At 37.2% G+C, this 57,671-nt stretch carries 63 protein-coding genes (1 of these 63 running past the window's edge); 59 read left to right on the top strand and 4 right to left on the bottom strand.

Annotated elements, in window-relative coordinates:
- The 11 genes from COJ96_RS16065 to fni form a co-directional block, all read left to right on the top strand.
- Nucleotides 1-1,176 carry the 3' portion of a Glu/Leu/Phe/Val family dehydrogenase gene (locus COJ96_RS16065; protein WP_098574823.1) on the top strand. 102 nt of this gene lie to the left of the window's left edge, so the window shows 1,176 of its 1,278 coding nt (coding positions 103-1,278); its start codon lies off the left edge, out of view; it ends in the stop codon at nucleotides 1,174-1,176.
- Nucleotides 1,177-1,293: 117 nt separating this feature from the next.
- Nucleotides 1,294-2,274, top strand: a complete 981-nt coding sequence (locus tag COJ96_RS16060; RefSeq protein ID WP_098574930.1) for a YpdA family putative bacillithiol disulfide reductase — start codon at nucleotides 1,294-1,296, stop codon at nucleotides 2,272-2,274.
- The gene (locus COJ96_RS16055) at nucleotides 2,274-3,230 is read left to right on the top strand and encodes an asparaginase (RefSeq protein ID WP_098574822.1); all 957 of its coding nucleotides are present in this window, start codon (nucleotides 2,274-2,276) and stop codon (nucleotides 3,228-3,230) included. Before COJ96_RS16060 ends, COJ96_RS16055 begins: the two co-directional genes overlap by 1 nt.
- A 112-nt stretch (nucleotides 3,231-3,342) precedes the next feature.
- On the top strand, nucleotides 3,343-4,032 hold the full coding sequence (gene prsW / locus COJ96_RS16050) for a glutamic-type intramembrane protease PrsW (RefSeq protein ID WP_098574821.1): 690 nt from the start codon (nucleotides 3,343-3,345) through the stop codon (nucleotides 4,030-4,032).
- Between the two features lie 130 nt (nucleotides 4,033-4,162).
- Nucleotides 4,163-5,059, top strand: coding sequence for a spore cortex-lytic enzyme (sleB, locus tag COJ96_RS16045; RefSeq protein WP_257148539.1), 897 nt, complete (start codon nucleotides 4,163-4,165; stop codon nucleotides 5,057-5,059).
- Nucleotides 5,060-5,073: 14 nt separating this feature from the next.
- The gene (gene ypeB, locus COJ96_RS16040) at nucleotides 5,074-6,423 is read left to right on the top strand and encodes a germination protein YpeB (protein ID WP_098574819.1); all 1,350 of its coding nucleotides are present in this window, start codon (nucleotides 5,074-5,076) and stop codon (nucleotides 6,421-6,423) included.
- Nucleotides 6,424-6,500: 77 nt separating this feature from the next.
- Nucleotides 6,501-6,680, top strand: coding sequence for a YpfB family protein (locus COJ96_RS16035; RefSeq protein ID WP_098574818.1), 180 nt, complete (start codon nucleotides 6,501-6,503; stop codon nucleotides 6,678-6,680).
- A 162-nt stretch (nucleotides 6,681-6,842) separates the two neighbouring features.
- Nucleotides 6,843-7,517: a (d)CMP kinase gene (cmk, locus tag COJ96_RS16030; RefSeq protein ID WP_098574817.1), complete on the top strand. Its 675-nt coding sequence runs from the start codon at nucleotides 6,843-6,845 to the stop codon at nucleotides 7,515-7,517.
- Nucleotides 7,518-7,519: 2 nt separating this feature from the next.
- Nucleotides 7,520-8,101: a lysophospholipid acyltransferase family protein gene (locus tag COJ96_RS16025; RefSeq protein ID WP_098574816.1), complete on the top strand. Its 582-nt coding sequence runs from the start codon at nucleotides 7,520-7,522 to the stop codon at nucleotides 8,099-8,101.
- A gap of 155 nt (nucleotides 8,102-8,256) precedes the next feature.
- The gene (gene rpsA / locus COJ96_RS16020; RefSeq protein ID WP_098574815.1) at nucleotides 8,257-9,396 is read left to right on the top strand and encodes a 30S ribosomal protein S1; all 1,140 of its coding nucleotides are present in this window, start codon (nucleotides 8,257-8,259) and stop codon (nucleotides 9,394-9,396) included.
- A gap of 11 nt (nucleotides 9,397-9,407) precedes the next feature.
- Nucleotides 9,408-10,466, top strand: coding sequence for a type 2 isopentenyl-diphosphate Delta-isomerase (gene fni / locus COJ96_RS16015; RefSeq protein WP_098574814.1), 1,059 nt, complete (start codon nucleotides 9,408-9,410; stop codon nucleotides 10,464-10,466).
- A gap of 73 nt (nucleotides 10,467-10,539) precedes the next feature.
- On the opposite strand, the gene COJ96_RS16010 is transcribed toward fni, so the two are convergent.
- A complete protein-coding gene (locus COJ96_RS16010) occupies nucleotides 10,540-10,680 on the bottom strand; it encodes a YpzI family protein (RefSeq protein ID WP_098574813.1) in 141 nt (46 codons plus the stop codon).
- 108 nt (nucleotides 10,681-10,788) lie between these two features.
- Between COJ96_RS16010 and COJ96_RS16005 the strand changes: the two genes are divergently transcribed.
- From COJ96_RS16005 to ypjB, 28 genes are all read left to right on the top strand, one after another.
- Nucleotides 10,789-11,397, top strand: a complete 609-nt coding sequence (locus tag COJ96_RS16005; protein WP_098574812.1) for a YphA family membrane protein — start codon at nucleotides 10,789-10,791, stop codon at nucleotides 11,395-11,397.
- Nucleotides 11,398-11,650: 253 nt separating this feature from the next.
- Nucleotides 11,651-12,961, top strand: coding sequence for a ribosome biogenesis GTPase Der (gene der / locus COJ96_RS16000; RefSeq protein WP_098574811.1), 1,311 nt, complete (start codon nucleotides 11,651-11,653; stop codon nucleotides 12,959-12,961).
- Nucleotides 12,962-12,984: 23 nt separating this feature from the next.
- Nucleotides 12,985-14,040, top strand: coding sequence for an NAD(P)H-dependent glycerol-3-phosphate dehydrogenase (locus COJ96_RS15995; RefSeq protein WP_098574810.1), 1,056 nt, complete (start codon nucleotides 12,985-12,987; stop codon nucleotides 14,038-14,040).
- 274 nt (nucleotides 14,041-14,314) lie between these two features.
- A complete protein-coding gene (locus COJ96_RS15990) occupies nucleotides 14,315-14,500 on the top strand; it encodes a DUF2768 domain-containing protein (protein WP_098574809.1) in 186 nt (61 codons plus the stop codon).
- A gap of 31 nt (nucleotides 14,501-14,531) precedes the next feature.
- Nucleotides 14,532-15,242: a hypothetical protein gene (locus COJ96_RS15985; protein ID WP_098574808.1), complete on the top strand. Its 711-nt coding sequence runs from the start codon at nucleotides 14,532-14,534 to the stop codon at nucleotides 15,240-15,242.
- A 270-nt stretch (nucleotides 15,243-15,512) separates the two neighbouring features.
- Entirely contained in the window at nucleotides 15,513-16,991 is a 1,479-nt protein-coding gene (gene spoIVA, locus COJ96_RS15980; protein ID WP_098574807.1) for a stage IV sporulation protein A, read from the top strand.
- 394 nt (nucleotides 16,992-17,385) lie between these two features.
- Complete coding sequence (locus COJ96_RS15975; RefSeq protein WP_026563932.1) at nucleotides 17,386-17,658, top strand: HU family DNA-binding protein; 273 nt, start codon at nucleotides 17,386-17,388, stop codon at nucleotides 17,656-17,658.
- A 153-nt stretch (nucleotides 17,659-17,811) separates the two neighbouring features.
- Nucleotides 17,812-18,378 carry a GTP cyclohydrolase I FolE gene (folE, locus tag COJ96_RS15970; protein WP_098574806.1) on the top strand — a complete coding sequence of 189 codons (567 nt, stop codon included), beginning with the start codon at nucleotides 17,812-17,814 and terminating at the stop codon, nucleotides 18,376-18,378.
- A gap of 31 nt (nucleotides 18,379-18,409) precedes the next feature.
- On the top strand, nucleotides 18,410-18,646 hold the full coding sequence (mtrB, locus tag COJ96_RS15965; RefSeq protein ID WP_026563930.1) for a trp RNA-binding attenuation protein MtrB: 237 nt from the start codon (nucleotides 18,410-18,412) through the stop codon (nucleotides 18,644-18,646).
- 223 nt (nucleotides 18,647-18,869) lie between these two features.
- Nucleotides 18,870-19,682: a heptaprenyl diphosphate synthase component 1 gene (locus COJ96_RS15960; RefSeq protein WP_098574805.1), complete on the top strand. Its 813-nt coding sequence runs from the start codon at nucleotides 18,870-18,872 to the stop codon at nucleotides 19,680-19,682.
- Nucleotides 19,683-19,689: 7 nt separating this feature from the next.
- Nucleotides 19,690-20,394, top strand: a complete 705-nt coding sequence (locus COJ96_RS15955; protein ID WP_098574804.1) for a demethylmenaquinone methyltransferase — start codon at nucleotides 19,690-19,692, stop codon at nucleotides 20,392-20,394.
- Between the two features lie 43 nt (nucleotides 20,395-20,437).
- A complete protein-coding gene (hepT, locus tag COJ96_RS15950; protein WP_098574803.1) occupies nucleotides 20,438-21,400 on the top strand; it encodes a heptaprenyl diphosphate synthase component II in 963 nt (320 codons plus the stop codon).
- Nucleotides 21,401-21,500: 100 nt separating this feature from the next.
- Nucleotides 21,501-21,947, top strand: coding sequence for a nucleoside-diphosphate kinase (gene ndk / locus COJ96_RS15945; protein ID WP_026563926.1), 447 nt, complete (start codon nucleotides 21,501-21,503; stop codon nucleotides 21,945-21,947).
- Between the two features lie 165 nt (nucleotides 21,948-22,112).
- Nucleotides 22,113-23,285 (top strand): chorismate synthase, encoded by a 1,173-nt coding sequence (gene aroC, locus COJ96_RS15940; RefSeq protein WP_098574929.1) that lies wholly within the window; start codon nucleotides 22,113-22,115, stop codon nucleotides 23,283-23,285.
- Entirely contained in the window at nucleotides 23,285-24,355 is a 1,071-nt protein-coding gene (gene aroB / locus COJ96_RS15935; RefSeq protein WP_098574802.1) for a 3-dehydroquinate synthase, read from the top strand. Before aroC ends, aroB begins: the two co-directional genes overlap by 1 nt.
- A gap of 15 nt (nucleotides 24,356-24,370) precedes the next feature.
- A complete protein-coding gene (aroH, locus tag COJ96_RS15930) occupies nucleotides 24,371-24,745 on the top strand; it encodes a chorismate mutase (RefSeq protein ID WP_098574801.1) in 375 nt (124 codons plus the stop codon).
- A 54-nt stretch (nucleotides 24,746-24,799) separates the two neighbouring features.
- On the top strand, nucleotides 24,800-25,888 hold the full coding sequence (gene hisC / locus COJ96_RS15925; RefSeq protein WP_098574800.1) for a histidinol-phosphate transaminase: 1,089 nt from the start codon (nucleotides 24,800-24,802) through the stop codon (nucleotides 25,886-25,888).
- A gap of 34 nt (nucleotides 25,889-25,922) precedes the next feature.
- Nucleotides 25,923-27,029 (top strand): prephenate dehydrogenase, encoded by a 1,107-nt coding sequence (locus COJ96_RS15920; protein ID WP_098574799.1) that lies wholly within the window; start codon nucleotides 25,923-25,925, stop codon nucleotides 27,027-27,029.
- Nucleotides 27,030-27,056: 27 nt separating this feature from the next.
- Entirely contained in the window at nucleotides 27,057-28,346 is a 1,290-nt protein-coding gene (gene aroA, locus COJ96_RS15915; RefSeq protein ID WP_098574798.1) for a 3-phosphoshikimate 1-carboxyvinyltransferase, read from the top strand.
- A 133-nt stretch (nucleotides 28,347-28,479) separates the two neighbouring features.
- The gene (locus tag COJ96_RS15910; protein ID WP_098574797.1) at nucleotides 28,480-29,382 is read left to right on the top strand and encodes a hypothetical protein; all 903 of its coding nucleotides are present in this window, start codon (nucleotides 28,480-28,482) and stop codon (nucleotides 29,380-29,382) included.
- Nucleotides 29,383-29,403: 21 nt separating this feature from the next.
- A complete protein-coding gene (locus COJ96_RS15905) occupies nucleotides 29,404-30,669 on the top strand; it encodes a tetratricopeptide repeat protein (protein WP_098574796.1) in 1,266 nt (421 codons plus the stop codon).
- 33 nt (nucleotides 30,670-30,702) lie between these two features.
- Nucleotides 30,703-31,269, top strand: a complete 567-nt coding sequence (locus COJ96_RS15900) for a ReoY family proteolytic degradation factor (protein ID WP_098574795.1) — start codon at nucleotides 30,703-30,705, stop codon at nucleotides 31,267-31,269.
- A gap of 109 nt (nucleotides 31,270-31,378) precedes the next feature.
- Nucleotides 31,379-31,843 (top strand): YpiF family protein, encoded by a 465-nt coding sequence (locus COJ96_RS15895; RefSeq protein WP_098574794.1) that lies wholly within the window; start codon nucleotides 31,379-31,381, stop codon nucleotides 31,841-31,843.
- Between the two features lie 142 nt (nucleotides 31,844-31,985).
- On the top strand, nucleotides 31,986-32,492 hold the full coding sequence (locus COJ96_RS15890) for a QcrA and Rieske domain-containing protein (protein ID WP_098574793.1): 507 nt from the start codon (nucleotides 31,986-31,988) through the stop codon (nucleotides 32,490-32,492).
- Between the two features lies 1 nt (nucleotide 32,493).
- Entirely contained in the window at nucleotides 32,494-33,168 is a 675-nt protein-coding gene (gene qcrB, locus COJ96_RS15885) for a menaquinol-cytochrome c reductase cytochrome b subunit (protein WP_026563914.1), read from the top strand.
- A gap of 63 nt (nucleotides 33,169-33,231) precedes the next feature.
- Entirely contained in the window at nucleotides 33,232-34,005 is a 774-nt protein-coding gene (locus COJ96_RS15880) for a menaquinol-cytochrome c reductase cytochrome b/c subunit (RefSeq protein ID WP_098574792.1), read from the top strand.
- Nucleotides 34,006-34,085: 80 nt separating this feature from the next.
- Nucleotides 34,086-34,679: a lipoprotein heptaprenylglyceryl N-acetyltransferase LhaT gene (gene lhaT, locus COJ96_RS15875; RefSeq protein WP_098574791.1), complete on the top strand. Its 594-nt coding sequence runs from the start codon at nucleotides 34,086-34,088 to the stop codon at nucleotides 34,677-34,679.
- 66 nt (nucleotides 34,680-34,745) lie between these two features.
- Nucleotides 34,746-35,531, top strand: a complete 786-nt coding sequence (ypjB, locus tag COJ96_RS15870; RefSeq protein WP_257148536.1) for a sporulation protein YpjB — start codon at nucleotides 34,746-34,748, stop codon at nucleotides 35,529-35,531.
- Nucleotides 35,532-35,565: 34 nt separating this feature from the next.
- On the opposite strand, the gene COJ96_RS15865 is transcribed toward ypjB, so the two are convergent.
- Complete coding sequence (locus COJ96_RS15865; RefSeq protein ID WP_098574790.1) at nucleotides 35,566-36,438, bottom strand: YitT family protein; 873 nt, start codon at nucleotides 36,436-36,438, stop codon at nucleotides 35,566-35,568.
- A 214-nt stretch (nucleotides 36,439-36,652) separates the two neighbouring features.
- Here COJ96_RS15865 and COJ96_RS15860 point away from each other — a divergent pair, with 214 nt between their 5' ends.
- The 18 genes from COJ96_RS15860 (at nucleotide 36,653) to COJ96_RS15775 (ending at nucleotide 52,370) form a co-directional block, all read left to right on the top strand.
- Complete coding sequence (locus COJ96_RS15860) at nucleotides 36,653-36,979, top strand: nucleotide pyrophosphohydrolase (protein ID WP_180230147.1); 327 nt, start codon at nucleotides 36,653-36,655, stop codon at nucleotides 36,977-36,979.
- A 5-nt stretch (nucleotides 36,980-36,984) separates the two neighbouring features.
- Nucleotides 36,985-37,788: a 4-hydroxy-tetrahydrodipicolinate reductase gene (gene dapB, locus COJ96_RS15855; protein ID WP_098574788.1), complete on the top strand. Its 804-nt coding sequence runs from the start codon at nucleotides 36,985-36,987 to the stop codon at nucleotides 37,786-37,788.
- An 11-nt stretch (nucleotides 37,789-37,799) separates the two neighbouring features.
- On the top strand, nucleotides 37,800-38,216 hold the full coding sequence (gene mgsA / locus COJ96_RS15850) for a methylglyoxal synthase (protein ID WP_098574787.1): 417 nt from the start codon (nucleotides 37,800-37,802) through the stop codon (nucleotides 38,214-38,216).
- Complete coding sequence (gene bshB1, locus COJ96_RS15845; protein WP_098574786.1) at nucleotides 38,209-38,919, top strand: bacillithiol biosynthesis deacetylase BshB1; 711 nt, start codon at nucleotides 38,209-38,211, stop codon at nucleotides 38,917-38,919. Before mgsA ends, bshB1 begins: the two co-directional genes overlap by 8 nt.
- A 2-nt stretch (nucleotides 38,920-38,921) precedes the next feature.
- Nucleotides 38,922-40,049: an N-acetyl-alpha-D-glucosaminyl L-malate synthase BshA gene (gene bshA, locus COJ96_RS15840; RefSeq protein WP_098574785.1), complete on the top strand. Its 1,128-nt coding sequence runs from the start codon at nucleotides 38,922-38,924 to the stop codon at nucleotides 40,047-40,049.
- Between the two features lie 10 nt (nucleotides 40,050-40,059).
- A complete protein-coding gene (locus tag COJ96_RS15835; RefSeq protein ID WP_098574784.1) occupies nucleotides 40,060-41,259 on the top strand; it encodes a CCA tRNA nucleotidyltransferase in 1,200 nt (399 codons plus the stop codon).
- Nucleotides 41,244-42,221: a biotin--[acetyl-CoA-carboxylase] ligase gene (locus COJ96_RS15830; protein WP_098574783.1), complete on the top strand. Its 978-nt coding sequence runs from the start codon at nucleotides 41,244-41,246 to the stop codon at nucleotides 42,219-42,221. Before COJ96_RS15835 ends, COJ96_RS15830 begins: the two co-directional genes overlap by 16 nt.
- A gap of 243 nt (nucleotides 42,222-42,464) precedes the next feature.
- On the top strand, nucleotides 42,465-43,301 hold the full coding sequence (gene panB / locus COJ96_RS15825) for a 3-methyl-2-oxobutanoate hydroxymethyltransferase (protein WP_098574782.1): 837 nt from the start codon (nucleotides 42,465-42,467) through the stop codon (nucleotides 43,299-43,301).
- On the top strand, nucleotides 43,298-44,146 hold the full coding sequence (panC, locus tag COJ96_RS15820; protein WP_098574781.1) for a pantoate--beta-alanine ligase: 849 nt from the start codon (nucleotides 43,298-43,300) through the stop codon (nucleotides 44,144-44,146). The genes panB and panC overlap by 4 nt, the downstream gene beginning before the upstream one ends.
- Before the next feature lie 28 nt (nucleotides 44,147-44,174).
- Complete coding sequence (gene panD, locus COJ96_RS15815; protein ID WP_098574780.1) at nucleotides 44,175-44,558, top strand: aspartate 1-decarboxylase; 384 nt, start codon at nucleotides 44,175-44,177, stop codon at nucleotides 44,556-44,558.
- A gap of 179 nt (nucleotides 44,559-44,737) precedes the next feature.
- Nucleotides 44,738-47,539 carry an ATP-dependent DNA helicase DinG gene (gene dinG / locus COJ96_RS15810; protein ID WP_098574779.1) on the top strand — a complete coding sequence of 934 codons (2,802 nt, stop codon included), beginning with the start codon at nucleotides 44,738-44,740 and terminating at the stop codon, nucleotides 47,537-47,539.
- Between the two features lie 75 nt (nucleotides 47,540-47,614).
- Nucleotides 47,615-48,466, top strand: a complete 852-nt coding sequence (locus tag COJ96_RS15805) for a ComEC/Rec2 family competence protein (protein WP_098574778.1) — start codon at nucleotides 47,615-47,617, stop codon at nucleotides 48,464-48,466.
- Nucleotides 48,467-48,583: 117 nt separating this feature from the next.
- Entirely contained in the window at nucleotides 48,584-48,754 is a 171-nt protein-coding gene (locus tag COJ96_RS15800; protein WP_098574777.1) for a YpmA family protein, read from the top strand.
- Between the two features lie 15 nt (nucleotides 48,755-48,769).
- Nucleotides 48,770-49,243, top strand: coding sequence for a cell wall elongation regulator TseB-like domain-containing protein (locus COJ96_RS15795; RefSeq protein ID WP_098574776.1), 474 nt, complete (start codon nucleotides 48,770-48,772; stop codon nucleotides 49,241-49,243).
- 31 nt (nucleotides 49,244-49,274) lie between these two features.
- Entirely contained in the window at nucleotides 49,275-50,471 is a 1,197-nt protein-coding gene (locus COJ96_RS15790; RefSeq protein ID WP_142333013.1) for a pyridoxal phosphate-dependent aminotransferase, read from the top strand.
- 120 nt (nucleotides 50,472-50,591) lie between these two features.
- The gene (locus COJ96_RS15785; protein ID WP_098574774.1) at nucleotides 50,592-51,290 is read left to right on the top strand and encodes a DnaD domain-containing protein; all 699 of its coding nucleotides are present in this window, start codon (nucleotides 50,592-50,594) and stop codon (nucleotides 51,288-51,290) included.
- A gap of 62 nt (nucleotides 51,291-51,352) precedes the next feature.
- Nucleotides 51,353-52,015: an endonuclease III gene (gene nth, locus COJ96_RS15780; RefSeq protein WP_098574773.1), complete on the top strand. Its 663-nt coding sequence runs from the start codon at nucleotides 51,353-51,355 to the stop codon at nucleotides 52,013-52,015.
- Entirely contained in the window at nucleotides 52,008-52,370 is a 363-nt protein-coding gene (locus COJ96_RS15775; protein WP_098574772.1) for a YpoC family protein, read from the top strand. The genes nth and COJ96_RS15775 overlap by 8 nt, the downstream gene beginning before the upstream one ends.
- Nucleotides 52,371-52,401: 31 nt before the next feature.
- Here the strand turns inward: COJ96_RS15775 and COJ96_RS15770 are convergent, their stop codons facing one another.
- Complete coding sequence (locus tag COJ96_RS15770) at nucleotides 52,402-55,062, bottom strand: PBP1A family penicillin-binding protein (protein WP_098574771.1); 2,661 nt, start codon at nucleotides 55,060-55,062, stop codon at nucleotides 52,402-52,404.
- A gap of 29 nt (nucleotides 55,063-55,091) precedes the next feature.
- The gene (recU, locus tag COJ96_RS15765; RefSeq protein ID WP_098574770.1) at nucleotides 55,092-55,706 is read right to left on the bottom strand and encodes a Holliday junction resolvase RecU; all 615 of its coding nucleotides are present in this window, start codon (nucleotides 55,704-55,706) and stop codon (nucleotides 55,092-55,094) included.
- A gap of 193 nt (nucleotides 55,707-55,899) precedes the next feature.
- Between recU and COJ96_RS15760 the strand changes: the two genes are divergently transcribed.
- Nucleotides 55,900-56,877 carry a DUF2515 domain-containing protein gene (locus COJ96_RS15760; protein WP_098574769.1) on the top strand — a complete coding sequence of 326 codons (978 nt, stop codon included), beginning with the start codon at nucleotides 55,900-55,902 and terminating at the stop codon, nucleotides 56,875-56,877.
- 344 nt (nucleotides 56,878-57,221) lie between these two features.
- Nucleotides 57,222-57,485 (top strand): hypothetical protein, encoded by a 264-nt coding sequence (locus COJ96_RS15755; protein ID WP_098574768.1) that lies wholly within the window; start codon nucleotides 57,222-57,224, stop codon nucleotides 57,483-57,485.
- Nucleotides 57,486-57,671 lie beyond the last annotated feature (186 nt).

Here is a 57,671-nt window from a genome sequence, read left to right as displayed (position 1 = left end):
TATCCTGAAGAGGTATACGAGCTCTTGAAAGAGCCATTACGTTTAATGACAGTTAAAATTCCAATTAGAATGGATGATGGTTCCATAAAAATCTTTACTGGTTACCGTGCACAACATAATGATGCAGTGGGGCCAACAAAGGGTGGGATTCGTTTCCATCCAGGTGTAACAGAAACGGAAGTGAAAGCCCTTTCAATTTGGATGAGCTTGAAATGTGGAATTGTTGACCTGCCGTACGGTGGTGGTAAAGGCGGTATCGTTTGTGACCCTCGAGATATGTCCTTTAGAGAGCTTGAGAGATTAAGCCGAGGTTACGTTAGAGCCATTAGTCAAATTGTAGGACCAACGAAAGATATTCCAGCACCAGACGTATTTACTAATTCTCAAATCATGGCATGGATGATGGATGAATATAGTCGAATAGATGAATTTAATTCACCTGGTTTTATTACAGGGAAGCCGCTTGTTCTAGGTGGGTCGCATGGGCGTGAATCAGCAACTGCAAAAGGTGTGACAATCTGTATCCAAGAGGCTGCAAAGAAGAAAGGTATCCAAATTGAGGATGCACGTGTTGTTATCCAAGGTTTTGGTAATGCGGGAAGCTTTTTAGCTAAATTTATGCATGATGCAGGAGCAAAAGTCATTGGGATTTCCGATGCTTATGGCGCCTTGCATGATCCAGATGGACTAGATATTGATTATCTATTAGATAGACGAGATAGCTTCGGAACTGTTACAAAATTATTTAATAACACAATAACTAATAAAGAATTGCTAGAACTTGAGTGCGATATTCTCGTACCAGCCGCAATAGAAAATCAAATTACTGAAGAAAATGCTCACAATATTCGTGCGAGCATCGTTGTTGAAGCAGCAAATGGTCCAACGACACTCGAAGCAACGGAGATTTTAACTGAACGTGGTATTCTCCTTGTACCAGATGTTTTAGCTTCAGCAGGCGGTGTAACGGTTTCTTATTTTGAGTGGGTTCAAAATAACCAAGGCTACTATTGGTCGGAAGAAGAAGTGGAAGAAAAGCTTGAAAAAGTAATGGTAAAATCCTTTAATAATATTTACGATACTGCCCAAACCCGTCGAGTAGATATGCGTTTATCTGCATATATGGTGGGGGTTAGAAAAATGGCAGAAGCGAGCCGCTTTAGAGGCTGGATATAATAACGAGCTGCTGCTAAATATAATACTTAACCATTGAAACATAGTTAAAAAACTCCTATCATAGACGATAGGAGTTTTTTTGTCATCCATGTGATTGTATTAAGGAGTGTACCTATGATGCAAATAGAAGATATCATAATTGTTGGTGGTGGACCCTGCGGCTTGGCAGCAGCCATTGCCATTCAGGATAAAGGAAAAGAGCCATTAATCATTGAAAAAGGAAATGTGGTAAATTCCATTTATCACTATCCAACCCATCAAACATTTTTTAGCACGGCAGAAAAGTTAGAAATTGGGGAAGTGCCATTTATTACTGAGAGTTATAAACCAAAAAGAAATCAAGCACTTGTCTATTATCGAGAAGTCGCTAAACGAAAACAGCTGCGTATAAACTCTTTCGAACAAGTGAATAAAGTTCTTAAAAAGGATGAAATTTTTCAAATCTTTACTAATAAAAATACGTATTGTGCACGCCATGTAATCATCGCAACAGGTTATTATGATCATCCAAACTATATGAATGTTCCGGGCGAAAATTTACCAAAGGTATTCCACTATTTTAAAGAGGCCCATCCATATTTTGATAAGGATGTTTGTGTGGTCGGCGGAAAAAATTCAAGTGTGGATGCGGCCATAGAACTTGTAAAAGCAGGTGCGAGAGTGACCGTTTTATACCGTGGTGATAAATATTCACCAAGTATTAAGCCTTGGATTCTCCCTGAGTTTGAATCGTTAGTTCGAACAGGAACCATTTTAATGGAATTTAACGCCCGCGTTAAAGAAATAACAGAGAATCAAGTTATTTATACAAAAGACGCTGAAGATAATACAATACCCAATGATTTTGTATTTGCCATGACTGGATACCATCCAGACCACCAATTTTTAAAAAATATGGGTGTAAAAATTGATGAAGAATCTGGAAGGCCATTCTTTAGTCCGGATTCGATGGAGACAAATGTAGAGGGAATATATATTGCAGGTGTAATTGCTGCTGGAAATAATGCGAATGAAATATTTATTGAAAATGGCAGATTTCACGGAGAAGCAATCGCACGCTCAATTATCGAAAATGATGCAAAAAGGGTGGCTAAATAATGAAAAAGGTAGTTTTATTAACGACTGGTGGGACTATTGCAAGCAAGACAAATAAAGAATCGGGAAAATTGGCCTCAGGAGCGATAACTGGTGAAGAATTGGCAAGTATGTGTAATTTGCCAAAGGACATCGAAGTAGTTGTTGAATCAGTTTTTCAGAAGGCTAGTATTCATATTACATTTGATGACTTATTACTATTGAAGAATAAGATTGAAGACTATTTTAAGGATGATTCGGTTTCAGGTGTAGTTGTCACACATGGAACAGATACGATGGAAGAAACTTCTTATTTTCTTGATTTAACAATTAATGATTCCAGAACTGTGGTAGTGACAGGATCACAACGCTCTCCTGAGGATTTAGGAAGCGATGTATATATTAATTTACGTCATGCCATTTATTGTGCTTGTTCCGATGATTTAAGGAATGCTGGAACAGTGGTTGTTTTTAATGAACGAATATTTGCAGCACGTTATGTAAAAAAAGAACATGCATCTAATATTCAAGGCTTTAACTCATTTGGGTTTGGATATCTTGGTATTATCGATAATGATCAAGTTCATGTTTTCCAAAAACCAATTAAAAGAGAGTATTTTGAGATTAAAACTTCCATCCCTCAAGTGGAAATCATTAAATGCTATATTGGAGCGGATGGGAAATTTATTAAGGCAGCGCGGGAGGCGGGGATTGCTGGAATTATCTTAGAGGGCGTGGGACGTGGTCAAGTTGCCCCTAAAATGATGACAGAAATTGAAACAGCCATTGCAGAAGGAATGAAACTAGTTATAACTACAAGCGCAGAAGAAGGCTCAGTTTATACAACCTATGACTATGAAGGAAGTGCCTTTGACCTATTTAATAAGGGTGTAATTCTTGGAAGTGATAATGACTCTAAAAAAGCAAGAATTAAATTGGCCGTTGCGCTTGCCAGTAATTTGAATGACATTAGATTTTAAGTTTTAATTAACCAAAAGATAAATACCTATTAGGAATTGGAATGAATCTTTCATTTTCTTTATAGAGAAACCATGTTACGATTAAGAAAATGGATTTGAAAAGAGGTTCATCATGCTGGGAATATTATCAGCCGGACTTGCCCCCGGACTGGCATTACTAAGTTATTTTTATTTAAAAGATGAATATGAACCAGAGCCAATTTCATTCGTTTTAAGGACTTTTATGTACGGAGCACTTCTTGTGTTTCCCATTATGTTTATCCAGCATGTCCTTGAAACAGAACATATAGTAAAATCTGAACTATTCAATGCATTTCTTAGCTCAGGCTTATTCGAGGAGTTCTTTAAATGGTTTATACTCTTTTATGTTATTTATCAGCATGTAGAGTTTGATGAACCCTTTGATGGAATTGTTTACGGAGTAGCTGTTTCACTTGGTTTTGCTACAATCGAAAATATCTTTTATCTAATTGCGAATGGAATCGAACACGCCATGACACGTGCATTGTTACCTGTATCCAGTCACGCCCTATTTGGTGTAATTATGGGCTTTTATATTGGAAAGGCAAAATTTACAGAAGGAAATAAAGCGAAGTGGGTCATTCTTTCCTTATTCTTGCCATTTATTCTCCATGGAGCCTACGATTTTATCTTAATCTCACAAGAAAATTGGCTTATGATTATTTTTCCGTTTATGATTTTTCTTTGGTGGTTTGGTCTTAGAAAAGTTAAGAAAGCAAAAATCTTAAGTGCCAATCATTTGAAAAAACAATATTCTATCCAAAAAACCCTTCAATCATAAAGAAGGGTTTTTTTATTTATTTAAATGGAATAAAAAACCCATTAAAACAAAAAATAGGTTTACTGCTAAAAAGATTTACAATGGGGGTTAAAATTCCGTGAAAAAGAAGAAAATCCTAATTAAGTTATTTATACTAATCCTTCTGATCGTGACATCATCGATTTCTGAAAGCAAGGAAGTGCAGGCTTTCTCTAATCAGGTAATTGAAAAGGGTGCGGTTGGAGATGATGTCATTGAGCTTCAATCGAGGCTTCAGTATTTGGGTTTTTATAACGGTAAGATTGATGGGGTTTTTGGCTGGAGCACATATTGGGCGTTAAGAAATTTTCAATATGAATTCGGCCTGCCAATTGATGGGCTTGCAGGGTGGACAACAAAATTAAAACTAGCCAAAGCGAGTAAATACAATGAGCAGTTTGTAAAAAAACATATTAACACTGGCAAAAAGTTTACACATTATGGCGGGGTTGATCAAAGTAAACAGGTTGCACCAAGTCCTGGGAAACAGGCGCCAGCGAAACAGGCACCTGCTAAACAAGCGCCAGCGAAACAGGCACCTGCTAACCAAGCACCAGCAAAGCAGGCCCCAAAACAAACGGTGCCACAAAAAAACACAGCACCCCAGAAAACAGCACCTAAAAAACCGACGGCAGCGAACACACCAAATGGTTTTTCGCAAAATGATATCCAGTTGATGGCTAATGCCGTTTATGGAGAATCCCGGGGTGAGCCTTATACAGGGCAAGTTGCTGTGGCAGCTGTTATTCTCAATCGGGTAAATAGTGCCACATTCCCAAATACAGTTTCAGGAGTGATTTTTGAGCCTGGTGCATTCACAGCCGTAGCAGATGGACAAATATGGCTCACGCCAAATGAAAATGCAAAGAAAGCGGTTTTGGATGCGATTAATGGCTGGGACCCAACTGGAGAAGCACTTTATTATTTTAACCCAGATACCGCTACAAGCGGGTGGATCTGGGGACGACCACAAATCAAACGAATCGGGAAACATATTTTTTGCAAGTAGAGAGGTGAATGAAATTGATAAGAGGAATATTAATTGGAGTTCTTGCTGTTGGTGTAGCGGGAACAGCATACTGGGGCTATCAAGAACACCAGGAGAAAAATGCAGTTCTTTTAAATGCGGAAAACACGTATCAACGGGCATTTCATGACCTTAACTATCAAGTAGATTTATTACACGATAAGATTGGTACAACCCTTGCAATGAATTCAAAACAATCATTGTCACCTTCCTTAATTGAGGTATGGAGGCTTACCTCGGAAGCACATAGTGATGTTGGACAATTGCCGTTAACCCTGCTTCCGTTTAACAAGACGGAGGAATTCTTATCAAAAATTGGGAATTTCAGTTACCGTGCTGCTGTAAGAGATTTAGACAAGGAACCACTTTCAAAGGAAGAATACAACACGTTAAAGGTACTGTATAAGCAATCTGGTGATATTCAGGATGATCTCAGAAAAGTCCAGCATATGGTATTAAAAAATAATCTTCGGTGGATGGATGTTGAACTTGCATTGGCATCTGGAAAAGAAAAAACAGATAATACGATTATTGATGGCTTTAAAGCTGTAGAAAAGACAGTAAGCGGCTACACTGAATCAAATTTGGGTCCTACTTTTGCAAACATGCAACAAAAAGATGAAAATTTTAACAAAATAAAAGGAAAAACCATTTCTAAGCAAGAAGCAATTAAAATTGCAAAAAAATACATCAAGATTGACGGGAATTCTGAGGTAAAGGTTACAGAGAATGGGAAAGGTTCCGACTATGGTTTTTATAGCGTTTCAATCAAAGATAAGAAAAGCGGTGAGGAAGGCAGTATGGATATTACGAAAAAAGCTGGCCATCCGATTTGGTTTATTAATCATCGTGATGTAAAAAGACAAGTTATTAGTTTAAATGATGCTGATAATAAGGCGGCAGCATTTTTAAAGGAGACGGGCTATAAGGGTTTAGAAATCTTTGAAAGCACACAATATGACAATATTGGAGTATTCAATTTCGTTTCATCCATTAATGGCGTTCGAATTTATCCTGAATCAATTAAAGTAAAGGTAGCACTCGATAACGGGGATATTATTGGTGTATCAGCAGAAGAATATTTAAAATCTTTCCATACAAGAACTATTGAAAAACCGTCCCTCTCTGTGAAGCAAGCTCGAGCAAAAGTAAATCCGAACACTAAAATCATGGAAGACCGTCAGGCAGTTATTATAAACGATCTTAACAAGGAAGTTCTTTGTTATGAGTTTCTAGGAACAATCGATGATGATACGTATCGAATTTTTATTAATGCCAAAAGTGGTGTTGAGGAAAAAGTTGAAAAGCTAAAAAATGCTGAGGCTGTTTATGAAGACGTGTTATAAGGAAAAGCATATGCTTTTCCTTATATTTTTTTCAAAAAACTCCAATAATAAGTATATTAATCGGTGGAGTGGATGCTATGAAAAAGGTAGAAAGAGTCTTAATAAAAATTATCATCGTCCAATTTATTTTTCTATTTCTAACACAACTTTTTTTTCATCAGCTAAATGTACTTCCTCAAGTAAAACAATTGACAAAATACGAAGGAGTAAATGAAAATACATTTACGGAAATTCTTGAAACCTTTCAGGGTAATTGAGAAAGCAGGCCAGCCTGCTTTCTTTTGATTGGACCAATAATAACAATAGGATCGTTAAAATTTCATATTTTATCATGGTAAAAAAAGAGGCAATCCATTATCTTGTGGTAAAATAAATATAGACAACATCTAAGAAACTCATGATGACAAATAGGAGGATTTATGGACAAAAAAATATCAATAGCAATAGACGGCCCTGCTGCAGCCGGTAAAAGTACAGTTGCTAAAATAGTGGCAGAAAAACTTTCATATATTTATATCGATACTGGTGCAATGTACCGTGCTTTAACATATAAGGCGATCGTAAATAAACTGAATCTAGAAGACGAAGATGCATTATTGGCAACATTATTATCAACAGATATTAGATTACAGCCATCTGATAAAGGGCAGTTAGTATACGTAGATGAGCGAAATGTTTCTAATGAAATTCGTTTTGCTGAGGTTACCAATTCGACTTCGTATGTTGCTAAACACCAAAAGGTCCGTGAAGAAATGGTTAAAAGACAACAGGCGTTTGCCACAGAAGGCGGCGTTGTGATGGATGGAAGGGACATTGGGACACATGTATTGCCTGATGCGGAGGTAAAAGTATTTTTACTTGCTAGTGTTGAGGAAAGAGCAGAAAGGCGCCATATGGAAAATATCCAAAAAGGCTTCCCGTCTGACTTAGAAAAATTAAAAGAAGAAATTGCTCGTAGAGATAAAATCGATTCTGAGAGAGAAGTGGCACCATTGAAAAAAGCAGATGATGCAGTGGAAATCGATACAACCTCTCTATCAATTACAGATGTTGTAGAAAAAATAATGGTGTTGGTGCACGAAAGGATTGGATAGGCGTGACGTTTTATGATTTTGCCAAATCAGTGGTTACTGGAGTATTTAAACCACTTTATAGAGTTGAAGCTATCGGATTAGAACATTTCCCAAAAGAAGGTGGTGTTCTTCTTTGTGCGAATCACATCCATAATTTTGATCCCATTATAGTTGGAATTATGGCTCCGCGTCCTGTACACTACATGGCAAAAGAAGAGATTTTTTCAGTTCCTGTTTTGGGTAATATAGTTAGAAAATGTAATGCCTTTCCAGTAAAAAGGGGATTCAACGATCGAGAAGCACTTAGAACAGGCTTAAAAATCCTAAAGGATGGTCAAGTTTTCGGTCTTTTTCCAGAGGGAACAAGAAGTAAGACTGGCGAACTAGGTAAAGGACTTTCTGGAGCAGGTTTTTTTGCTTTAAGGTCAACAGCAGCGGTTGTTCCTTGCGCCATCATTGGTCCCTATCGAAGTTTCCGAAAATTAAAGGTGATCTATGGAGAACCTATTGATTTGGAGGAAATGAGAAAAGAGAAAGCGTCAGCAGAACAAGTTACTGAATTGATTATGTCAAAAATTGATAAACTTAGAAAAGAACATCGATAGGTTCTGCTTGACAAAATAGTCTATTTGTAAGAAGTTAATGGAAAGAGTTTTTTTTGAAAATTCACTGCTTTTATTTTTATATGTGTTGTATGCTGCGTGGCATCCACCAGATCATATATAGAATTTTGAAGTAAATGGATTAAGGAGGAATACATATGTCGGAAGAATTAAATCAAGTAGAAGTGAAAAGCTTTGAAATCGGGGATAAAGTAACGGGACAAGTTACCAAAGTAGAAGAAAAGCAGGTACTAGTCGATATCCAAGGCAGCAAATTAGATGGAATCATTCCAATCAGTGAACTTTCTAGTCTGCATATTGAAAAGGCATCTGATGCAGTTGCTGAGGGTGATGAATTAGAATTAGAAGTGTTGAAGGTTGAGGAAGAAGCAATTGTTCTTTCAAAAAGAAAAGTTGATGCAGAAAAGGCTTGGGATCACTTAGAAAATCAATTCCAAAACGGAGAAATTATTGAAACTGAAGTAAAGGACGTTGTAAAAGGCGGTTTGGTAGTCGATTTAGGAGTTCGTGGATTTGTACCAGCATCATTAGTTGAAGCACATTTTGTTGAAGATTTTAGTGATTATAAAGGTCGTAGTCTTACTTTTAAAATTGTTGAACTTGAAAAGGAAAAGAATCGTTTAATCCTTTCCCATCGAGCAGTGGTAGAACAAGAAAAAGGTAAGCAAAAACAAAGTCGGCTTAGTGCTGTACAAGTTGGTCAAATTATTGAAGGAACAGTTCAAAGAATCACTGATTTTGGCGCTTTTGTTGATATTGGCGGTATTGACGGTCTAGTTCATATTTCTCAACTATCCTATGATCATGTTGATAAACCATCAGATGTGGTTCATGAAGGTCAACAAGTTCAGGTTAAAGTTTTAAGTGTTGACCGTGATAGTGAGAGAATTTCTCTATCAATTAAAGAAACACTGCCTGGACCATGGTCAAATCTTTCCGAAAAAGCACCTAAAGGCAGCATCTTAAAAGGTAAAGTAAAAAGATTGGTCTCTTATGGTGCATTTGTCGAGGTATTCCCTGGAGTGGAAGGTCTTGTTCATATCTCTCAAATTGCACATAAGCATATTGGTACTCCACATGAAGTATTAAAAGAAGGCCAAGAAGTGGACGTCAAAGTCCTTGATGCAAATGAGTCTGATCAACGTCTATCATTAAGCATTAAAGAACTACTTGAAAAAGAGTATGAGGAAAACCAAGACTATGAACTTCCTGAAGAGTCAAAAGGCTTTCAGCTAGGAGAAGTTATTGGTGATAAATTAAAGAATTTAGGAAAATAATGGTGATATAAGTGTCTAGATCTGAACGAAAATGGGATCATATTCGTTTTGCCCTTGAAAACAGGCAAAATCACTCTTCAGCTTTCGATGATTTTAAATTTATTCACCAGGGCCTACCTGATATCGGTGTATTCGATGTTGCAATAGACCATGAAATTGGCGGACTTTATTTAAGTTCGCCTATTTTTATCAACGCCATGACTGGTGGCGGTGGTGATAAAACATATCGTATCAATAAAGAACTGGCTATCGTCGCTAAAAATACAGGATTAACGATGGCTGTTGGGTCACAAATGGCTGCAATAAAGGATAATTCTCAAAAATACACATATGAAGTTGTCCGGAAAGAGAATCCCTCTGGCGTTATCATTGCAAATTTAGGCAGCGAAGCATCAGCAGAGGATGCAAAGGCCGCGATTGATATGATAGAAGCAGACGCTCTGCAAATACATTTAAATGTTATTCAAGAACTAACCATGCCCGAAGGAGATCGCAATTTTTCTGGTGCACTTAAAAGGATTGAAACAATTGTAAAAGAGATAAATGTGCCTGTAATTGTAAAAGAAGTTGGTTTCGGTATGGGGTTTGAAACGGTCAGAAAGCTATCATCCATTGGAGTTAAAGTGGTTGATGTTGGCGGCGCTGGCGGGACAAATTTTGCTGAAATTGAAAATAAACGCAGAGATAAAGCATTATCTTTTTTTAATCATTGGGGAATCCCCACTGGTGTTTCTATTCTTGAGGCATCATCTGTTTCGAAGCATCTTTCAGTTATTGGTTCAGGAGGATTTAAGTCAGGACATGATATTGCAAAAGGATTAGCTCTTGGGGCGAATGCAATCGGCATGGCAGGCTATTTTTTGCCAATCCTCATTAAGGAAGGGATTGAGGTCTTACAACAAGAAATTGAAAACCTTCATAATGAATTGTCGATTATCATGACTGCATTAGGTGCAAAAACGATTTCAGATTTAAAACAAGCACCATTAATTATTTCAGGTGAAACTTATCATTGGTTACATCAACGTGGCATCGATACCAAAGAGTTCGCCCAACGTTCCATAAAATAAAGCTCTCGCAATTTTTTGCGAGAGCTTTATTGTTATTGCTGTCTAGCTCCAGCGCCTTGGCGCATCCGCTTTATTATTTTTTACCATCGTTTAATCCCCGTGCCTCTTCAGGTCCAGATAGCTTCGTGGCACCTGGATAGTGCAATGCCTGATCGCGATCTGATTCCACTCTTCCACTCGCACGTAACTTTTTTTCTTGTCGGTCTTTTCCCATTTAAACACACCTCCTCTTAATAAGATGATTCACACAGAAAATATTATTCAAGGAAGTATGAAAGTACATAAAGATTACCAATAATGAAAATAATAGGAGGTGTATGAGTTGGAAGGAGCAATCTTTTATTGGGTCTTTTGGGGTTTTTGGATCTACTTGACCTTTATTGTGGAAAAGCAAAACCCATATCGATTAAAATTAGCCGCAATAGTATTAATAGTAGTAATATTAACGAATGTCCGGTTTGCTGTAGGAGGGTTTGATATACAGGCAAGCGGGTTATTTATGTTAGGCATTTGTTATTTTTTTATAAACCAAGAAAAACGAGGAGCACTCATTTATTTTTTCATTTGTTCATTCATCATTTCAATTGCCTACGTGACCTTCCATTTATTTGAGATATTTGATCCGGTTTGGATTATTTTTAAAAAGGAATGGATGATGGGGATTACCTTGTGGTATTTAGCCTTATTATTGCAGAAATCTTTAAAAGGGAGATTACTCATCATTTTTGCTGGTGCCATGCAAGGGGACATTTTATATGCGTTTATATTAAATAAATTCGATTTTCCATATGTAATAGGGACGTTTGCATACCTTGATGTTTGCTCACTGACAGCTCTATTACTTACAGGTTGGACCGCGTTAGAAAATCTAGGACCTATCCTCCAAAATCATTTTCATTTTTTGGAAAAAGGCAAGCAAAAATCATCTTGAAAGTGATTTAAAATTCTTGATGTCAGGTTTTCAGAAATCCGCTTTTCGGTTTTTTCCATTGCGGGAAAGGATTAACATTGATAAAATAACATAGTTAGGCCCTTCTAGAACACAGAAGGGTTTCTTTACTTAATAAGAACAAAGGGAATGACCCCTCATTATCGGGGAGGATGCCCCCACTGATGTAATTTTCACTCTATGCTAACATACTAATTCGTATTTAATTATAAGAAAGAAAGGATGGCGATTGTAATTGGTTAAACCTGTTATTGCCATTGTAGGACGGCCCAACGTAGGAAAATCAACAATTTTTAATCGGATTGTCGGTGAAAGAATTTCTATTGTGGAGGACATCCCTGGAGTTACAAGAGATCGTATCTATAGCTCTGGTGAGTGGTTAACACATGACTTCAACCTTATTGATACAGGTGGAATTGATATTGGTGATGAACCGTTTTTGGAACAAATTCGACAACAGGCTGAAATAGCCATTGATGAGGCAGATGTCATTATCTTCTTAACAAATGGACGTGAAGGGGTTACAGCAGCTGATGAGGAAGTGGCTAAAATATTATATCGGTCTAAAAAGCCTGTAGTATTAGCTGTTAATAAAATAGATAACCCAGAAATGCGTGATCAAATCTATGATTTTTATTCATTGGGATTTGGTGAACCAATTCCAATTTCAGGCTCACATGGGCTTGGTTTAGGAGACCTTTTAGATGAGGCTGCAAAACATTTCCCCAAAAACAAGACAGTTGAGTATGGAGAAGATGTAGTAAAGTTTTCACTAATAGGACGCCCCAATGTAGGGAAATCATCATTAGTCAATGCTATTTTAGGCGAAGAACGTGTAATCGTCAGTAATATTGCCGGTACAACTCGTGATGCTGTCGATTCTCCCTATACATATAATGGGGGAAAATATGTCATAATTGATACTGCGGGAATTAGGAAAAAAGGAAAAGTTTATGAAAGTACAGAAAAATATAGTGTACTTCGTGCTTTAAGGGCAATTGAACGCTCTGACGTTGTTCTTGTTGTCATTAATGCTGAAGAAGGAATCATTGAACAGGACAAAAAGATTGCTGGGTATGCACACGAAGCGGGTAGGGCTGTCGTTATCGTGGTCAATAAGTGGGATGCAATTGAAAAAGATGAAAAAACGATGAAAGAGCTCGAACAAAAAATAAGGGAACATTTCTTATTTCTTAGTTATGCTCCAATTGTGTTTTTATCTGCAAAAACAAAAAAACGTGTTCATACGTTGCTCCCAATGATCAATACCGCTAGTGAAAACCATTCAATGAGAGTTGAAACAAGCGTGCTCAATGATGTGATCATGGATGCAGTCGCGATGAATCCGACACCCACAGACAATGGCAGACGTTTGAAAATATATTATACTACACAAGTGGCAGTTAAACCGCCGACCTTTGTTGTATTTGTAAATGAACCTGAATTATTACACTTTTCATATGAACGATTCTTAGAGAACAGAATCAGAGAAGCTTTTGGATTTGAAGGAACCCCTATCAAAATTTATGCAAGAGAAAGAAAATAAAGATAAGGTGGGTGTGATGTAAAGTGAAGGATACTAAATCAGCAATAGCCGTTATTGGAGCTGGAAGCTGGGGAACCGCTTTAGCAATCGTGCTAGCAGACAATCGTCATGAAGTTCGTCTTTGGAGCCATAATGAAGGGCAAGTCAAAGAAATTAATGAAAAGCACACTAACAAGAAATATCTTCCAGAGATTAACCTTTCAGAATTGATTGTTGGATATTCATCATTAAGTGATGCTTTAGCAGGCGTAGATACACTTATATTAGCCGTCCCGACAAAGGCAATACGTGAAGTAATCGGTAAAATTCGTACTATACGTGCAGAACCATTGACAATTGCGCATGTTAGTAAAGGGATTGAACCTGATTCATTACTGCGCATCTCTGAAATTATTCAAGAGGAAATGCCGAAAAATTTATTAAAGGATGTTGTTGTTTTATCCGGTCCAAGTCACGCAGAAGAAGTTAGCCTTCGCCACCCAACAACGGTTACCGTAACTTCTGAGAATATGGAAGCAGCGGAAAAAATACAGGATTTATTTATCAACAATAATTTTCGTGTTTATACTAATTCAGATGTCATTGGTGTTGAAATTGGTGGTGCATTAAAAAACATAATTGCACTTGCTGCCGGTATTACTGATGGATTAGGTTATGGTGATAATGCTAAAGCCGCATTAATGACACGAGGGTTAGCAGAAATCGCTCGCCTTGGTACGAAAATGGGTGCTAATCCATTAACATTTTCTGGACTTGCAGGGATCGGTGATTTAATTGTGACATGTACAAGTGTCCATTCAAGGAACTGGAGAGCAGGAAACCTATTAGGTAAAGGGAAAACCCTAAATGAGGTTTTGGACAATATGGGGATGGTAGTGGAAGGTGTTCGAACCACCAAGGCTGCTTATCAGTTGGCCAAAAGGTATGATGTGAACATGCCGATTACCTTTGCCCTTTATGATGTCTTATTTAATGGGAAGAGAGCAGCGGATGCTGTAGATGTTTTAATGGCCCGCGGCAAGACGCATGAAATGGAAGATTTGGTTAATGTCTTAGAGGAACGAAATATTGAAGATTAAAAAAATATAGCATAGCGGAGAAATAGGGCCTCATGCTTTAAAAAGTTTTTCTTAAAAATGGGCGTTCGGTGAGACGCTTTGTGTCTAGATTGCATACAATGCAACGAAGCAACCTAGTAGTTATACGCAGGTATGGGTTATTTAGTCGTTAAAGCTGAAGTAAAGAATTCGCCCCTCTTTACTTCAGTTTTTTTTTTTTTTTTTTTGTTTAAAATTTTTCTAGAAAAGTTATTGCTTGTGATATAATTAATCTTCGAAAAAGGGGGAGTTAAGTTTGTCGCCAGCTATGCTTAAAATGTGGATCTCAATTGCAGGAATGGGTTTTATGTTCTTGGCAATTATCACAATTTATCTAAGTAGATATAAGCTAAAAGGAGTACTCAGAATTGCTACTGCGATTATCGCTTACTTATTAATGATTATTGCCGGAATAACGCTTCTAATTGTTTTTTTCACATAATGGAAGTTAATACATAATAAAAGGTGATTGTATGAAATGGAACGTACTCAGTTGTTTTCTAGTATTTACTGCTCTTTTCCTATCAGGCTGCATGTATCCCGAAGAGGAATTAGCAAAAAATCAAATCCCATATAAAGATCAAATTTTAGCTGTTCAAATAGCAGTAGATACCTTTAAGGAGGATAATGGCGGGATTCTTCCGATAAAAACCAAAGAAGCAGAAACCCCGATTTATCAAAAGTATCCTATTGATTTTAAAAAAATAACACCAAAATATATCGCTGAGCCTCCTGGTAACGCATACGAAAGCGGTGGGATCTTCCAATATGTCCTTGTGGATGTTGAAACCCAGCCAACTGTAAAATTATTTGATTTAAGAATAACAGAAGCCATACGTGATATTAAATTACGAATCAAAACAAAAGGGTATCCTCCCTTTAAAGAACAAATTGCAAAGAATGTTTTTACTCTTGATTATAAACAATTAGGGTATAAAAAACCCCCTTTTGTAGCAAGTCCATTTACAAATCAAAATTTATCCTTTGTCATTACAGGCAGTGCTGAAGTATATGTAGATTATCGCCCCGATTTATATCAAGCCATGGAAAATAAGGATATGAAGGTAAAACCCGGTGAAGATATTCGGCCAATTTTAGTGAAGGATTCCATGTTTGTGCCTGCATATTCCTTACCATATACCTGGGATTCTAAGACGAAAGAACCAGTATTTTTAGAAGAATAAATAGTCATAACCCTTTTCCGATGAAATATATTGTAGGAGAAGGGTTTTTTTTGCTATTCCCAAAAGAAAACATATATTGAAACCCTCCATAATATCAAATGTTCAGACACTACAGATACAAGAGAACCTAGTGAATTTTTAATAAGGGGGGTAAAAAATTTTTATAAAAGTGTCATAACATTGTAGGACAACATCATAAACATATAGTGTCCAAAAATACCTAAAATGGATGTTTAATCCCACTTTACTCAATGATCGGGAGGGGATCACTTGGAAAAGGTTGATATTTTTAAAGATATTGCCGAGAGAACAGGCGGTGATATTTATTTAGGCGTAGTAGGTGCAGTACGGACTGGAAAATCAACATTTATTAAAAAATTTATGGAGCTTGTTGTTTTACCGAATATAAACAGTGAAGCTGAGAGGTCACGTGCACTTGATGAGTTACCTCAAAGTGCTGCAGGAAAAACAATTATGACAACCGAGCCAAAATTCGTACCAAATCAAGCAGCCACTGTCCATGTTGATGATGGATTAAATGTTAATATCAGGCTAGTTGATTGTGTAGGCTATACGGTGCCAGGCGCGAAAGGCTATGAGGATGAAAATGGTCCAAGAATGATTACCACTCCTTGGTATGAGGAACCAATCCCATTTCATGAAGCTGCTGAAATTGGCACAAGAAAAGTGATCCAAGAACATTCAACTATTGGGGTTGTTGTAACGACTGATGGGACGATTGGAGAAATTCCAAGAAGTAATTATATTGAAGCAGAAGAAAGAGTTATTGATGAATTGAAAGAAGTTGGCAAACCGTTTATCATGGTTGTTAACAGTGCACAGCCATACCATCCAAGCACTGAAACACTAAGATCGAGTTTAGCAGAAAAATATGATATTCCGGTAATTGCTATGAGTGTTGAAAGCATGCGGGACAGCGATGTTCTTAACGTTCTCCGTGAAGCACTCTACGAGTTCCCAGTCCTTGAAGTCAATGTGAACCTGCCAAGTTGGGTGATGGTCCTTAGAGAAAACCATTGGCTTCGTGAAAGCTATCAAGAGGCTGTTAAAGATACTGTAAAAGATATCAAGAGATTAAGAGATGTTGACAGGGTTGTTCAACACTTTAGCGAATTTGAATTCATTGAACGAGCTGGCTTAGCTGGAATTGAAATGGGCTCGGGCGTCGCTGAAATCGACTTATATGCACCAGATGAATTGTATGATGATATATTAAAAGAAATCGTTGGAGTCGAAATTCGCGGAAAAGATCATCTTCTTGAATTAATGCAGGATTTTGCTCATGCAAAAGCAGAATATGACCACATTGCCGATGCACTAAAAATGGTTAAACAAACGGGTTACGGTATTGCCTCACCAACCCTTTCAGATATGAGCCTTGAAGAACCGGAAATTATTCGTCAAGGTGCACGATTTGGTGTAAGGCTGCGAGCTGTAGCACCATCCATCCATATGATAAAAGTGGATGTGGAATCGGAATTCGCGCCAATTATTGGTACTGAAAAACAAAGTGAGGAACTAGTGAGATACCTAATGCAGGATTTTGAAGATGATCCGTTATCCATCTGGAATTCAGATATCTTTGGCCGCAGCTTAAGTTCTATTGTTCGAGAAGGGATCCAAGCAAAGCTTTCATTAATGCCAGAAAATGCACGATATAAATTAAAAGAAACATTAGAGAGAATTATTAACGAAGGTTCAGGTGGCCTAATTGCCATTATACTTTAAGCTATGGACTCCAATTCGGAGTCTTTTTTCTTTGAAAAGAAAGCCTGAATTATATGACAAATTGCCATTATTTTAAAATATCTACTAAATAGGATCAAATTAAGTAGAATTTTGTTGAAACAAAGAAAAGATTACCATAATTTCATGAATTCTTCTTGATAAGCTGTTTTGATTATGATAATCTTTTAACTGAATTACATTATAGCGTTTGAACCCTTATTTCATAAGGGTTTTTCCTAAAAAAATAGATTCTAGTTACCAATTTAATCATTTATGGTAATTTTGGTAATAAAACCGCGCTATGACGTATAGAAATTAGAAAAATTGTTTAGAAATGTAGATAAGTAATCTTATTTACGAATCTTGATAATTTCTTTGGGAGGAGGTGAATGGCATGAACAAGACAGAACTTATTAATGCAGTTGCTGAAGCTAGCGAACTTTCTAAAAAGGACGCGACTAAAGCAGTTGATGCTGTTTTTGATGCGATTTTAGATGCTTTAAAAAATGGTGATAAAGTACAATTAATCGGTTTTGGAAACTTTGAAGTACGTGAGCGTGCAGCTCGTAAAGGTCGTAACCCTCAAACAGGTGAGGAAATCGATATCGCTGCTAGCAAAGTTCCAGCTTTTAAACCAGGTAAAGCGCTTAAAGACGCAGTAAAATAATTACATAAATTTATTGCTTTAAGCGAATGCTTAAGCAAAAAGGTCATGGCTATGTCCATGGCCTTTTTTCTATTTTTTTTGCTTGAACTTTAATGATTGTGCTAATATGTATTTGTCATATATACTTGACTGAACATTAGGAGGAATTTTTATATGTCACAAGTAAATCGTGCCCAAATTGAAGATGCGGTACGTTTAATATTAGAAGCAATCGGGGAAGACCCAAATCGTGAAGGTCTCCATGACACACCAAAACGTGTAGCAAAAATGTATGAAGAAGTTTTTAGCGGGTTAAATGAGGATCCAAGGAAGCATTTTGAAACAATCTTTAGTGAAGACCACGAAGAGTTGGTATTGGTTAAAGATATACCGTTTTATTCCATGTGTGAACATCATCTTGTACCTTTCTTCGGAAAAGCGCATGTAGCATACATTCCAAGAAATGGTCGTGTGACCGGATTAAGTAAATTAGCAAGGGCAGTGGAAGCAGTAGCAAAGAGACCTCAACTTCAAGAACGGATTACTTCCACGATTGCCGACAGTATGATGGAGAAATTAGAGCCTCATGGGGTCATGGTGGTCGTCGAAGCAGAACATATGTGTATGACCATGCGTGGAGTTAAAAAGCCTGGCTCTAAAACAGTAACCACGGCTGTCCGCGGTATTCTTTCAGATGATGCGGTTGCACGGTCTGAAGTGCTCTCGTTAATTAAATATTAGTCCTATTTCTAAGAATATTTGAGGTGTTTATATGGAGAAGAGAGAAAACCAAAACAGTGAGTACGTAGTTATTAAGGCAATCGAAGATGGAGTTAATGTGATCGGTTTAACAAGGGGCTCTGATACCAAATTTCATCATTCAGAGAAGCTTGATAAAGGAGAAGTCCTAATTGCTCAATTTACAGAGCATACTTCGGCAATAAAAATCAGGGGAAATGCTAAAATACTTACACACCTTGGTGAAATTGAAAGTGAAATAAAAAAATAATTCTAATCACACTGTTTTCATCTTATTTCATATTAGCTAAAATGATTATTTTGTGAATATCTGCCTTAAGAATACCTTTTATGTTATAATGGTGTTTGCCTTGTTTTTAGAATGAATGATTAATTATTTTTCATTATTAAAGGCTAAACGGCATGAATTTTACTATGCAAATAGGAAATAAGAATACATAAAGACATTACTAGGGGAAGCAAGGGTGATTTAATTGCTGGACATTCGACAAAAATTCACAAATATTCGAGAGCAGGTCGAACAAAGAGTTTATGATACATATCTGCTCAAATATATTGAGACTCCAATTATTGATGAAGATAAACTTCTTATCCTGGTCTCAATTATGGAACGCCTCGAATTGTCATTCAGCGATATGCAAAATTACGCCTTATCATCAATGTTAATACAAATCGCCCTTGATACACATGAACATATTTCAGATGCATCTGTTGACGAAAAAAATCGTCAATTAACTGTTCTTGCTGGGGATTATTTCAGCGGTCTTTATTATAAACTTCTTGCAGAAGCAGAAGATATTTTGATGATTAAGGCACTTTCAAAAGGAATTAAGGATGTAAATGAAAATAAAATTTCTGTTTATCACCATGAATTTGTTTCAGTTGAGGAGTTAATGACAAGCATAAAAAGGATAGAAAGTTCCTTACTAGCTCGTCTTTCTGAGTATTTTAACGTTGACCTCTGGAACGAATTTCTTGAGAATTTGATGTTGTTTAAACGGTTACTGGATGAAAAGAGTCAATTTATTAAAACAGAAAGATCCGTCTTATTCGAAGCCTTGACCTCAATTGTTTTCCCAATCCATAACTTTAAATTGAAAAAATTATCTAGTGAACAGAAGAGTCATTTATTTCAATATTGTGACCAGTATCTTGAAAGTTCAAAAAAAATAATAGAAAATGGATTAGAGCAACTTCCTTACTTAAATGAATTGCTTGAAATTAGAATTATATCGCTCTTAAACCAATACCAGCCATATGCGAAAACTTTTGTGGAAGAAGGGTAATAAAAACATGCAGGAATCGAAAGAACAGCGGGTTCACAATGTGTTTGAAAAAATTTCCGATAACTACGATAAAATGAATTCTGTTATCAGTTTCCAACAACACATAAAGTGGCGGAAAGACACAATGAAAAGAATGGATGTAAAGCCGGGCTCACGAGCTCTTGATGTTTGCTGCGGCACCGCTGATTGGACTATAGCATTAGCTGAGGCAGTGGGTCCGACAGGGGACGTTACAGGTTTGGATTTTAGCCAAAACATGCTTAATGTGGGGATTGAAAAGGTTAAGGACCTGGGATTAAAACAGGTGAAATTAGTACATGGTAATGCAATGGAACTCCCTTTTCCAGATAATAGTTTTGATTATGTGACGATTGGTTTTGGCTTAAGGAATGTCCCGGACTACCTGCAAGTATTAAAAGAGATGCATCGTGTTGTAAAACCTGGCGGTATTGCTGTCTGCTTAGAGACATCACAGCCTACTTTAATCGGCTATAAACAGCTCTATTATTTTTACTTTCGTTATATTATGCCGATGTTTGGTAAATTACTGGCAAAAAGTTATCGCGAATATGCATGGCTGCATGAATCAGCACGTGAGTTTCCAGGGATGAAGGAACTTGCTAAAATGTTTGAACAAGCGGGCTTCGCAGATGTAAAATATAAACCATATAGCGGCGGCGCAGCAGCTGTTCATATTGGCAGAAAAAATTAATTTATTGTACTTGAAGACAGGATGAAAAGCTGGGTGAATACAAATGAAATTAAAAATGATGTATTCATTTTTGAATTCGGATATTAACTTGATTGAAAAAAAGCTAGAAGAGACCATACATGCGGAGTCCCTTCTGCTTAAACAAGCTTCTATGCATACATTACAAGCCGGAGGAAAAAGAATTCGTCCTGTTTTTGTTTTGCTTGCTGGTAAATTTGGAAATTATGATATACATGTGATGAAAAATGTTGCTGTTGCCCTTGAATTAATTCATATGGCATCACTTGTCCATGATGATGTGATTGATGATGCGGATCTACGGCGAGGGCAGCCAACCGTGAAATCTAAATGGGATAACAAAATTGCTATGTATACTGGTGATTTTGTTTTTGCTCTTGCGATAGAATTAATGACTAACATTGAAAACCCAATTGCTCATAAAATTTTATCTAATACCATTGTTGAAGTGTCATTAGGGGAAATTCAACAAATAAAAGATAAATACCGATTTAATCAAAATCTCCGAGATTATCTTCGTAGAATTAAGAGAAAGACTGCCCTATTAATTGCTGTAAGTTGTCAATTGGGAGCAATTGCTGCTGATGTAGAAGAATCTGTCCATAAAAAACTATACCGTTTTGGTTACTACGTTGGAATGTCATATCAAATTATCGATGATATTTTAGATTTTACATCTACTGAGAAGGAACTAGGAAAGCCTGCAGGCGGAGACTTGCTGCAGGGAAATATTACCGCACCTGCACTTTTTGCAATGGAAAAGGCTGAAATACGCGCAGAAATTGAAAAGGTGCATGAATCCATGACTCCTTCAGAGATAAAGAAGATTATCACCATTATTAAAGATTCAGATGCAATTGAAAAGTCAATCGCTCTTAGTGATCTTTACCTTAAAAAAGCTTTGGCTGAATTAGAAGGGTTACCTGCAAATAGAACAAAAAAAACCCTTCAAGACTTAGCAAGATTCATTGGAAAACGAAAATTTTAAATCAACTTGTTAAATTTTCGAAAAAATGATAATATTTTTCATGGATTGTTTTCTAAAAAACATTCAATATACATAATAATCTTTATTAGGAGTGGAATTCATGGAAAAAACTTTTTTAATGGTAAAACCTGATGGTGTACAACGTAACCTAATTGGAGAAATCGTCTCACGTTTTGAAAGAAAGGGCTTTCAATTAGTAGGAGCTAAATTAATGAGCATTCCTAATGAACTAGCTGAAGAACATTACGGAGAACATAAAGAGCGTCCATTCTTCGGAGAATTAGTCGATTTTATTACTTCTGGACCTGTTTTTGCAATGGTTTGGCAAGGTGAAAATGTGATTGCTACTGCTCGTCAAATGATGGGTTCTACCAATCCAAAAGATGCTGCACCTGGAACAATCCGCGGTGATTTTGGATTAACAGTTGGGAAAAATGTTATCCATGGATCTGATTCACCTGCTAGTGCTGAGCGTGAAATTGGCTTATTCTTTAAAGATTCCGGTGTAGTAGAGTACAATAAACTAGTAAACGAATGGATCTACTAATTGAAATAAAAGAAAGGCATTTGTATAAGAAATTATACAAATGCCTTTTTTTATATGAAAAATTTATTCCTTTTTTTCTGAATAGTTATACTATGTTTATTGCGCAGTATATGGTATATTGATACAAAATTCTTTAATGAGTTGAAGGGGGAAAGTAATATGGGAATGAGATATTTAACAGCAGGAGAATCCCATGGGCCGCAATTAACAACGATTATAGAAGGCCTCCCTGCGGGTATGCCAATATTATTGGAAGATATAAATGAAGAATTATCAAGGCGCCAGAAAGGTTATGGGCGTGGAAGAAGAATGCAAATTGAAAAGGATACAGCCCAAATTGTTTCCGGTGTCCGTCACGGGTACACTCTCGGCTCACCCGTTGCATTAGTAGTTCAAAATAATGACTGGAAGCATTGGACAAAGATTATGGGAGCAGAACCTTTAGAAGAAGGACAAGAAGATGAGATGAAACGGAAGGTAACGCGTGCTCGTCCAGGTCATGCAGATTTAAACGGCGCCATTAAGTATGGACACAGGGATATGAGAAATGTCCTTGAACGTTCTTCTGCACGTGAGACGACCGTCAGAGTTGCAGCAGGTTCTGTAGCGAAAAAGCTTCTATCATTAGTGGGTGTTGAAATAGTGTCCCATGTGGTTGAAATAGGCGGAATTAAAGCTAGTATTGATCGCTCCATTTCTATTAATGAATTGAAGGAAAAGACAGAACTATCCCCTGTACGATGCGCTGATGCTGCCGTGGAAAGTGATATGATGGCTGCTATTGATGAAGCAAAGAAAAATGGCGATTCAATAGGGGGAGTTGTAGAAGTAATCGCTACGGGTATGCCTGCAGGTGTAGGAAGTTATGTACATTATGATCGTAAATTGGATGGAAAATTGGCAGCCGCTATTATGAGTATAAATGCCTTTAAAGGGGTCGAAATTGGTATTGGATTTGAGGCTGCAAGGAAACCTGGAAGTGAAGTTCATGATGAAATTGCATGGGACCAAGAAAAAGGTTACTACCGGAAGTCTAATCGCCTTGGTGGATTTGAAGGTGGGATGACAACAGGCATGCCGGTTGTGGTCCGAGGTGTAATGAAACCTATCCCAACTTTATATAAACCTCTTATGAGTGTTGATATTGATACAAAAGAGCCGTTTGCAGCAAGTGTCGAGCGTTCTGACAGTTGTGCAGTGCCTGCTGCAGCTGTTGTTGCAGAACATGCGGTGGCATGGGAACTTGCCAATGCTTTGGTTGAACAATTTTATAGTGACCGCTTTGACACTTTTGCGGAGGAAATTAAAAGACAGCGGGAATATGCGAGGGAATTTTAATGGAAACCATTCAAATCCATACAGATTCAAAAAATTATAATGTCTATGTGGGAGAAGGGGTAAGAAAAGAAATTGGTCCTTTTTTAGCGAGACATTTTGACGGCCTAACTCGAATATTAATTATTACCGATGAAACAGTTGCAGCGCTTCATCTGGAAAAATTATTGTTTGAGCTGAATTCGTTAAATCCTGTAATTTTTACTGCTCCTAGTGGGGAAAAAGCCAAAACCTTTGAAATATACTACGCTGCGCTTTCAACAGCACTTGAAAACAAACTAGATCGGAAATCTGTTATTCTTTCCTTTGGAGGAGGGGCTGTTGGAGATTTGTCAGGATTTGTTGCAGCATCCTTTATGAGGGGCATTCCATTTATTCAGGTGCCGACTACTATATTAGCTCATGACAGTGCAGTTGGCGGCAAGGTAGCCATCAATCATCCGCTCGGGAAAAATATGATTGGGGCTTTCCATCAGCCAGAAGCTGTTTTTTATGATTTAGCCTTCCTTAAAACACTACCAGTTCATGAAATTCGTTCTGGTTTTGCTGAGGTTATTAAACATGCACTTATTGATGATGTCGATTTCTATAATTGGTTAAAAGATAATGTGCAAAACCTTCAAACCTTACCAATGGAGATGTTATCGGAATCTTTAATAAAAGGTATAAGGATAAAAGGTAAAATTGTTGGTCAGGATGAACGAGAAACGGGGATTAGGGCTTTCTTGAATTTTGGCCACACACTGGGGCATGCCATTGAATCGGAGATGGGTTATGGGAACTTTACACATGGGGAAGCAGTGATGATAGGAATGCTTTATGCCCTAAGGCTAAGTAACCAATTACTAGGTCTTAACTTTGATATAAAAGAATTTACAAATTGGATTGAAAGACTAGGTTATGAATCTAAAATTCCAGAAATTCTATCCCATGAAAGATTAATCAACAAAATGAAGCAGGATAAAAAGTCAGTTAGGGATGCTATTCACTTTGTTCTACTTGAACAATTGGGTCAGCCTACTGTTAAGGAACTATCTGAAAAAGTACTATACGAACAATTAAACAGTAATTAATAAGGGGGACTTTTCTTGATTAGAGGGGTAAGAGGAGCAATTACGATTGACCAGAATTCCGAAGAGGAAATCATCTCTGCAACAGAAGAACTTTTTGTACGTTTAATTGAAGATAATCATATTCAACCAGATCAAGTTGGGTCAATTTTCATTTCTACAACAGATGATGTTAACGCTGCATTCCCTGCAAGAGCTCTTCGTAAATTTGAGGGGTGGACCTATGTCCCTGTGATGTGTATGCAGGAAATTCCTGTTCCCAATTCGTTAAAGAAGTGTGTCAGAGTCATGATGCATGTGAATACGAACAAGTCACAAGAAGAGATTATTCATGTATACTTAAAAGGTGCAACTGTTCTGAGACCCGACCTTGGCAGCAGTCTAGCAAAATAGGTAAAAACGATAAAGCTGTAATAGAATAACTTATTACGAACGGAGTGAATTAATATGAGATGGAAAGAGCAGTTATTACAACTGACACCTTATCAACCAGGGAAATCAATCGAAGCTGTGAAGAGGCAATATAAACTGGACAAGATAGTAAAGCTGGCATCAAATGAAAATCCTTTTGGATGCTCATCTCAGGCCTTGGATGCACTTCAATCAAATCAAACAAGTTTGGCAATTTATCCGGATGGCTATGCCACTATTTTACGAGAGACCCTTTCAACCTATTTGCAGGTTGATGAAGAAGAATTAATCTTTGGAAATGGCTCAGATAACTTAATTCAAATTATTTCAAGGGCACTGTTACATCCGAATGCTAATACAATTATGGCTACACCTAGCTTTTCACAATATAAGCATAACGCAGTGATTGAAGGCGCGGTCTGCAAAGAAATCCCACTTGTAAACGGAAACCATGATTTAGATTCCATGTTGGCAGCCATTGATGATCAGACCAATGTCATTTGGCTATGCAGTCCTAATAATCCTACTGGTACCTATATACCTGAATCTAAGTTAAACGCCTTTCTTGAAAAAGTTCCTGCTGATATTCTGGTCGTACTAGATGAAGCTTATTATGAATATGTTGTTGCAGAAGATTACTATGATTCCATTAAATTAGCTCAAAAGTATGAAAATTTAATTGTCCTTAGAACTTTTTCAAAAATATACGGTCTCGCTGCCTTAAGAATTGGCTATGGGGTTGCCAATCCTTCAATTATTAAAGCACTTGAACCTGCTCGGGAGCCATTTAATGTTAATTCTTTAGGCCAATTAGCGGCGTCAGCAGCCATAAAAGATAAGCAATTTATTAACAGCTGCAAAGAAAAAAATAGGCAGGGACTAGAACAGTTCTATGAATTCTGTGGGAAGTATGAACTCGATTATTATCCATCACAAACCAATTTTATATTAATTGATTGTAAAACAGATGGGGACGTGGTGTTCCAGAATCTAATGCAGAGAGGCTATATTGTTCGCTCTGGGAAAGCTCTTGGTTTTCCTACAGGGGTTAGAATTACAGTAGGGTCATTTGAACAAAATGAAGGTGTTCTCCATGCATTAGGAGAGTTTTTATCACAAAAGTAAAACAGTTCTGCTTTGTTTTTAGGGGGAGTTATCATTGAAAGGCCGTGTTTTTGTTATAGGGTTAGGATTAATAGGCGGTTCTCTAGCCCTATGTATAAAAAAGGAACATGAGGATGCAACGATTGTAGGATATGATATTAATAGTGAACAAGCAAGACTAGCAAAAATGCTTGGGGTTATCGATGAAATAGCTGAAGATATCCAAAGTGGCGCTATTGATGCTAATTTAATTATTATTTCTGCACCTGTAAATGAAACAGAGGAAATTATCAAGTTCCTTGCGGGTCTCCCTCTTCATCCAGAGGTAATCGTGACAGATACAGGTAGTACAAAAAGCAAGATTGTTGGAAGTGCCAAAAGCCTAAAAGAGAGAGGAATCACCTTTATCGGCGGGCATCCAATGGCGGGATCACATAAAAGTGGTGTTTCTGCTGCCAAAGAAATTCTATTTGAAAATGCGTTTTATTTGTTAACACCAAAGGAACATATAGATGATTCAAAGGTAAAAATATTAAAATCATGGTTAATTGGAACTAAAGCCAAGTTTTTAACTATCACACCAGAAAATCATGATTATCTTACAGGGATTGTCAGTCATTTTCCTCATATCATCGCTGCCTCAATTGTTCGCCAAACTGAAAAGTTAGCTGAAGCAGAGAGTTTAATTCCGCGTCTTGCAGCAGGCGGGTTTAGAGATATTACCCGGATTGCCTCAAGCAGTCCGAAGATGTGGAAAGATATTCTCCTCCACAATCGTGAGATATTAATTCAATTGCTCAATCAGTGGCAAGAAGAGATGAATGATGTCAAAATGCTGCTTGAAGATGAAAACAGTTCGGCAATATATGACTATTTTCACCAAGCAAAACAATTCCGTGATGGTCTGCCTCAAAAAGATAAGGGTGCAATTCCGGCATTTTATGATTTATTTGTTGATGTACCGGACTACCCAGGGGTCGTTTCCGAGATTACTGGTTATTTAGCGAAGGAAGAAATTAGTATCACAAATATTCGAATTTTAGAAACACGTGAAGATATAAATGGTGTCTTAGTAATTAGTTTTCAAACAGAAGAGGACCGTCAAAAAGCGGAACAATGTATTGGCTCCTATTCTAGTTATGCTACATCTATTGGATCTTAAAATGATAAATAAAAAAGGTGATTTTTCATGACGTCTCTAAAACTGAAGACAAACATAACACACTTAAACGGAGAAATAACAATTCCTGGGGATAAATCAATTTCACACCGGTCAGTTATGTTTGGTTCGATTGCCCACGGTGAAACCAAAGTAACCAATTTTTTACCTGGGGAAGATTGCTTAAGCACAATATCGTGCTTTCGAAAACTCGGAGTTACCATCGAAGAATCTGATGGCCAACTTCACATTATTGGAAAAGGATTTGAAGGGTTAACCGAACCAAATGAAGTATTAGACGTTGGTAACTCTGGAACAACAATCCGTTTATTAATGGGGATATTGGCAGGTAGACCATTTTTCTCTTCTCTTGTTGGTGATGAGTCAATCGGGAAACGTCCAATGACGAGGGTAACGAACCCTTTATCGGAATTGGGTGCAAAAATAGATGGTCGTAACAACGGTTCCTACACACCCATCTCTATTCGTGGGGGTGAATTAAAACCTGTAAATTATCAACTTCCGGTTGCGAGTGCACAGGTTAAATCTGCCTTAATTCTTGCAGGCCTGCAAGCAGAAGGTCAAAGTGTGATTATTGAGCCGGAAGAAACTCGTGATCATACAGAAAGAATGATTATTAAATTTGGCGGGGAAATCCACAAGGATAACCAAATGATTATCGTCAATGGCGGTCAAAAACTAGTCGGAACGACAGTCCATGTTCCTGGGGATATATCGTCTGCAGCATTCTTTTTAGTTGCAGGTGCCATAATTCCTGGAAGTGAAGTTGTATTAAAAAATGTCGGGCTGAATCCAACAAGAACGGGAATTATCGAAGTAATGAAGAAGATGGGTGCGGACTTAGAAATTGTCCAGAACGAGGAATCATCATTTGAACCAATGGGGGATCTAATTATTAAGACTTCCAGTCTGAAAGGAACCGTGATTGAAGGAGATTTAATTCCAAAATTAATTGATGAAATCCCAATAATTGCCCTTTTAGCAACCCAGGCAGAAGGTACAACAATTATCAAGGATGCCGAGGAACTGAAAGTAAAAGAAACAAATCGAATTGATACAGTTGTTCATGAGCTAAAAACTTTAGGTGCTAAAATCGAAGCAACTGAAGATGGAATGATTATTCATGGAAAAACCAAATTAGTTGGTGGAACTGTCGCTAGTCATGGCGATCATCGAATTGGAATGATGCTGGCCATAGCTGCACTCCTTTGTGAAGAAAAGGCAGTTCTAGAAAACCCAGAAGCGATTTCCGTTTCATATCCGAACTTCTTTGACCATTTAAATAGTCTTATTAAGTAAAGCTGCATATCAATGCAGCTTTTTCTATTTTATATCCCGAATTGAATGGCATAGTTTTTGGAATTTTCGCATAGCTTGTCTTAAAGAGAATAGTCAAAAAAGAAAATAGGACACAATGAAATGGTGGTGGATAATGTATATTATTGAAAATGCCAATCTCCTAAAAGACAAGCAATTAAAAACTTGTTCACTAATAATACGTAACAATCGAATAGAAAGGATTGACTCGCATTTCAATTATTATCGGTTAATAAGAATGAATGCCGAACCATATATTATGACCCCCACCTATGTTTTATTTAATTCAAATATTCCACAAATTAGAGCCTTTCAAGAATTAAAAAAGTATTTGACTGAAGATTTTTTGTTGAAAGGTTGCACCACCTTGTTCACCTATGTTAATGTTTCCTACGAAAATGAATTAACCACAAAAATATCTGCGCTTAAAACGGCTCTCTTAAGCAGCCCAATAGATTATCTTATTGGGGTAAGAATACCAGTTCGATTGATTTCTCCATCGTTTATTAGGAAATGTAAGAAAGAAAAAGTACCAGCTATTTTTGTAGACCTTCAATTACATGAAGAATTAGAACAAGTTCCATGGGGTTGGATTAAAGAAGCAATGTTTCCTTTCAACAGTCCGTTCATCCCAATAATTTCTTCGGTTCACAAGAAGGAAGTGAAGGGTGTTTTGTCGAAATGGAATGGTATCATGAATAGAGAGAATATACCCGCTCTTTATGAAGAAATTGAAGAAAATATCCCATTGGCTGTTTCTGTATTAAATAAAATTGGTGTATATCCGCAAAAAGGTAGTTTAATGTGTGGTACAGAAGTGAGTTATAATTTGTATACTAAAATAAATGAAGGCCAGAATGTTGATGAAGTGAATATATTTCATTATCATAGTGATAGACTCGTAGTAACCGTCCACAAGGGGGAGGTTTTACGAGCAAGTGGTAACGTGATATTTAAACCTGGAAATGGAGAACATGTTAGGGTGCGAATCCCATCCTATTTTTCTCTGTCAATCTAGGAGAACGAGAGGTAAGAGTCAATGGAACGAGTGAATAAAATTATTACCATGTTAGAAAATGGTCAACATAATGAGGCCTTAATTGAATATAATGATGTATTACAAAATGGTATGCCCGATGAAAAGTTTCTTCTTAGCGAAGAAATGTATCAATATGGTTTCCTAGAAGAGGCAAAGTCACTAATAGCAAATTTATTAGAAACATTCCCTGAGGAAGGTGAGCTTCTTGTCCTGTTAGGTGAAATATTAGTTGAAGCCGGTGAAGACGAAGAAGCAATTCTTGTTCTTGAAAAGATATCAGAACATGATGCGAATTATGGACAATCCCTACTTTTATTAGCCGATCTTTATCAAGTTCAAGGTTTGTATGAAGTTTGTGAAAGAAAACTTTTGAAGGCAAAGGAATTGTTGCCAGATGAAATCATTATAGATTTTGCTTTAGGCGAACTTTATAGTGAACAAGGTGAAGTGACCAAGGCACTGGAAGCATACGAAAAGGTTTTAAAAGAAGAAAATGAAATAGCTGGTGTAAATATAGATCAACGGATTGCAGATCTCTTAAGTGTATCTGGGATGTTTGAGGATGCATTAGTTTATTATGAAAAGGCAATGAATGAAAAATTAGAGATTAACACTTTATTCGGCTATGGTTTTACGGCACTTCAGGCGGGGTATTACAAGACTGCTATCGTAAAATTCACTGAATTGAAAGAGCTGGATCCGGAATACCATTCTCTATATTTACACCTTGCTTTAGCATATGAAAGGGAGGGAGAACTTGAAAATAGTTTACTTACCATTCAAGAAGGCATAAAACAAGATGAATATAATAAGGAGTTATTTTTCTTTGGCGGGAGAATAGCAACCCAACTAGGAAAAGTGGAAGAAGGAGAACAGTTTTTCCGTGAAGCACTTGCCTTAGACCCAGGATTTATTGAAGCAGCACTTACATTAAATAAACTCTTTTTACTTCAAGAAAGATATGAGGACATCATTGATTTAATTACTGAACTTGATATTAAAGAAGATGAAGAACCCCAACTCTTATGGGATGCTGCAGTAAGCTATCAGAGGTTAGAAAAATTTTCTTACGCATTAGACAAATATGAAAGTGCATATACTTTTTTTAAGAAAAATGAAACATTTTTACAGGATTACGGTTATTTTCTAATTGAAGAAGGAAAAAGCGACCGCGCCGCCGAAATTTTTAAACAGTTGCTAAATGAAGATCCAACAAACGGGGAGTATATGGATTTACTTGAACGTCTTACAGGGTTGAAAGATTAAAAAAAGCTGAATTTGCAGAGGAGGGAAACTATCATGGCAACCCCTGTTTCTGTCAACGAGAAGAAGGACTTTATTCGCTGGTTTTTAAATCATTATCAATTAAAGAGAAGAGAATGTGTTTGGATTCTTAATTATCTAATGAGCCACGATCAATTAATGGAGAAGGTCCATTTTGTGGAGCAAGCACAGTATTGTCCGAGAGGTTTAATTATGTCTACACATTGCGTCGATAAGGTACCATTTAGATTCTATAAAGAAAATGTGATGACTACAGATGCTGAAAAGTCTTTTCACGACATTCGCTTAAATCGTGATGAGGATATTTTTATCCAATTAAACTTTCATGCTGCTAATCAGGCACACCAGTATGCTGCGGTTCTTGAAGAGAATTTATACGTTCCCAAACACCTGCAAGTGAATGAGAAGGATGGAATTATTGCAGAACAATTATTGCAGCGCAGTATTGAACATTTTCAACGTGAGAAAATCCTTCAATTAATTGATGAGGCCCTTGATAATCAAGATCGAAAAGCATTTCAAGTTCTTACACAAAAGCTTAATCAGTTAACCATGTCAGAACAAAAAGGAAGCGTGCGATAAGCAGCTTCCTTTTTGTTTGGGATTTTCTAAATATTGCACTATATCTTTTATTGTTTCTGTAGAAAATGATATTATGATAATAGTGAAATCAAAAGGTTGGTGCATAAATATGAAATGGACACCTCAAGATATTGAGACGTATTTGAATGCAAAGGAATATGTAGACACAGCTGTTGTGCCATTGCTGGCTGTATCTGTGGGGGGGGAGATGAAACAGTCTGCGACAGCTGCGGAATTTATCACATTACTTACTGGACATCTAGAAAGGCAATTTACGGGAAGATTATTATTATTACCTCCATATACATATTTGAAGTCCAAAAATGGAGAAAATATCATTAGTGATTTGAAGGAATGGGAGGCTAGCCTTCAAAAGGGGGAATTTAAACACATATTTTACATTACATCCGAAATTGATTGGAGATCACGAGAAGAAGAACTTTCCGGAACGATAATATGGCTTCCATCAATCCCACTGGAACACATGAATGATTCACAGAAAATGGCGGTTGTTGATAGTCAAGTAAAACAATTATTAGACCTTTTTACGCAAAAATGGCATGAAAATGAGTAAAACCACCTTTTAAGCATGTTTTTAAAATAGTATGATATTGACCTAACTTGCAGATTGATATATCATTGTTATGTCCTAGTTTTATATGTGTTTAAATTTGTCCGTCGGACTTAACTTCGTGAATAGAGGGGGGGATATAAGCATGAGTAAGCAACGCGTTTCAAGACGTCAATTTTTAAGCTACACATTAACAGGAGTAGGCGGCTTTATGGCAGCTGGTATGTTAATGCCAATGGTAAGATTTGCAGTTGATCCAGTTTTAAAGGCTGAAGAAGGCGGAGATTTCGTCGCAACAAAACAAAAGGTTTCTGAAATAACTAACGAGCCGGTTCGAGTTGACTTTAGCTTTAAACAAAAGGATGCATGGTATGAGTCAGAGGTTACGGAGACTGCCTGGGTTTATAAGAATGATGCAGGTAAAATTGTAGCCCTTTCACCTGTGTGTAAACATTTAGGCTGTACTGTTAACTGGAATACGGACAAGGAACATCCAAATCAATTCTTTTGTCCATGTCACTATGGCCGTTACACAAAGGATGGAACCAATGTTCCAGGTACACCACCACTTCACCCGCTTGATGTATATCCATTCAAGGAAAAAGACGGTTTTCTTTATTTAGGTAAAGCTGAACCACGGAAGGAGGCGTAACATGTTAAACAAGATTTACGATTGGGTAGATGAACGTTTAGATATTACGCCTTTGTGGCGCGATATCGCAGACCATGAAGTACCTGAGCATGTTAATCCAGCGCATCACTTTTCAGCGTTTGTATACTGCTTTGGAGGTCTAACATTCTTCGTAACAGTCATTCAAATTCTCTCTGGTATGTTTTTAACTATGTACTATGTACCAGATATTAAAAATGCATGGGAATCGGTTTATTATCTTCAAAATGAAGTTGCTTTTGGACAAATTGTACGTGGAATGCATCACTGGGGTGCAAGTTTAGTACTTGTAATGATGTTTTTACATACACTACGTGTTTTCTTCCAAGGTGCTTACAAGAAACCTCGTGAACTAAACTGGGTAGTCGGAGTGCTTATTTTCTTCGTTATGCTTGGCTTAGGATTTACTGGTTACTTATTACCATGGGATATGAAAGCGTTATTTGCAACAAAAGTAGGTCTGCAGATTGCCGAAGCAACACCGTTTATCGGTACACAGGTTAAGGTTTTACTTGCAGGTCATGAACATATTGTTGGTGCCCAAACATTAACCCGTTTCTTTGCGATTCACGTGTTCTTCCTGCCAGGTGCATTGCTTGGATTAATGGGAGCCCACTTCTTAATGATTCGTAAACAAGGTATTTCTGGACCACTATAAAAAACGTTTTTTCACAATCGATGTTTTTTCTACTAACTACGGAAAAAGGAGGGGGATTGCTCGATGCATCGCGGTAAAGGATTAAAGTTCGTTGGTGATTCACGTGTTTTAGCACCTTCTGAACGAAAAAAAATGATTCCGAAAGATTACTCTGAATACCCTGGTAAAACAGAGGCGTTCTGGCCTAACTTCCTTTTGAAAGAATGGATGATAGGAGCTGTATTTCTTGTCGGCTTTTTATGTTTAACTGTTGCCCATCCGGCTCCGCTTGAAAGGATAGCGGATCCGACTGATACTGGTTACATTCCATTGCCAGACTGGTATTTCTTATTTTTGTATCAATTACTAAAATATTCATATGCATCCGGACCGTATACAGTTATCGGAGCTATGATTATGCCTGGACTTGCATTTGGAGGCTTACTATTAGCTCCATTCCTGGATAATGGTCCTGAACGTCGTCCAATGAAGCGTCCGATTGCAACTACAGCTATGCTTTTGGCATTAGCTGCCACCGTATTTTTAACTTGGGAGTCTGTTGCGACACACGACTGGGAACAAGCTGAGCGCCAAGGAAAAATTGTTGAAAAGGTTGATATTGATAAGTCGAGTGCCGGCTACAAAATTGCTAGTGCGAATACATGTATTACTTGTCACGGTGAAGATCTTTCAGGAGGTGCCGGTGCTCCTGCATTAGTTGGAACTGGTCTATCTGCTGAAGAAGTAGCGAAAATTGCTAAAGAAGGTAAAGGTGGAAAAATGCCACCCGGAATCTTCAAAGGTACTGACGAAGAACTTAAAACACTTTCAGAATTTATCTCAGGCCTTGGTAAGTAATAATCGAATTATTGAAAAGCTGACGAACGATCGTCAGCTTTTTTCTTCATGAAAAAAACAATCCTGGAAGGAGCATGCTTGTGAGTTGGATTTATCCTCTCTTGGCCCATAGGTCAATTATAAAGCTGCTATTATTTATAAATATAGCTGGAACTATATATGGGTATTACTGGTATGGGTGGCAACTAAAAGAAACTCCTGCAATTTTCCTCCCATTCGTTCCTGACAGCCCTACCGCTAGTTTATTCTTTGTTTTTGTTTTAATTGCCTTTCTATTACGGAGAAACTGGCCTTTAATAGAGGCTCTTGCGATTGTCACACTTTTTAAATATGGAATTTGGGCAGTGGTGATGAACATACTAGTCTACTTTGTCCAAGGGGAACTTGATGCAGTTGGCTATATGCTAATATTTTCCCATTTTGCAATGGCTGTACAAGGGATTTTGTATGCTCCATTTTATCGTTTTAAATGGTGGCATTTAATCATCACAGCTGTTTGGACATTACATAATGATGTGATAGATTATGTATTTTTCATGTTGCCGAGCTATCATATGCTTGATCGCTACACTCCGCAAATTGGCTATTTTACATTCTGGCTTTCGATTTTTTCTATTGCCCTTGCCTATTATTTTTCCATTCGGTCCAATCGGTACAAGCTTGAAATAAAATAATCCAAAATGGTCTAACCTTGTCCACCCCTACATACATTTTATTAGTAATGAAAGGGGGGACAAGGATTGAAAATCAAATGGTTATTTTTATTTGCAATTATCATGATGCTTACTCCCACATCTATTTATGCAGAACAACAATCGCCAATGGAGAGGCTTGATGATATTTCAGATGAAGCACTCCAAATGGTGAAGTTTCATAGATATGAAGATGCGAAAAGACTCCTTGATTATTTTTCAAATCAGTTCACAAGTATTGCTGGTACGGATCCACCATTAACCATGGATGAAGTGAGAATAATTAACACCTCCCATGATGAAGCAGTGGAAGCGGCAGTTAGTTCCAACATGAAATATGAGGAACGAATAAATAAATTAGTCAAATTTAGACTTGTTATTGATGCGATTGCTACAAGTCATCAACCCCTATGGGTTGAAATGGAAGATCAAATTATGACTGCTTTTCATCAAGCGAAAGATGCCGCTAAAAAAGGTGATTCTGGAAACTTTCATACAAACTTCAATTCATTTTTATCTTTGTACAATGTCATCTATCCAAGTATGAAAATTGATGTGTCCGTAGAAAATGTACAAAAATTAGATGCACGGATTGATTTTATAAATGAATACCGTTCCCTAGTAGTAAGTGACACTAAAAGTCAGCAGGAATTGGATAAACTAGATACGGACTTAGTCAAACTCTTTTCTAACATGGAAGAGGATGAGGCAGATCCTAACATTTGGTGGGTTATTATATCCACTGGAAGCATTATTATCATGACATTATCCTATGTGGGTTGGAGAAAATATCAAGGTGACAAGAACCAGAAAAAAGACCGTTCAAAAGATTGATACTAAAAAAGCAATGTCAAACGACATTGCTTTTTTAATCTACTAACGGCATTTTATTTTCGTCAAGGGTAAATCCTTCTCCATGAACATCGTGAACAATAGTAATTGAAACAAAGGCATGTGGATCGACCGAGGTGATTACATTTTTTAACCGAACGATTTCATTTTTAGCCACAACACAATATAAAACCTCACGTTCACTTTTTGTATATGATCCATAACCTTTTAAGGCAGTAACTCCTCGGTCCATTTCCTCCATAATTTTTGCGGCAATTTGTTCGTTTTTTTCCGAAATAATCATTGCCCCTCTTGCAGAATAGGCACCTTCTAAAATGAAATCGATGACTCTTGCACCAATAAAAACAGCAACAAGTGTATACATTGCCTGTTTATAATTTAAATATGTAACTAGAGATAACGCGATAACACATGCATCAAATAAGAACATCGTTTTCCCCATATTCCAGCCTGCATATTTCTGGACGAGCCTTGCAATAATATCGACTCCTCCCGTAGTTCCACCATAACGAAAGATTACTCCTAAACCAACGCCTGTAAAAACTCCAGCAAATAATGCTGCTAATGTTAAATCACTTTCAAGTGGCATATCTATTGCATAGCGTTGAAATATCCACAAAAAAATCGATACTCCTACCGTTCCTATAATGGTGTATAAAAATGTATTCCGTCCTAACAATTTCCACCCGATAAAAAAAAGTGGAATATTTAAAAATAAATTTGAATATGACGGATCCCACTTGAACAAGAAATAAAATAATAGAGCAATCCCAGTGAAACCACCTTCAGCCAACTTGTTTTGCATATTAAAATTCACAAGTCCAAACGACATGATTGCAGCCCCTAAAAGGATAAATAATATGTTTTTAAATTTAAGTCCTGATATCATTCATAACCCCCCTCTGCCATAAATTCTCTTATCTGGCGATTTTTATTATATCGAATTAAAAATGCTAGAGCAATGAGTAGTGAAAAAGACTAAAAATAATTGAAAACATTTGTAAAACCGAGATAATTTAGCTAACATAAACAATGAATAAGAAAATGGGCATTAGTATCAATCAAATTAACGAGGTGAAGGCAAATTGGCCAATGAAAAGACAATGAAAGAACTTCAGCAAGAAGTAGATTTGTACATTAGTCAATTTAAAGAGGGGTATTTCAGTCCACTGGCAATGCTGGCGCGACTTACAGAAGAACTAGGGGAATTTGCTAGAGAAGTAAATCATTATTATGGAGAGAAACCCAAAAAAACTAGTGAAACTGAAAAAGCGATTGAGGAAGAACTGGGAGACCTTTTATTTGTCTTAATTTGCTTTGCTAATTCTTTAAATATTAGCCTAGAAGATGCGCATGATTATGTAATGGCAAAATTTAAGACAAGAGACAAAAATCGTTGGACTAGAATTAACGAAGAAAAAATGGAGTGAATGCGATGGAAAAGATTAAAATTATTATTGCAGGCCCTCGTGGAAGAATGGGGAGCGAAGCTGTAAAGTTAGTCACAAATACTGATAATTTTGAATTAGTTGCTGTTGTGGATCATAAGTATGACGGAATCATGTTAAGCGATTTGGAAGGTTTTCATTCAATACATAATGTGCAAGTTTATTCAAATATTGAAACATGTCTGCAAACAATCCAAGCAGATGTATTAATTGACTTAACCACACCTGAAGTGGGCATGCATCATACCAAAACAGCACTCTCTTACAATGTGCGGCCTGTTGTAGGTACAACAGGGTTTACCGCTGGTGAATTAGAAGAATTAGAGCGTATTTGTCAGGAGAAAGAACTGGGGTGTATTATTGCTCCGAATTTTGCTATAGGTGCGGTTTTAATGATGAAATTCTCTCAAATGGCTGCCAAATATTTTGAGGATGTTGAAATTATCGAATTACACCACGACCAGAAGCTGGATGCTCCGTCAGGAACAGCGGTAAAGACGGCGGAAATGATCTCAACTGTAAGAGAAGCAAAAAATCAAGGCCACCCAAATGAAAAAGAAACAATCGCAGGAGCGAGGGGGGCAAATTTTGATGGGATGCATATTCACTCGGTTCGATTGCCGGGATTGGTTGCACATCAACAGGTGTTATTCGGTTCAGATGGTCAGACTTTAACAATCAGGCACGATTCCTACCACCGAGGGTCGTTTATGTCAGGGGTAAAAGTGGCAGTTGAGTCTGTGATGACACATAATGCCTTTGTTTATGGCCTTGAAAATATTTTAGGATAGGAGGAAATATAATGAATATTGCATTAATTGCTCATGATAATAAGAAAAATGATTTGGTGCAGTTCGCGATTGCCTATCAGAATATTTTTTCGAAGCACTCTTTATTTGCTACTGGAACAACAGGGCAAAGAATTAGTGATGCAACAGGATTGAATATTACACGGTTTCAATCCGGACCGCTTGGTGGTGACCAGCAAATTGGTGCGATGATTGCTCAAAATGAAATGGATGCTGTTTTCTTTTTTCGAGATCCATTAACCGCACAGCCGCATGAACCAGATGTTACTGCATTAGTAAGACTATGTGATGTATACTCCATACCCCTTGCAACCAATATGGGAACTGCGGAATTGCTTATAAGAGGTTTAGAACTCGGGCTGATTGAATGGAGAAATATAATTAAAGAGAATGGTGGACATAATGAATAATCAACACCTTCAAGTCCTTGCATTTGGTGCCCATGCAGACGATGTCGAGATAGGCATGGCAGGGACAATCGCAAAATTTACATCTGAGGGAAAACGTGTAGGTATCTGTGATTTAACAGATGCCGACCTTTCTTCAAATGGGAATATAGAGCTCAGAAAGTCTGAGGCGGCAAATGCGGCTGAAGTTCTAAAAGTTTCGTGGCGGTCCTCGCTGGGTTTTCCGGATAGGGGCTTATACCTTAATGAAGAATACATAAGAGAAATTGCAAGGGTAATAAGAATAAACAAGCCTCAAATCGTGTTTGCGCCTTATTTTGAAGACCGTCATCCAGACCATGGAAATTGTGCTAGTTTAGTGGAAGAAGCAGTTTTTTCAGCTGGAATCCGAAAATATGAAACAGATGGAAATGAACCTGCTCACCGAGTGGAAAGAGTTTATTTTTATATGATTAATGGTTTTCACAAACCTGATTTTGTTATCGATATTTCACAATACATAGATTTAAAGCTCGAAGCATTAAGGGAGTATAAGAGCCAATTCCAGCAAACAGAAGAAACCCACAATACTCCACTTGTTAATGGGTATATTGAAACAGTCGAGGCAAGGGAAAGAATGTTTGGCAAGCTTGTTGGTGTTACATTTGCTGAAGGGTTCAAAACGAAAGTTCCCATTCTTTTGAATCGAGATTTGATAGGAGAATAACCATGAGGAAATTAAAAATTGGAATTACTTGCTATCCAACAGTAGGTGGTTCAGGGGTGGTAGCAACGGAATTAGGAAAAATGCTGGCTGAAAAAGGTCATGAAATTCATTTCATTTCATCAAGCATCCCTTTTAGGTTGAACAAAATTTATCATAATATCTATTATCATCAAGTTGAAGTGAATCAATATTCCTTATTTCAGTACCCACCCTACGATATTGCTTTAGCAAGTAAAATGGCGGAAGTTGCTAATCGGGAAAAATTAGATCTACTTCACGTTCATTATGCTATTCCTCATGCGGTTTGTGCTATATTAGCCAAGCAAATGAGTCACCGAGATTTTAAAATAGTCACTACCCTGCACGGAACAGACATAACCGTTTTAGGGTATGATCCTTCGTTGACAGATGCAATTAAATTTGGAATAGAAAAATCTGATGTGGTAACTGCTGTATCGAATTCGCTTGTGAATCAAACTTATGACCTCATCAATCCTGATAAAACAATCGAAACTGTCTATAATTTTATTGATGACCGCGTCTATAAAAAAACTGATGCACTTGGTTTAAAGTCAGATTTTGAAATAAGGGAAAACGAGAAGGTAATCATACATGTTTCAAATTTCCGTCCAGTAAAGCGCGTGAAAGATGTAGTAAAATCTTTTTCAAAGATTGCATCTGCAATGCCTGCAAAATTACTATTGGTCGGTGATGGTCCCGAAATGACTATCGTTTGTAAGCTCGTCAGAGAGTTGGGCTTGGAAGATCAAGTCATTTTTCTTGGTAAACAAGAGAGTTTAGAGGAATTGTACTCTATTAGTGATTTAATGTTGTTATTATCAGAGAAAGAAAGCTTTGGACTTGTTGCACTAGAGGCGATGGCATGTGGTGTCCCTTGTATCGGGACGAATGTTGGCGGTGTTCCAGAAGTTATTAATCATGGTGTCAATGGATTTATTTGTGAAGTAGGTGACATAGAGGATATTTCTAGTAGAGCATTAGCGGTTTTAAATGATGCGAAGCTTCATCAGCAATTTTCTCAACAGTCCATTTACACAGCAAAAACAAAATTTAAAGCAGATCAAATCGTTGAACAGTATGAGCAAATATATTTTAATATACTGAATTAAGGTGAAGGAAATGACAGACCCATTCTTAACTGCAATTCCTGTCTTAGAAAAGCTAGAGGACGCCGGTTATGAGGCCTACTTTGTTGGCGGATCAGTTAGAGATTTTCTTTTAAATAGAGAGATAAATGACGTGGATATTGCGACAAGTGCAACTCCAGATGAAGTGAAAAAAATCTTTCCAAAAACAGTAGATATTGGAATAGAACATGGAACAGTTCTAGTCCTGGTTACTAATGGGGCATATGAAATTACTACCTTTAGGACAGAATCGGAGTATGAAGATTATCGTAGACCTAAAGAGGTTACGTTTATTCGGAATTTAAAGGATGATTTGCAGCGCAGGGATTTTACAATGAATGCCATTGCAATGGACAGAAATCGGAAACTGATTGATCCTTTTAACGGATTTTTAGCTATACAGAATAAATTAATTCAAACAGTCGGAAGTCCAAGTGACAGGTTCCAAGAAGATGCCTTAAGAATAATGAGAGCCGTACGTTTTGTAAGTCAACTTTCATTTCAAATAGAAGCGGGAACTATCACCGCATTAGCCAATCAGGTTCATTTACTTGAGAAAATTGCTGTGGAGAGAAAAAAAACAGAGTTCGAAAAACTGTTAATCGGTAAAAACAAACAAATCGCGTTAAATATCCTTCTAGATACAAGCATTTTTTTATATTTGCCTGGTTTAAAAGGAGAGAGGAAGTCTTTAGAGAAACTGATTCGCTTTGAAAGTATCCCTCTTAATATTAATGAAATGTGGACATTATTAATTTTCTGTTTACAGTTTAAAGAAAAAGAGATTGAGGTATTTCTAAAAGACTGGCGGCTTTCAATTAAGGAAATAAGAGAAATTGGACGAACGGTCCATTTCTTATATAAAAGACTTGAACAAGAATGGTCTATCTATGATCTCTATGCTGCAGGTCGTGATACAATCCTTTCAACAGAAAGACTCTACCTTGTGATTAACCAAATAAAGGATATTCGATCAATTGAACATTGGGGAAAAATGTATGATTCTCTTCCGATTAAAGAACGTGCAGAAATAAATGTATCAGGAAATGACTTAATGGATTGGTTCAATAAAAGAGGCGGACCATGGCTAAAGGAAACCCTATTAGACATTGAAAATAACATCTTATCTTGTAAACTTCCTAATAACAAAGAAAAAATCAAGGAGTGGCTAATGAAGTGCAATCAGAAATAAGAAAAGAATTAATTGATGCCTTTACAAATGCCGGAGATGCCTTTTTGTCAGGTCAATATCTAGCTGAACTCATTGGCTGCTCTAGGACGGCAGTTTGGAAGCATATAGAGGAACTAAGAAAAGAAGGCTTTGAATTAGATGCAGTTAGAAATAAGGGATATCGGATTCTAAAGACCCCAGAAAAAATAACTGCCGATGAAATAAGACTGGGTCTAACAACTCACTTCATGGGGAGGAATATCCATTATGAGGAGACTGTTGAGTCAACTCAGAAGATAGCCCATCGCATGGCTTCTGAAGATGCACCAGAAGGAACGGTCATCATTGCAGAAGAGCAGTTGTCAGGCAGGGGAAGAATGGCCCGTAAATGGCATTCTCCAAAATATTCAGGTATTTGGATGAGCATGATCCTGCGCCCCAATATACCTCTTAGTAATGCGCCACAATTGACATTATTAGCTGCAGTTTCCATTGTTCAAGCCATTGAAGAAATGACAGACTTAGTCCCAGATATTAAATGGCCTAATGATGTTCTAATTAGCGGAAAAAAAGTCACTGGAATATTAACTGAGCTACAAGCTGAGGCCGATCGAATTCATTCCATTATTATTGGAATTGGTATCAATGTGAATCAAAAGTTAGAAGATTTCCCAGCAGAAATTCAAGATATTGCTACGTCCCTTTTTATTGAGAAAAAAGACACTGTCTCGAGAGCGGAATTAATTAGAACGATCCTAAAGAACTTTGAAAATTTGTATACAATGTATCTGGAACAGGGCTTCTTGCCAATAAAGCTTTTATGGGAAGGTTATGCCAGCAGTATCGGCAAGTACATAAAAGCGAGAACATTGACAAATACCATTGAAGGTATTGCGCTAGGTATCACAGATGATGGTGTGTTGAAACTGGAGGATCAGACTGGATTCATCCACCATATTTATTCAGCGGATATTGAGTTATAAGACTTGAACTTTTCGAGAAATTTGCTATAATTCATTCCAATGGGCAGTATCCATAGTGAACTGCACCTTAATGAAGTAACCAACAATTAAAAAAGGTTTCTGCCTAGATCCGTTTAACGGACCGGGACAGAGGGATGAAGCTTGAATTGAGTAATAGGGATCCTCTGCCTTCAGAAGGATCTTTTTATTTGCTCTTCGAAATCTTCATATCCCCTCTCCCAACAAAAAAGGAGGGAAAAATGGATGAAGCAAGCAACAGATTTTTTAAAAATGAAGGAAAAAAATGAAAAAATAGTCATGTTAACAGCGTATGATTACCCCTCTGCTAAACAAGCAGAAGAAGGTGGAGTTGACATTATTTTGGTGGGTGATTCCCTTGGTATGGTTGTCTTAGGGTATGACTCGACCATACCGGTGACACTTGAAGACATGATCCATCATACGAAAGCAGTAAAACGAGGTGCAAAGGATACATTTATTCTCGCGGACTTGCCATTCTTAACCTATCATTTATCCGTCCGTGATACATTAATGAATGCAGGCAGACTCATTCAAGAAACAGGCGCACATGCGGTGAAACTTGAGGGTGCAGATGATGTCCTAGAAAAAATAACTGCTCTAACGAAAGCAGGCATCCCTGTGTGTGCTCATTTGGGGTTAACTCCACAATCCGTTGGTGTATTAGGCGGGTATAAAGTACAAGGGAAAGATGCTGAGGCAGCAAGGAAATTAATAGATGATGCGAAGAAATGTGAACAAGCAGGAGCTTTCGCCATCGTTCTTGAATGTGTCCCAAAACAATTGGCTGAAGAAATTACACAAAGTCTTTCAATACCTATCATTGGTATTGGTGCCGGGATTGATGTGGACGGTCAAGTGCTCGTGTATCATGATATTCTTGGTTATGGTGTTGAGCGTGTACCGAAGTTTGTGAAACAATACCATTCCGTAAATCCATTTATGCTTGAATCTATTCAAGCTTATGCAGCAGATGTTAAAAATAAACAGTTTCCAGAAGATAAGCATTCATTCACAATGAAGGAGCAGGAACTGAAAGGGCTTTATGGAGGTATAAAATGAAGGTAGTTACCACAATTAAAGACATGCAAGCGTTAATTTTGAAACAAAAGTCCCAAGGAAAATCGATTGGCTTTGTTCCAACGATGGGTTTTCTGCATGAAGGACATTTGACGCTTTTAAATAGAGCTAGAAAAGAAAATGATATCGTCGTCCTTAGCATTTTTGTTAATCCGTTGCAGTTTGGTCCGAAAGAGGATTATGCTGAATATCCCCGTGACTTTGAGCGTGACCGTGCATTGGCTGAAAGTGAAATGGTAGATTTTCTGTTTTATCCAAGTGTAGAAGAAATGTATCCGACCAGCCCTTCAGTCAAAGTTACCGTACAGGAGCGCACAGATGTATTATGTGGAAGTTCACGCCCTGGCCATTTTGATGGCGTTGCAACAGTTATAACAAAATTCTTTAACATCATTATGCCAACACGTGCTTATTTTGGGAAAAAAGATGCCCAGCAAGTTGCGGTTATTGAAGGGTTAATTTCAGATTTTAATATTCCTGTAAATCTGGTAGCAGTAGATATTGTCCGGGAAAATGATGGACTGGCTAAGAGTTCTCGAAATGTTAATCTCTTGCCGACAGAAAGAAAAGAAGCACCTGTTCTTTATCAAAGTCTTCAAGCAGCAAATGCAGCGATTGATAAAGGAGAGAGAGATCCTATTAAAATAATTGATATGATTCGCGAAGTGATTGGCAATGAATCATCGGGTGTCATTGATTATGTCCAAATCTACTCCTATCCACAATTAAAACCATCGGAAAAATTAGAGGGTACAATTATTATTGCTCTCGCTGTAAAATTTACGAAGGTTCGTTTAATAGACAACATCATTACAAAAATAGATTGATAGGTAAGAGGAAATGGAGGAAGAGGATATGTTTCGCAACATGATGAACGGAAAGATCCACCGTGCCACTGTTACTGAGGCAAATTTAAATTATGTAGGAAGTATCACAATTGATGAAGATATTTTAGATGCAGTTGGAATGATTGCTAATGAAAAGGTTCAAATTGTTAATAATAATAATGGTGCACGCCTAGAGACTTATATTATTCCAGGTGAAAGAGGCAGTGGAGTTATTTGTTTAAATGGTGCTGCCGCCCGTCTTGTTCAAAAAGGTGATATCGTGATTATCATATCCTATGCGTTGATTGCTGAAGAAAAAGTAGCAGCACATAAACCAAAAGTGGCGATCATGGATGAAGGTAATCGGATTAAAGAACTGATCCATGCTGAACCAGCACTAACGATTATGTAATCCCCGTTTAGGGGATTTTTCTTTTTTAACGAGGGTTTTATATAATATATGTAGTAACATTAATCAAAAAGTTTGTGGTAGAATCAAAAGCTTATAGTAGTGTATACTTGTGTATACTTTTTCTTTTAAAGATTATGTGATACCGTTTGAATGAACGAAGGTTTGGGGTGTTAAAATAAATGTTAAATAAATTTGTCGTAATCGACTTGGAAACAACGGGAAACATTCCAAAAAAGGGTGATAAAATCATTCAATTTGCAGCTGTGGTCATTGAAAATGGGAAAATCACAGAAAAGTTTTCATCACTCATTAATCCCAAAAAATCCATCCCCATATTTATTGAAGAATTAACGGGTTTAAATGATGATATGGTTAAAGATGCGCCGCTTTTTTCCGAAATTGCGGAAAAAGTCATGTCTTTACTGGACGGGGCCTATTTTGTTGCACATAATGTTTTGTTTGATTTGTCCTTTCTTCAAGAAGAATTAATCCAAGCGGGCCAAGAAGGGTTCTTCGGTCCTGTTCTAGATACGGTTGAAATGGCTAGAATTCTTTATCCCACGGCAGATGGTTATAAGCTATCTGATTTAGCGGAGAGAGAAAAATTGAATCATGATCGCCCCCATCAAGCAGATAGTGATGCACAGGTTACAGCTGAGCTTTTACTGATTCTTTTAGAAAAATTGGCTTCATTACCTCTCACAACATTAAAACAGCTTGCACATTTATCAGGCGGATTGAAAAGCGACCTACAACAGCTGCTTGATGAATTACTGATTAATAAAGAAGAAAATGTCGAAGGCTTATCTGAGACATTGGAGATATTTAGGGAACTTGCTTTAAAAAGGATTCCAGACCAAATTAGGCTCCCTGCTGAAGAGAAAGAATATCATTTCCCTGCATCTGAGGCTGAAAAAATCAGAATGGTCAGTCAGGCATTTAAAGCTTTCGAGCAAAGAACGGGTCAATTTACCATGATGGATACAATCTATCAGGCTTTTCAAAATGAAAACCATGCTGTGATTGAGGCTGGTACAGGTGTTGGCAAGTCTCTGGGCTATTTGCTGCCAAGTGCTTACTTTTCTAAGAAGAATAGGCTTCCAATCGTTGTAAGTACACATACTATCCACTTGCAAGAACAGATTTTAAAAAATGAAATACCGCTCTTGTCTAAACTTTTGCCCTTTCCATTAAACACTGTATTACTTAAGGGAAGAAATCATTATATTAGTTTAGAAAAGTTTCACCAGACGCTGGCAGATGATAACGATAATTACGATACCGGTTTAACAAAGATGCAAATTCTTGTTTGGCTGATTGAAACAGAAACAGGTGATCGGGATGAGTTAAACCTTTCAAGTGGCGGTCAAATTTTTTGGAATAAAATAAAGAATGAACCAGGAATTTTTTTACAGGACGAAGCGTGGCAAGAAAGAGATTTTTATTTAAGGGCAAAAAGAAAAGCGGAAGTTGCTGATATTATTATTACAAATCATTCTTTATTATTAAGTGATATTAAAGGTGAAGTGGAGATCCTGCCTGAATTCTCTTATGCCATTATTGATGAAGGGCATCATTTTGAGAAAGCCGCTAGTCAGTTTTTTGGACATACATTGGATTATTTATCGACCCGTCTCCTATTAGGTCAATTTGGACTGTATGAACAAAAACAGCTCTTTTATGATTTGGAAATGCTGCTGGATTCTGTACCAAGTAAAAATGAAGCCAGGACCAACACTACTAAGTTAAATCAACTTGTGACAGATCTTACGTTTGAAATGGACGAATTTTTCCAATTGATTGCTCTTTTTGCGAGAGCCAAGATGGCGAATAAAAAAGGAGTTAATCGTGCCAAAATTCGCTTTTCACCCAATGACGAAGCAAGAGAAAAAAAGGCATTGATTCATAGTGCTGAGAGATTTGCCTTTATACTAAAGGACCTTGATTCAGAAATTAGTGAACGTCTTGAATGGTTAAAAAATGCGAGTACTTCTTTTTCACGGATAGAAGAAAATAAATTGGAAGAAATCCTCCAATTTCAAAGCGAATTAGCAGATCTTAGAGATACGGTTACTAATTCCTTTCTTAAAATAACGAATGATGTAAAATGGATTGAAATAGATATACGCTCACCGCAAAATGTTACTACCTTTATGGTTCAGCCAACATCCGTAGCAGGGAAGCTAAATGAACAATTCTTTCAATTAAAAAAAGCGGTAGTATTTACTTCAGCAACGTTGACTGTAAATAAATCATTTGATTATTTTATAAAGGAAATGGGTCTAGACCCTGAATCTACGGTCCAATTAAATATCCCATCTCCATTTGCATATAATCAACAGGTGCAGCTTTTAATTCCTGAGGACTTACCAGAAATTAATACAGTTTCTTTAGATGATTATGTAATTTCAATTACGGAGCATATCATAACAATAGCTGAAGCAACTAATGGGAGAATGCTGCTTCTATTTACCGCCTATGACATGTTAAAGAAAACCTATGAATTAATCAAAGAGAGTGGTTTTTTACATGATTATGCAATGATTGCCCAAGGGATAACTAGTGGAAGCAGAACAAGACTAACCCGAAACTTTCAACGCTATGATAAGGCGTTATTGTTGGGGACAAGCAGTTTCTGGGAAGGTGTAGATATACCTGGAGAGGACTTGTCCTGCCTTGTTATTGTTAGACTTCCATTTAGCCCGCCAGATGATCCTTTAACAGAGGCGAAATGCCAGTTAATCGAAAAACGGGGGGGGAATTCCTTTTCTGAATACTCCCTTCCAGAAGCAATCCTCCGATTTAAACAAGGTTTTGGACGCCTTATTCGAACAGAAAGTGATCGTGGTATCATTGTGGTGTTTGACAAAAGAATTGTAACCACCAAATATGGAAAGGCATTTTTGAAATCAATTCCTCCGGTTCCTATTAATCGAGGAAAGATGGATGAATTAGTTGAAATTATCCACTCGTGGTTATGATTTGAGGGACATCAATTAAAGTTATTCTGGATAAAAATTGGTAAATTAACACATCCTTTATATAGGAGGTGTGTTATGAGAACCTTACTAATTATCTTGTCATTTTTTCTTCCAACCACACTCATGGTAGAGGCATCAGGGCCATCATTAGATAATATTGAAAATATTAATTTAAATATTAAAGACCATGAAGTTGCAGTCACTTTTCTGGGTTTGTCGGCAGGGGAAGCAACACTGATTCAAGGCGCAAATAACGAGAATACCTTGATCAATACCGGAGGGAAAGAAACTGCTGCTGAATTAGAGGGTTGGCTATTCCTTTATGATGTAAAAGAGATTTCTAAATTAATCCTTACACATAACGGAACAGAACTTTCTAAACAACAATTAAATCGTCTAATCTCGAAATATAATATTAAAGAAATTATTTCAACACCTAAATTCTCTGCTAAAATCAAAAAGGAACTAGATTCAACAAATAAGCCTGCAGTTGTCTCATGGGGGCAGGGTACAAAGAGGCCAATTCTGCCTGAGATGACTGCTGAAGTTCAATTTGTGGGAAATGATACGAATGAAGGTATGGATTTAACACTTGATTTTTTTAATCATCGAATATTCCTAATGACTTCATTCACGCCAAGGGCAGAAGAGACACTCTTGGAGAAAAATCTAGAGAATATTAATGTGTTTAAAATCCCTAATGGTGCACCGGCAGACTCTTTATCTGAGAAATTAATTCAATATCTAAATCCGCAAATTTCAGTCCTTTTTTCACCAGAAGAAGAGGCGCATGATCCAGATATACTAGTAGATCTTCACGAAACGTGGTCAGAAATTTATTCAACGAAAAAACATGGAACTATAACAATAAAATTCACGGAATCAAATTATGAGATCATAACCATACCGATTGAAACGGATGAATAAAATTTTATTAGAAAAATCATAGCATCTTTGACCCGCTTTTTGCTTCCACCTGTTATAATAATGGATAAGATTTATTAAAAATTGTAGATAAAAAGGAATAATATTGGAGGATAACGGATGGAAAGTAAAATAGAAGTTTTATCAACAGTGAAAATCCAACACAGTCCGGATTTGTATAAAATTGTTGATGCCCTTAATCGAACCTTGAAACAGGAAGACCTTATGTTTGGACTTGCACTGGATCAAGCGAATCAAAATACAGCGATTTTTACGATTTATCGTACATAAAGAAGTGAATTAGCAATGAAAAAGTGGATTATTGTTCTATCAATAATAGTATTAGCCTTTTGTGGGTTATTGATAAAAGTTTATTTATCAGCATTGGATCCCGTGAAAACAGCAGAGACAAAAGCTGTCTCACGTGCTCAAGAGAAAATTTCACTAAAGGAAGTAGAAGATTTTCATATTTATAATGGTATTGAAACGATTAATGTCATTGAGGGGAAAAGTAAAAATGGTGACAAAATTATCGTATGGATGCCTGAGAAAAGTAAGGAAATTATCGTAAGAAAAGCTAAGAATGGCTTAACAAAGGAAGAAGCAATTCAAAAACTTCAACAAGAGAAAAGCCCGAAGAAGATTATCTCTGTTCGTCTCGGTATGGAAAAGAATATCCCACTGTGGGAAATTTATTACCGTTCTAATAATAATTTAATAAATTATTACTATGTTCACTTTGATACAGGTGAATGGCTAAAAAAAATTGAAAACCTATAAATAGATGGAGAGCGGAGGAATTGAAATGGTAGTGGAATTAGCTAATCGTGTAAAAGCACTTACACCTTCAACAACATTAGCGATTACAGCAAAAGCAAAAGAACTAAAGGAACAAGGGGAGGATGTTATCGGTCTAGGTGCTGGTGAGCCTGACTTTAATACCCCACAACATATTTTAGATGCTGCATTTCAATCAATGAATGAGGGGCATACGAAGTACACCCCTTCAGCTGGCTTGCCTGCTTTAAAGAAGGCAATTATCAATAAATTTGTTGAAGACCAGGGGTTAACATTTAATCCTAATGAAATCATTGTTGGAAATGGCGCAAAACACGTTCTTTATACCTTGTTTCAAGTGGTCTTAAATGATGGTGATGAGGTCATCATCCCAACACCATATTGGGTCAGTTACCCAGAACAAGTAAAATTAGCTGGAGGCGTACCAGTTTATATTGAGGGATTTGAGAAAAATCAATTTAAAATCACACCAGAACAATTAAAAAAGGCCATTACGAAGAAGACAAAAGCAGTTATTATTAATTCGCCTAGCAACCCTACAGGAGTTCTATATACTGCTGAAGAACTTTTGGAAATAGGCAAAGTTTGCCTTGAGGAGAACATTCTCATTGTTTCAGATGAAATATACGAAAAGCTAGTTTATGGAGAAAATAAACATATTTCAATTGCTCAACTTTCTCCTGAATTAAAAGAGCAAACGATTGTTATTAATGGCGTTTCCAAGTCACATTCGATGACAGGTTGGAGAATAGGGTATGCAGCTGGTAATAAAAACATTATTGAAGCGATGACAAACCTTGCTAGCCATAGTACATCTAATCCAACAACAACTGCCCAATATGCAGCCATTGCAGCTTACACTGGTTCACAACAGCCAGTAGAAGAAATGAGGAAGGCATTTGAAGAAAGATTAGAAATTATTTTTACTAAGCTTGTTGCAATTCCAGGTGTGACATGTGTAAAACCACAAGGAGCTTTTTATCTTTATCCAAATGTAAAGAAAGCAGCAGAGATAACTGGGTACCAGAATGTGGATGCTTTTGTAGAGGCACTACTCGTGGACGCTAAAGTTGCAGTAATTCCTGGGTCAGGATTTGGAACGCCTGATAATATTCGTCTTTCCTACGCAACATCTTTAACATTGTTAGAAAAGGCAGTGGAGAGAATCCACCAATTTGTGGTTTCAAAGTCAAGTATGGTCAATCATTAATTACTGTAAAAAGTCTGCGAATCGCTGCAGGCTTTTTGCTTTTAGTTACCAAAGATGGATGCCGTATACTCTTACTCGGATAGAATGTTCATGATATACTTAACAGGAGGTGTCCTGAATATGAAAACAAACTTATTAGCATGGATTCAAGAAGGAAACATTACTGTTCCTACATTATTATTTTCTGAATATCGCAATTTAAATTTAAATGAATATGAACTTGTTCTTTTATTAAATATTCTCACCTATTTAGAAAAAGGTCATGAATTCCCTACTCCGGATGAGCTTTCAGCAAGAATGACGATAACTATTTCTGAATGTAATGAAATGCTCAGGAGACTGATTCAAAGAGGCTTTATTCAAATCACCGATGGACATAATCATGATGGTATTCGATATGAGAAGTATTCCATTGAGCCTTTATGGGAAAGACTGATAGAACAGTTCTTAATAAATAATAAAATGAATAAAGAATCGGACAAGAAAGCTGATGAAACAGATCTTTATACATGTTTTGAAAAGGAATTCGGACGTCCGCTTTCTCCGTTTGAATGTGAATCACTTGCAATGTGGATGGATGATGATCATCATGACCCAATGATCATAAAAGCGGCATTACGTGAAGCAGTAATGTCAGGGAAATTAAATTTCCGCTATATTGATAGAATTCTCTTTGAGTGGAAAAAGAGTGGAATAAAAACAATCGAGCAGGCTAAAAACCATGGTCTTAAATTTCGTCAAAAACAAACACAAAAGGGAAGTATCAAAGACGAACCACACCAACCAACTGTCCCTTTCTACAACTGGTTAGAACAATAAATTCGAAGAGCGAGAGACATATCTCTCGTTTTATTTCATTTAAATAGAAATAGGTGAAAGATATGCTAAATAACAGCCAAATCCGTTATTGCCTTGATCAAATAGGCGCAATGTTTCCCGATGCCCACTGTGAGCTTAACCATTCGAATCCATTCGAACTGGTCATTGCTGTAGCTCTATCAGCGCAATGTACCGATGTCCTCGTAAATAAAGTAACCAAATCATTATTTGAAAAATATAAAACACCCGAGGATTACCTAGCTGTTCCACTTGAAGAATTACAAAACGATATTCGTTCGATTGGCCTTTACCGAAATAAAGCTAAAAACATCCAAAACCTTTGTCGAATTGTATTAGAAGAATATAACGGTGAAATCCCAACAGACCGTGATGAGTTAACAAAACTGCCTGGTGTTGGCAGGAAAACAGCGAATGTTGTGGTGTCGGTTGCTTATAATATACCCGCAATTGCAGTAGACACACATGTGGAAAGAGTTAGTAAACGATTAGGTATCTGCAGGTGGAAAGATTCTGTCCTTGAAGTGGAAAAAACATTAATGAGGAAGATTCCAAAAGAAGAGTGGTCACTCACACACCACCGCCTGATTTTTTTTGGGCGTTATCACTGTAAGGCACAGAATCCACAATGTCCAAACTGCCCTTTATTAGAGCTCTGCAGGGAAGGAAAAAAGAGGATGAAAGGGCAGGTCGCAAGCAATGCATAAAAAGGAAGTGGAGATTTCCAACCTTCTGACAGAATGGAAAAATAGTAAAATGCAATTGGAAGTACTATTTCGGGAACGTGAGTATAAAAATACAAAATTGTTGATGGATAAGGGGATTCAATTGTTTATTCAATTTCTGGCTTGGTCCAATGATTTGCCAGTTGCTTTGAATGAATCGCTTAATTTTAAACAGTTAGAGTTTAAGCCGGTTAATGTTGAGGAACGATTGGCCTTTATTACCTCAAGGCCAGCATTATATCATTCTTATCGACAACTATCAGAGTTGATGATGGAACAGGAAAAATTGTTTGTAAAGAGAAACATATTAAAAAAAGCGTCTAAACCAAATGGTTAGACGCTTTTTAATGTTTTCTGATTGCTAGGTTTTAGCCAGGAGTCCCTACAGCTGGCTGCTCTCCTGTCCCACTGTCAACTGGGATATCTGGTGGGGTTCCTTCTCCATTTCCTTGTTCCCCGCCGTTGTCACCAGTGCCATCACCTGTTCCAGTCCCGTTCCCGTTGCCAGTCCCAGTCCCGTTGCCAGTCCCGTTCCCGTTGCCAGTTCCGTTACCATTGCCGTTACCATTGCCATTACCATTACCATTACCATTACCATTGCCATTGCCATTACCATCACCACTACCATTGCCGTTACCTGGCGGGGTGGCTGGCTCATTACCCGTGTCAGGGTTAGTTTCTTGGGCTGGAATTTCAATGGTTGCCGTTACGGGATCGCTTTGTCTATCTCCACTAATCGCAATAATGGTGAAGGAATACTTTGCCCCCGGTACTGCTGGAATAGTTAATGAAGTCTCTGATTGAGTATATTTTTTCTGTTCTGTACCACTAGACACTGTAATAGAGAAAGTAACATTGGATTTATTAGAGTACTTCCAAGATAATCCTATCGTATTACTTGTCTGATCATAGTTTGCTTTTAGATTTTTTGGAGCAGCTAGTTTGTCATACTTTGTGGAAACTCGATTAGGTGAGTGACCCTTCACAGCATACTCTGTAATAATTTGACTTGATGGTGTGTATTGACTTGCTAAAACTGGAGGCATTGAGCCTCTCTCAATCCTTACTCTTTGAACGCTGCTAGGCATTTTAAAGTCAGGTGTATCGGTATCCCTAGATACATGTTCCATGACGTTTTTAAAAATTAATTGGGCTAAACGTTGATTATTTCCAACCGCATTAATAGGGGTACTCCGGTCTTTATAACCAGTCCAAATAGATGCAGTGTAATTGGTCGTATAACCCGTGAACCATGCATCAGGAACGGATCTGCTGCTTGGAATATTCCATTTTTGAATTTCTTCATCTGTATAGTTAGTTGTACCTGTCTTACCGGCTATATCAAGTCCAGGAACATCCGCTCTTGTGCCTGTACCAGGATAATCGAGGACACTTTCCATCATACTTGTTATCATAAAAGCAGTAGAGTCTTTCATTACCACTTTCGGTTCTGGAGCAGTGCTTATCACAGTACCATCTCGGAGTTTGATTTTCCTAATTGCATGAGGTTTTGTATAAATGCCTTTATTACCAAATGCACTGTAGGCACCTGCCATTTGCAGCGGTGATACACCCGTTTTAAAACCACCAATCGCATAAGATTCAAAAATTTCCTTTAAAGGGATACCTAAATCCACTGCAAAGTCTTTTGCTTTATCAAGGCCAACTTGTTGCAATGCTTGAACAGCAGGTGAATTTCGTGATAATTGCAATGCTGTTCTGATAGTCATAGCTCCCTTATAGCTTTGGTCCCAGTTCCCAAACTTTTTCCCAGAAGAATAAGTAATAGGCTTATCTTCTATCATTTGATATGTTCCCCAGTTTAAATACTCAATTGCAGGAGCATAATCAAGAATGGGTTTGATAGTTGATCCAGGTTGACGCTGGGTATCAATTGCATAGTTAAATCCCCGTTTGACTTTTTGATTTCTACCGCCCCCAATGGCACGGATTTCACTCGTTTTCGTATCCAGAAGTGCTACTCCAGCTTGGAACTCATCATCCGGATAGTCGATCACATCATCTTTGTTAAGGATATCTTCAACATAAGATTGTGCATTCGGATCAAGTGTTGTATGAATGGTTAAGCCATCAGTAAAAATATCAAAATCAGATGTTTCTTTCACTTCATCAATTACTGCATCGACAAATGAATCAAAAGGTTTCTCTTTAACCTCTCGCTCTTTTTCATTTAATACGGTATCTTTAACTGATACTTTTTTCGCATCTTCCATGGCTTGTTTCGAAATAAATCCATGCTGGTGCATTAATGTTAAGACGATGTTGCGTCTTTTTTCAGCTAAATCAGGATGGTCGAAAGGATTATAATTATTTGGACTTTGCGGCATCCCAGCAATTTGGGCCGCTTCTGAAAGTGTTAAATCCTTTAATTCTTTTCCATAGAAAATCTTTGCAGCCGTAGCAATCCCATGACTATTTTCAGAAACATACACTTTATTTACATACATTTCGAAAATTTGGTGCTTTGTATATTGCTGTTCCAATTGATAGGATAGCCAGGCTTCTTCAACTTTTCGCTTTAAAGTTTTTTCTGGGGTTAAAAATGAGTTTTTAACTACTTGTTGTGTAATGGTGCTGGCACCCTCAGAACCAAAGCCATGTTTGATATTTGCGAGGACAGCTCCTCCTAATCGAATCGGGTCAATTCCATGGTGCTTGTAAAAACGATAATCTTCTGTTGCTAAGATCGCATTTTCGACTACCTGAGGAATATCTTTATAGTTTACATATTCCCGATTAACAGCACCCACTTCTGTTACAAGTTTGTCATCTTTATCTAAAATCTTCGAAGGGATTGGATCTTTTAATAATTTCGGGTCAAGTACGGGAGCATCCTTAACTAAGTACGCGAAAGTACCCACACCAGCCAGTATACCAATAATACCAAGGGCTACTATTGTTAGAAAAATTTTCTTTACAAGCCCCCCAGATTTTTTCTTGGCTTTTGGTTTACCTTTAGTTTGGAGTTTCTTTCTGCGCTCCTCTCTTGATTGGTATTGTTCAGACATTGTAATATTCCTTCCTTTCGAGCCTAATCTCAATTGTAGAGCTTATCTATTATTTTAATATAGTCAATTCGGGGTTGAAAACCAAGTGGAATCAGGTACCCCTTTTGTTCCACTTCTTCTTTCGTGATTGATTTTCTTCCGCCATTTGTCATTCGCTCCCAAAAAGTTAACAAGTGCTTTGATTCAAGTAAGAAAACTTGCTCAAACTTTGTAAAACGGAGGATAACAAAACATATACCACCTTGATAAAGCACTTCTTCCATATGCTGTATCTGGTGTTGATGAAAATTCTTTAATGGAAATGAGGTAGGATTTTGTGTTTCCTTTGCTTCGAAGTCAATATACCTTCCTTTATAAACCCCATTATAGTCCGTCGTAGATGCTAACTTAAAATAAGCTTCCTTAATCACAGCTGCACTCCGATTTGGATAATCAACTTGGACTATTTGAACAGGTGTTGGTTTCTTATGAATAACGGCTATCTTTCTCTCCCGGTAATATTCATTTGTTTCATTTAAATCTTCCTCCAGCGTCATACCTCTGTTACTATAAGAATCATTTTTCCTTTTTTTACTGGTATTTTCTGTGTCAGCGTCAAGGGCTTTAGGTATGTACCTTTTTCCGTTTGGATAGTTAAAATTCATCTTTTACACCTCTCAAGCTATTCCTTATCATACCAAATCTTAGCGAGATTGGGGTGTATAAAATACTTTTGCATACAAAGGCTAATAACAATTGTAATGATAATGCCAAAATTATACATGATGCATTTTTCATAAAGGAACTAAACGCTAAAATGTACTAATAATCTATTAAAAAACACAAGGGAAGATGAATATGAATCATCTTACAATACAGGAACAAACAATCATTCGTCAAATTCAAGCAGAAACGAAGAAGAAAAATGTCGATAATATCTCAAGGACAGAAGCTTATTTATCTTATTTTAAAAAAAATCCTGATATCATTTGGGCTTTTTTAGCAAGTATGGTTTCAAGAAATGGTGGATGGAATATGTGTGACCTGCAAGGCTCCATCTTTCCTCAATTAATTACAGATATGACGAGAAAACAGCTTTTTCTTACCTATGAACGGGCAAATTGGCTTATTTTTAATGATGTCTATCCTCAGTTGTTGGTCTATCAATATTCGACGAAAATGAATCGACAAATGTTTCATTTACTTCCTTATTTTCATGTATCAGCGTTTATACAAAAGGAATGGTATCGATATTGGAAAGAAAACGATAAGAATAGACTAACCACTTGTTTAATCATAAATGAGCAAAATGTCATTCAAACTCCTGTAATTGACCATCCTGTTTATAAAAAAAAGATTTTCAAATCAAAGCTTTTTTCTTTTCAGGATTGGCTGCATTTCAGCTGCGTTTTGTTTCCGACATGCGGAGGAGAAGTATACGGCGCTAGCGTCAATGGTTTCAAATCACTATCGAAACGAATCAATCTAGGTAAACGACTTGCCAATATTCTTTTTCACCCGAGACTATTTCCTTACTTTTTTGAGTTTGCAGAGAAAACGCCTCATACTGGTTCAAGATATGATTATGAACAATATTTTAAAATAAAATCTGGTCAAAAAACACCGATTTTACGAGCAACCTTTCCAATTATAGAGCATAATCAACATAAATTTGAAGATTGGAGTTTGCGTCGAAGGGTCCCCCCTAGTTGGATGTATTTTCCGGTAGACAATCGTCAACCCATTCATCTGACAGATTGGTACTTTTCAAAATCCAATCAACTTCAGTTAATACTAGCGCTCCAAAAGACCTTGCAGTTAAAAAAGTGGAATTAGAAAAAGCAAGGGAGACCCCCCTTGCTTTTTTGGGTATTATTCTGCCGGACGGTTTTCACCAACAAGCTTTTTATCACCATAGCCTGTCTTTTTAACTTCACCAGCTGGTCTTGTTTGTTGCTTTTTATTTTGATTTTTATTTTTTGGCATTAATTGCACCTCCAATAATAGAATGTGCGCTTTTTTTAATTTTCATGCAAGTTAAGTGGTGTCGAAACCTTAAGGGAAAAATGCCATTTTACCACTACCTTTGGCGAATAGAAACTAGTTTTGTCAAGGCAGAAGGAAGCAAAAAAGAGAAGGAGAATTATACTAAATAGAAAATGCTGGGAGGGGTTTGATTGATGAATAAGCCATTGTCCGATAAAGAAAAGTTGATTTCAATGCTTACGGAAATATATGATCAATTAGAAGACTTGGAAGTGGTGCTAGAAGCATCCTTCTCAGACCTGCGCAAAAGTTTAGATCAGGAAGAACAGGATAAGATAATGGAATCCAAACAAAAACTATTTGGACTAGAAAAAACAATGGAAAAAGTTAACTCTATTTCAAACGTAGAAATGACCGGAGAGCCATACAACTTGAAATGGGCTTTTAATTGCCGTTAAAATAACAATATCAATGAAAGTAGCATGGAAAAAAACTTCATGCTGCTTTTTTATTTTTGGGTTATGTTAAAACTTATTAATAATTTTGGCACCCTGTTGAATGGAGAGGAAGGCACGAAGACTCCTGCGGGAGGCCGGGGCAGGGGAGACCCCGCAGGAGCGCAGCGACGAGGAGGCTCCCCGGAC

Source organism: Bacillus sp. AFS073361 (genome assembly GCF_002567005.1).
Classification (GTDB): Bacteria; Bacillota; Bacilli; order Bacillales; family Cytobacillaceae; genus Neobacillus.
Note: the sequence above shows the minus strand (reverse complement) of the source record. Positions and strands in the feature narration are given on the sequence as shown.

Coding starts and splice junctions, on each gene's coding strand:
- COJ96_RS16060 (WP_098574930.1), top strand. CDS start 1,294: ATGCAAATAGAAGATATCATAATTGTTGGTGGTGGACCCTGCGGCTTG.
- COJ96_RS16055 (WP_098574822.1), top strand. CDS start 2,274: ATGAAAAAGGTAGTTTTATTAACGACTGGTGGGACTATTGCAAGCAAG.
- prsW (WP_098574821.1), top strand. CDS start 3,343: ATGCTGGGAATATTATCAGCCGGACTTGCCCCCGGACTGGCATTACTA.
- COJ96_RS16035 (WP_098574818.1), top strand. CDS start 6,501: ATGAAAAAGGTAGAAAGAGTCTTAATAAAAATTATCATCGTCCAATTT.
- cmk (WP_098574817.1), top strand. CDS start 6,843: ATGGACAAAAAAATATCAATAGCAATAGACGGCCCTGCTGCAGCCGGT.
- rpsA (WP_098574815.1), top strand. CDS start 8,257: ATGTCGGAAGAATTAAATCAAGTAGAAGTGAAAAGCTTTGAAATCGGG.
- COJ96_RS16010 (WP_098574813.1), bottom strand. CDS start 10,680: ATGGGAAAAGACCGACAAGAAAAAAAGTTACGTGCGAGTGGAAGAGTG.
- COJ96_RS15985 (WP_098574808.1), top strand. CDS start 14,532: ATGAAATGGAACGTACTCAGTTGTTTTCTAGTATTTACTGCTCTTTTC.
- COJ96_RS15975 (WP_026563932.1), top strand. CDS start 17,386: ATGAACAAGACAGAACTTATTAATGCAGTTGCTGAAGCTAGCGAACTT.
- folE (WP_098574806.1), top strand. CDS start 17,812: ATGTCACAAGTAAATCGTGCCCAAATTGAAGATGCGGTACGTTTAATA.
- mtrB (WP_026563930.1), top strand. CDS start 18,410: ATGGAGAAGAGAGAAAACCAAAACAGTGAGTACGTAGTTATTAAGGCA.
- COJ96_RS15955 (WP_098574804.1), top strand. CDS start 19,690: ATGCAGGAATCGAAAGAACAGCGGGTTCACAATGTGTTTGAAAAAATT.
- hepT (WP_098574803.1), top strand. CDS start 20,438: ATGAAATTAAAAATGATGTATTCATTTTTGAATTCGGATATTAACTTG.
- ndk (WP_026563926.1), top strand. CDS start 21,501: ATGGAAAAAACTTTTTTAATGGTAAAACCTGATGGTGTACAACGTAAC.
- aroC (WP_098574929.1), top strand. CDS start 22,113: ATGAGATATTTAACAGCAGGAGAATCCCATGGGCCGCAATTAACAACG.
- aroB (WP_098574802.1), top strand. CDS start 23,285: ATGGAAACCATTCAAATCCATACAGATTCAAAAAATTATAATGTCTAT.
- hisC (WP_098574800.1), top strand. CDS start 24,800: ATGAGATGGAAAGAGCAGTTATTACAACTGACACCTTATCAACCAGGG.
- aroA (WP_098574798.1), top strand. CDS start 27,057: ATGACGTCTCTAAAACTGAAGACAAACATAACACACTTAAACGGAGAA.
- COJ96_RS15910 (WP_098574797.1), top strand. CDS start 28,480: ATGTATATTATTGAAAATGCCAATCTCCTAAAAGACAAGCAATTAAAA.
- COJ96_RS15905 (WP_098574796.1), top strand. CDS start 29,404: ATGGAACGAGTGAATAAAATTATTACCATGTTAGAAAATGGTCAACAT.
- COJ96_RS15900 (WP_098574795.1), top strand. CDS start 30,703: ATGGCAACCCCTGTTTCTGTCAACGAGAAGAAGGACTTTATTCGCTGG.
- COJ96_RS15895 (WP_098574794.1), top strand. CDS start 31,379: ATGAAATGGACACCTCAAGATATTGAGACGTATTTGAATGCAAAGGAA.
- COJ96_RS15890 (WP_098574793.1), top strand. CDS start 31,986: ATGAGTAAGCAACGCGTTTCAAGACGTCAATTTTTAAGCTACACATTA.
- qcrB (WP_026563914.1), top strand. CDS start 32,494: ATGTTAAACAAGATTTACGATTGGGTAGATGAACGTTTAGATATTACG.
- COJ96_RS15880 (WP_098574792.1), top strand. CDS start 33,232: ATGCATCGCGGTAAAGGATTAAAGTTCGTTGGTGATTCACGTGTTTTA.
- COJ96_RS15865 (WP_098574790.1), bottom strand. CDS start 36,438: ATGATATCAGGACTTAAATTTAAAAACATATTATTTATCCTTTTAGGG.
- COJ96_RS15860 (WP_180230147.1), top strand. CDS start 36,653: ATGAAAGAACTTCAGCAAGAAGTAGATTTGTACATTAGTCAATTTAAA.
- dapB (WP_098574788.1), top strand. CDS start 36,985: ATGGAAAAGATTAAAATTATTATTGCAGGCCCTCGTGGAAGAATGGGG.
- mgsA (WP_098574787.1), top strand. CDS start 37,800: ATGAATATTGCATTAATTGCTCATGATAATAAGAAAAATGATTTGGTG.
- bshB1 (WP_098574786.1), top strand. CDS start 38,209: ATGAATAATCAACACCTTCAAGTCCTTGCATTTGGTGCCCATGCAGAC.
- bshA (WP_098574785.1), top strand. CDS start 38,922: ATGAGGAAATTAAAAATTGGAATTACTTGCTATCCAACAGTAGGTGGT.
- COJ96_RS15835 (WP_098574784.1), top strand. CDS start 40,060: ATGACAGACCCATTCTTAACTGCAATTCCTGTCTTAGAAAAGCTAGAG.
- panB (WP_098574782.1), top strand. CDS start 42,465: ATGAAGCAAGCAACAGATTTTTTAAAAATGAAGGAAAAAAATGAAAAA.
- panC (WP_098574781.1), top strand. CDS start 43,298: ATGAAGGTAGTTACCACAATTAAAGACATGCAAGCGTTAATTTTGAAA.
- panD (WP_098574780.1), top strand. CDS start 44,175: ATGTTTCGCAACATGATGAACGGAAAGATCCACCGTGCCACTGTTACT.
- dinG (WP_098574779.1), top strand. CDS start 44,738: ATGTTAAATAAATTTGTCGTAATCGACTTGGAAACAACGGGAAACATT.
- COJ96_RS15805 (WP_098574778.1), top strand. CDS start 47,615: ATGAGAACCTTACTAATTATCTTGTCATTTTTTCTTCCAACCACACTC.
- COJ96_RS15800 (WP_098574777.1), top strand. CDS start 48,584: ATGGAAAGTAAAATAGAAGTTTTATCAACAGTGAAAATCCAACACAGT.
- COJ96_RS15795 (WP_098574776.1), top strand. CDS start 48,770: ATGAAAAAGTGGATTATTGTTCTATCAATAATAGTATTAGCCTTTTGT.
- COJ96_RS15785 (WP_098574774.1), top strand. CDS start 50,592: ATGAAAACAAACTTATTAGCATGGATTCAAGAAGGAAACATTACTGTT.
- nth (WP_098574773.1), top strand. CDS start 51,353: ATGCTAAATAACAGCCAAATCCGTTATTGCCTTGATCAAATAGGCGCA.
- COJ96_RS15775 (WP_098574772.1), top strand. CDS start 52,008: ATGCATAAAAAGGAAGTGGAGATTTCCAACCTTCTGACAGAATGGAAA.
- COJ96_RS15770 (WP_098574771.1), bottom strand. CDS start 55,062: ATGTCTGAACAATACCAATCAAGAGAGGAGCGCAGAAAGAAACTCCAA.
- recU (WP_098574770.1), bottom strand. CDS start 55,706: ATGAATTTTAACTATCCAAACGGAAAAAGGTACATACCTAAAGCCCTT.
- COJ96_RS15760 (WP_098574769.1), top strand. CDS start 55,900: ATGAATCATCTTACAATACAGGAACAAACAATCATTCGTCAAATTCAA.
- COJ96_RS15755 (WP_098574768.1), top strand. CDS start 57,222: ATGAATAAGCCATTGTCCGATAAAGAAAAGTTGATTTCAATGCTTACG.